General features: G+C 68.6%; 55 protein-coding genes and 1 tRNA gene (2 of these 56 only partly in view). 29 read left to right on the top strand and 27 right to left on the bottom strand.

The genetic code is table 11. From position 1 onward, the window contains the following. The 3 genes in view from D9601_RS07805 to D9601_RS07795 are tightly spaced (each overlapping or abutting the next) and all read right to left on the bottom strand, a layout consistent with a single transcriptional unit that may run on beyond the window. Positions 1-2,783: the 5' portion of an efflux RND transporter permease subunit gene (locus tag D9601_RS07805; RefSeq protein WP_198353248.1), read on the bottom strand. 283 nt of this gene lie to the left of the window's left edge; only the first 2,783 of its 3,066 coding nucleotides appear in the window; it begins with the start codon at positions 2,781-2,783; the stop codon falls past the left edge of the window. Further along, complete coding sequence (locus D9601_RS07800) at positions 2,780-3,823, bottom strand: efflux RND transporter periplasmic adaptor subunit (protein ID WP_198353247.1); 1,044 nt, start codon at positions 3,821-3,823, stop codon at positions 2,780-2,782. The genes D9601_RS07805 and D9601_RS07800 overlap by 4 nt, the downstream gene beginning before the upstream one ends. Then, entirely contained in the window at positions 3,820-5,148 is a 1,329-nt protein-coding gene (locus D9601_RS07795; RefSeq protein ID WP_198353246.1) for a TolC family protein, read from the bottom strand. Before D9601_RS07795 ends, D9601_RS07800 begins: the two co-directional genes overlap by 4 nt. 165 nt (positions 5,149-5,313) lie before the next feature. Here D9601_RS07795 and D9601_RS07790 point away from each other — a divergent pair, with 165 nt between their 5' ends. From D9601_RS07790 to D9601_RS07775, 4 genes are read left to right on the top strand one after another with little or no spacing between them, the layout of a single operon-like run. After that, on the top strand, positions 5,314-6,363 hold the full coding sequence (locus tag D9601_RS07790; protein WP_232473867.1) for a YncE family protein: 1,050 nt from the start codon (positions 5,314-5,316) through the stop codon (positions 6,361-6,363). A 17-nt stretch (positions 6,364-6,380) separates the two neighbouring features. Further along, complete coding sequence (locus D9601_RS07785; RefSeq protein ID WP_198353245.1) at positions 6,381-7,058, top strand: response regulator transcription factor; 678 nt, start codon at positions 6,381-6,383, stop codon at positions 7,056-7,058. After that, entirely contained in the window at positions 7,051-8,394 is a 1,344-nt protein-coding gene (locus tag D9601_RS07780) for a sensor histidine kinase (protein WP_198353244.1), read from the top strand. The genes D9601_RS07785 and D9601_RS07780 overlap by 8 nt, the downstream gene beginning before the upstream one ends. Further along, on the top strand, positions 8,387-8,593 hold the full coding sequence (locus D9601_RS07775; protein WP_198353243.1) for a hypothetical protein: 207 nt from the start codon (positions 8,387-8,389) through the stop codon (positions 8,591-8,593). Before D9601_RS07780 ends, D9601_RS07775 begins: the two co-directional genes overlap by 8 nt. Here the strand turns inward: D9601_RS07775 and D9601_RS07770 are convergent. Both D9601_RS07770 and D9601_RS07765 read right to left on the bottom strand, forming a co-directional pair. After that, positions 8,586-9,260, bottom strand: a complete 675-nt coding sequence (locus tag D9601_RS07770) for a phosphatase PAP2 family protein (protein WP_232473866.1) — start codon at positions 9,258-9,260, stop codon at positions 8,586-8,588. The genes D9601_RS07775 and D9601_RS07770 overlap by 8 nt on opposite strands. After that, positions 9,260-11,614, bottom strand: coding sequence for a TonB-dependent receptor (locus D9601_RS07765; RefSeq protein ID WP_198353242.1), 2,355 nt, complete (start codon positions 11,612-11,614; stop codon positions 9,260-9,262). Before D9601_RS07765 ends, D9601_RS07770 begins: the two co-directional genes overlap by 1 nt. 527 nt (positions 11,615-12,141) lie before the next feature. Between D9601_RS07765 and D9601_RS07760 the strand changes: the two genes are divergently transcribed. Next, positions 12,142-12,212, top strand: a tRNA-Gly gene (locus D9601_RS07760). Between the two features lie 317 nt (positions 12,213-12,529). On the opposite strand, the gene D9601_RS07755 is transcribed toward D9601_RS07760, so the two are convergent. From D9601_RS07755 to D9601_RS07745, 3 genes are all read right to left on the bottom strand, one after another. Further along, positions 12,530-13,444 (bottom strand): PEPxxWA-CTERM sorting domain-containing protein, encoded by a 915-nt coding sequence (locus D9601_RS07755; RefSeq protein WP_198353241.1) that lies wholly within the window; start codon positions 13,442-13,444, stop codon positions 12,530-12,532. Positions 13,445-13,859: 415 nt separating this feature from the next. Beyond that, positions 13,860-14,846, bottom strand: a complete 987-nt coding sequence (locus D9601_RS07750; RefSeq protein ID WP_198353240.1) for a DUF6607 family protein — start codon at positions 14,844-14,846, stop codon at positions 13,860-13,862. A gap of 13 nt (positions 14,847-14,859) precedes the next feature. Beyond that, entirely contained in the window at positions 14,860-17,037 is a 2,178-nt protein-coding gene (locus D9601_RS07745; protein WP_198353239.1) for a TonB-dependent hemoglobin/transferrin/lactoferrin family receptor, read from the bottom strand. A gap of 289 nt (positions 17,038-17,326) precedes the next feature. Between D9601_RS07745 and D9601_RS07740 the strand changes: the two genes are divergently transcribed. The 4 genes from D9601_RS07740 (at position 17,327) to D9601_RS07725 (ending at position 23,688) form a co-directional block, all read left to right on the top strand. Further along, entirely contained in the window at positions 17,327-18,247 is a 921-nt protein-coding gene (locus tag D9601_RS07740) for a hypothetical protein (RefSeq protein WP_198353238.1), read from the top strand. Positions 18,248-18,323: 76 nt separating this feature from the next. Then, on the top strand, positions 18,324-19,523 hold the full coding sequence (locus D9601_RS07735) for a glycosyltransferase (protein WP_198353237.1): 1,200 nt from the start codon (positions 18,324-18,326) through the stop codon (positions 19,521-19,523). Between the two features lie 18 nt (positions 19,524-19,541). Continuing rightward, positions 19,542-21,809 carry a DNA topoisomerase IV subunit A gene (gene parC / locus D9601_RS07730; RefSeq protein WP_198353236.1) on the top strand — a complete coding sequence of 756 codons (2,268 nt, stop codon included), beginning with the start codon at positions 19,542-19,544 and terminating at the stop codon, positions 21,807-21,809. Between the two features lie 199 nt (positions 21,810-22,008). Continuing rightward, the gene (locus tag D9601_RS07725; RefSeq protein WP_198353235.1) at positions 22,009-23,688 is read left to right on the top strand and encodes a putative bifunctional diguanylate cyclase/phosphodiesterase; all 1,680 of its coding nucleotides are present in this window, start codon (positions 22,009-22,011) and stop codon (positions 23,686-23,688) included. An 11-nt stretch (positions 23,689-23,699) separates the two neighbouring features. Here D9601_RS07725 and D9601_RS07720 read toward each other — a convergent pair whose 3' ends face one another. The 4 genes from D9601_RS07720 to D9601_RS07705 are packed head-to-tail and all read right to left on the bottom strand — an operon-like array spanning position 23,700 to position 26,690. Further along, the gene (locus tag D9601_RS07720; RefSeq protein ID WP_198353234.1) at positions 23,700-24,872 is read right to left on the bottom strand and encodes a CCA tRNA nucleotidyltransferase; all 1,173 of its coding nucleotides are present in this window, start codon (positions 24,870-24,872) and stop codon (positions 23,700-23,702) included. Continuing rightward, the gene (locus tag D9601_RS07715; RefSeq protein ID WP_198353233.1) at positions 24,863-25,459 is read right to left on the bottom strand and encodes a CoA pyrophosphatase; all 597 of its coding nucleotides are present in this window, start codon (positions 25,457-25,459) and stop codon (positions 24,863-24,865) included. Before D9601_RS07715 ends, D9601_RS07720 begins: the two co-directional genes overlap by 10 nt. Continuing rightward, positions 25,456-26,019, bottom strand: a complete 564-nt coding sequence (locus tag D9601_RS07710; protein ID WP_198353232.1) for a DUF1285 domain-containing protein — start codon at positions 26,017-26,019, stop codon at positions 25,456-25,458. The genes D9601_RS07715 and D9601_RS07710 overlap by 4 nt, the downstream gene beginning before the upstream one ends. 38 nt (positions 26,020-26,057) lie before the next feature. Then, positions 26,058-26,690: a GNAT family N-acetyltransferase gene (locus D9601_RS07705; protein ID WP_443024709.1), complete on the bottom strand. Its 633-nt coding sequence runs from the start codon at positions 26,688-26,690 to the stop codon at positions 26,058-26,060. Positions 26,691-26,725: 35 nt separating this feature from the next. Here D9601_RS07705 and D9601_RS07700 point away from each other — a divergent pair, with 35 nt between their 5' ends. Then, positions 26,726-27,097, top strand: a complete 372-nt coding sequence (locus D9601_RS07700) for a dihydroneopterin aldolase (RefSeq protein WP_198353231.1) — start codon at positions 26,726-26,728, stop codon at positions 27,095-27,097. Here D9601_RS07700 and D9601_RS07695 read toward each other — a convergent pair. Next, positions 27,072-27,992: a hypothetical protein gene (locus D9601_RS07695; RefSeq protein ID WP_232473865.1), complete on the bottom strand. Its 921-nt coding sequence runs from the start codon at positions 27,990-27,992 to the stop codon at positions 27,072-27,074. The two genes, D9601_RS07700 and D9601_RS07695, sit on opposite strands and share 26 nt — an antisense overlap. Positions 27,993-28,210: 218 nt before the next feature. On the opposite strand from D9601_RS07695, the gene D9601_RS07690 reads away from it, so the two are divergent. From D9601_RS07690 to D9601_RS07670, 5 genes are all read left to right on the top strand, one after another. Further along, a complete protein-coding gene (locus D9601_RS07690; protein ID WP_198353230.1) occupies positions 28,211-28,891 on the top strand; it encodes an energy transducer TonB in 681 nt (226 codons plus the stop codon). A gap of 65 nt (positions 28,892-28,956) precedes the next feature. Beyond that, the gene (locus D9601_RS07685; RefSeq protein WP_198353229.1) at positions 28,957-29,748 is read left to right on the top strand and encodes a MotA/TolQ/ExbB proton channel family protein; all 792 of its coding nucleotides are present in this window, start codon (positions 28,957-28,959) and stop codon (positions 29,746-29,748) included. A gap of 92 nt (positions 29,749-29,840) precedes the next feature. After that, positions 29,841-30,317, top strand: coding sequence for an ExbD/TolR family protein (locus D9601_RS07680; protein WP_198353228.1), 477 nt, complete (start codon positions 29,841-29,843; stop codon positions 30,315-30,317). A 28-nt stretch (positions 30,318-30,345) separates the two neighbouring features. Continuing rightward, a complete protein-coding gene (locus tag D9601_RS07675) occupies positions 30,346-30,774 on the top strand; it encodes an ExbD/TolR family protein (RefSeq protein WP_198353227.1) in 429 nt (142 codons plus the stop codon). Positions 30,775-30,965: 191 nt separating this feature from the next. Continuing rightward, positions 30,966-31,310, top strand: a complete 345-nt coding sequence (locus D9601_RS07670) for a tetratricopeptide repeat protein (protein WP_198353226.1) — start codon at positions 30,966-30,968, stop codon at positions 31,308-31,310. Positions 31,311-31,500: 190 nt separating this feature from the next. On the opposite strand, the gene dcd is transcribed toward D9601_RS07670, so the two are convergent. Continuing rightward, positions 31,501-32,055 (bottom strand): dCTP deaminase, encoded by a 555-nt coding sequence (gene dcd, locus D9601_RS07665; RefSeq protein ID WP_198353225.1) that lies wholly within the window; start codon positions 32,053-32,055, stop codon positions 31,501-31,503. Between the two features lie 117 nt (positions 32,056-32,172). Here dcd and D9601_RS07660 point away from each other — a divergent pair, with 117 nt between their 5' ends. Beyond that, on the top strand, positions 32,173-32,859 hold the full coding sequence (locus D9601_RS07660; RefSeq protein ID WP_198353224.1) for a hypothetical protein: 687 nt from the start codon (positions 32,173-32,175) through the stop codon (positions 32,857-32,859). Between the two features lie 3 nt (positions 32,860-32,862). Here the strand turns inward: D9601_RS07660 and D9601_RS07655 are convergent, their stop codons facing one another. Genes D9601_RS07655 through D9601_RS07645 form a run of 3 tightly spaced genes read right to left on the bottom strand, consistent with a single transcriptional unit; the run spans position 32,863 to position 34,474 of the window. After that, positions 32,863-33,318, bottom strand: coding sequence for a cytidine deaminase (locus D9601_RS07655; protein WP_232473864.1), 456 nt, complete (start codon positions 33,316-33,318; stop codon positions 32,863-32,865). After that, a complete protein-coding gene (locus tag D9601_RS07650) occupies positions 33,315-33,992 on the bottom strand; it encodes a GH25 family lysozyme (protein WP_198353223.1) in 678 nt (225 codons plus the stop codon). The genes D9601_RS07655 and D9601_RS07650 overlap by 4 nt, the downstream gene beginning before the upstream one ends. Next, positions 33,992-34,474, bottom strand: coding sequence for a UPF0262 family protein (locus D9601_RS07645; protein WP_198353222.1), 483 nt, complete (start codon positions 34,472-34,474; stop codon positions 33,992-33,994). The genes D9601_RS07650 and D9601_RS07645 overlap by 1 nt, the downstream gene beginning before the upstream one ends. A gap of 79 nt (positions 34,475-34,553) precedes the next feature. Between D9601_RS07645 and D9601_RS07640 the strand changes: the two genes are divergently transcribed. Both D9601_RS07640 and D9601_RS07635 read left to right on the top strand, forming a co-directional pair. After that, positions 34,554-36,044 (top strand): replicative DNA helicase, encoded by a 1,491-nt coding sequence (locus D9601_RS07640; protein ID WP_198353221.1) that lies wholly within the window; start codon positions 34,554-34,556, stop codon positions 36,042-36,044. 72 nt (positions 36,045-36,116) lie between these two features. Continuing rightward, complete coding sequence (locus D9601_RS07635; protein WP_198353220.1) at positions 36,117-36,758, top strand: hypothetical protein; 642 nt, start codon at positions 36,117-36,119, stop codon at positions 36,756-36,758. 77 nt (positions 36,759-36,835) lie between these two features. Here D9601_RS07635 and D9601_RS07630 read toward each other — a convergent pair whose 3' ends face one another. The 7 genes from D9601_RS07630 to D9601_RS07600 all read right to left on the bottom strand — a co-directional run bounded on the left by D9601_RS07630 (position 36,836) and on the right by D9601_RS07600 (position 43,947). Further along, the gene (locus D9601_RS07630) at positions 36,836-37,594 is read right to left on the bottom strand and encodes a phosphoadenylyl-sulfate reductase (protein WP_198353219.1); all 759 of its coding nucleotides are present in this window, start codon (positions 37,592-37,594) and stop codon (positions 36,836-36,838) included. Next, positions 37,587-38,015 carry a DUF934 domain-containing protein gene (locus tag D9601_RS07625; protein WP_198353218.1) on the bottom strand — a complete coding sequence of 143 codons (429 nt, stop codon included), beginning with the start codon at positions 38,013-38,015 and terminating at the stop codon, positions 37,587-37,589. Before D9601_RS07625 ends, D9601_RS07630 begins: the two co-directional genes overlap by 8 nt. Continuing rightward, on the bottom strand, positions 38,008-39,639 hold the full coding sequence (locus D9601_RS07620) for a nitrite/sulfite reductase (RefSeq protein WP_198353217.1): 1,632 nt from the start codon (positions 39,637-39,639) through the stop codon (positions 38,008-38,010). The genes D9601_RS07625 and D9601_RS07620 overlap by 8 nt, the downstream gene beginning before the upstream one ends. Before the next feature lie 137 nt (positions 39,640-39,776). After that, the gene (locus D9601_RS07615; RefSeq protein ID WP_198353216.1) at positions 39,777-40,073 is read right to left on the bottom strand and encodes a DUF2849 domain-containing protein; all 297 of its coding nucleotides are present in this window, start codon (positions 40,071-40,073) and stop codon (positions 39,777-39,779) included. Then, on the bottom strand, positions 40,070-40,861 hold the full coding sequence (gene cobA, locus D9601_RS07610) for a uroporphyrinogen-III C-methyltransferase (RefSeq protein ID WP_198353215.1): 792 nt from the start codon (positions 40,859-40,861) through the stop codon (positions 40,070-40,072). Before cobA ends, D9601_RS07615 begins: the two co-directional genes overlap by 4 nt. Positions 40,862-40,947: 86 nt before the next feature. Further along, positions 40,948-42,357, bottom strand: a complete 1,410-nt coding sequence (gene astD / locus D9601_RS07605; protein ID WP_198353214.1) for a succinylglutamate-semialdehyde dehydrogenase — start codon at positions 42,355-42,357, stop codon at positions 40,948-40,950. A gap of 231 nt (positions 42,358-42,588) precedes the next feature. Further along, on the bottom strand, positions 42,589-43,947 hold the full coding sequence (locus tag D9601_RS07600; protein ID WP_198353213.1) for a protein adenylyltransferase SelO: 1,359 nt from the start codon (positions 43,945-43,947) through the stop codon (positions 42,589-42,591). 38 nt (positions 43,948-43,985) lie between these two features. On the opposite strand from D9601_RS07600, the gene D9601_RS07595 reads away from it, so the two are divergent. The 6 genes from D9601_RS07595 (at position 43,986) to D9601_RS07575 (ending at position 50,097) form a co-directional block, all read left to right on the top strand. Next, on the top strand, positions 43,986-44,840 hold the full coding sequence (locus D9601_RS07595; RefSeq protein WP_198353212.1) for an alpha/beta fold hydrolase: 855 nt from the start codon (positions 43,986-43,988) through the stop codon (positions 44,838-44,840). 54 nt (positions 44,841-44,894) lie between these two features. Beyond that, a complete protein-coding gene (locus D9601_RS07590; protein ID WP_198353211.1) occupies positions 44,895-46,232 on the top strand; it encodes a DUF418 domain-containing protein in 1,338 nt (445 codons plus the stop codon). A 61-nt stretch (positions 46,233-46,293) separates the two neighbouring features. Continuing rightward, a complete protein-coding gene (locus D9601_RS07585) occupies positions 46,294-47,430 on the top strand; it encodes a glycosyltransferase family 4 protein (RefSeq protein WP_198353210.1) in 1,137 nt (378 codons plus the stop codon). Positions 47,431-47,762: 332 nt separating this feature from the next. Next, positions 47,763-47,897 (top strand): hypothetical protein, encoded by a 135-nt coding sequence (locus D9601_RS20020; RefSeq protein WP_269769648.1) that lies wholly within the window; start codon positions 47,763-47,765, stop codon positions 47,895-47,897. A 289-nt stretch (positions 47,898-48,186) separates the two neighbouring features. Next, positions 48,187-49,590 carry an NAD(P)H-dependent flavin oxidoreductase gene (locus D9601_RS07580; RefSeq protein ID WP_198353453.1) on the top strand — a complete coding sequence of 468 codons (1,404 nt, stop codon included), beginning with the start codon at positions 48,187-48,189 and terminating at the stop codon, positions 49,588-49,590. Positions 49,591-49,596: 6 nt separating this feature from the next. Continuing rightward, on the top strand, positions 49,597-50,097 hold the full coding sequence (locus D9601_RS07575; protein ID WP_198353209.1) for a potassium channel family protein: 501 nt from the start codon (positions 49,597-49,599) through the stop codon (positions 50,095-50,097). A 182-nt stretch (positions 50,098-50,279) separates the two neighbouring features. Here D9601_RS07575 and D9601_RS07570 read toward each other — a convergent pair whose 3' ends face one another. Together D9601_RS07570 and D9601_RS07565 are read right to left on the bottom strand one after the other, a co-directional pair. Continuing rightward, entirely contained in the window at positions 50,280-50,477 is a 198-nt protein-coding gene (locus D9601_RS07570; protein WP_198353208.1) for a hypothetical protein, read from the bottom strand. A 112-nt stretch (positions 50,478-50,589) separates the two neighbouring features. Beyond that, positions 50,590-51,588: a 2-hydroxyacid dehydrogenase gene (locus D9601_RS07565; protein ID WP_198353207.1), complete on the bottom strand. Its 999-nt coding sequence runs from the start codon at positions 51,586-51,588 to the stop codon at positions 50,590-50,592. Positions 51,589-51,690: 102 nt separating this feature from the next. On the opposite strand from D9601_RS07565, the gene D9601_RS07560 reads away from it, so the two are divergent. After that, positions 51,691-52,203, top strand: coding sequence for an SH3 domain-containing protein (locus D9601_RS07560; protein WP_198353206.1), 513 nt, complete (start codon positions 51,691-51,693; stop codon positions 52,201-52,203). Positions 52,204-52,249: 46 nt separating this feature from the next. Here the strand turns inward: D9601_RS07560 and D9601_RS07555 are convergent, their stop codons facing one another. Beyond that, positions 52,250-53,437, bottom strand: a complete 1,188-nt coding sequence (locus tag D9601_RS07555; protein WP_198353452.1) for an acetyl-CoA C-acyltransferase — start codon at positions 53,435-53,437, stop codon at positions 52,250-52,252. A gap of 57 nt (positions 53,438-53,494) precedes the next feature. Here D9601_RS07555 and D9601_RS07550 point away from each other — a divergent pair, with 57 nt between their 5' ends. The 4 genes from D9601_RS07550 to D9601_RS07535 all read left to right on the top strand — a co-directional run. After that, the gene (locus D9601_RS07550) at positions 53,495-53,827 is read left to right on the top strand and encodes a hypothetical protein (protein WP_232473863.1); all 333 of its coding nucleotides are present in this window, start codon (positions 53,495-53,497) and stop codon (positions 53,825-53,827) included. Continuing rightward, a complete protein-coding gene (locus D9601_RS07545) occupies positions 53,820-54,575 on the top strand; it encodes a prepilin peptidase (protein ID WP_198353205.1) in 756 nt (251 codons plus the stop codon). The genes D9601_RS07550 and D9601_RS07545 overlap by 8 nt, the downstream gene beginning before the upstream one ends. Further along, the gene (locus D9601_RS07540) at positions 54,572-55,006 is read left to right on the top strand and encodes a hypothetical protein (protein ID WP_198353204.1); all 435 of its coding nucleotides are present in this window, start codon (positions 54,572-54,574) and stop codon (positions 55,004-55,006) included. The genes D9601_RS07545 and D9601_RS07540 overlap by 4 nt, the downstream gene beginning before the upstream one ends. A 141-nt stretch (positions 55,007-55,147) precedes the next feature. After that, positions 55,148-55,397: the 5' portion of an autotransporter assembly complex protein TamA gene (locus D9601_RS07535; RefSeq protein ID WP_232473862.1), read on the top strand. Its footprint extends 1,928 nt past the window's final position; only the first 250 of its 2,178 coding nucleotides appear in the window; its start codon is at positions 55,148-55,150; its stop codon lies off the right edge, out of view.

Below are 55,397 nucleotides of genomic sequence, written 5' to 3'. Positions count from 1 at the left end.
TCGCTGACGTAGAAGATCGCCATTTCGGTTCCGATGCCGATGATCATGGTCATGCCCATCAAGGCGGTGATGTTGAGGTCGACCCCGGTGATCCACAGCGCGGTGAAGACCGCGGTCGTCGACAGCAGCGAACAGCCGATGATGATCAGCGGCAGCAGCAGCCGGCGGTAGAGGATCAGCAGCAGGATGAACTCGGCGATCAGTGCGGCGAGGAACACCTTGATGAGACCGGCAAAGGCGATCTGCTGTTGCTGGTAGAGGCCGCCGAGATCGTAGCGGACGCCGGGGCCGAGCACACTGGGCCGGGCAAGCGCGCGCGTGACGTCCGCTATCGTCGCACCCAGACCGCGGCCCTGGATGCGCCCCGTCACCGCGACCATCGGTTCCAGATTCTCGCGCGCGATCTGCGGCTGGCCGGTGACGGGCACTAGGTCGGCGACGCGGGACAGCGGCAGGACGTGGCCGTCGGCGGCGCGGATCGGCAGCCGCGCCAGCGCCTCGCGCGTGATCGTGGTGGCGCCGGGCAACCGGACGCGGACGTCGACCGCTTTGGTCGGCAGCGCCAGCGTGGTGGCGACGCTGCCCTGCAGCGCGACGTCGACCGCGGTCTGGACGTCGGCGGGCGTGACGCCCTGAAAGCCCGCACGGATGGGATCGATGCGCACGTCGATCGCGTCGCCGGCGAGCTGGACGCCGTCCTTCACCTCGACGACGCCAGCGACCTTGTCGATCACGTCGGCGACCTTGCGCGCCTGATCGGTGAGGACCGTGGGGTCCGCGGCGAACAGCTTGATCTCGATCGGCTGCGGCACCGCGGTCAGGTCGCCGATCAGATCCTCCATCAGCTGCGCGACCTCGACCTGCACGCCCGGCACCTGCGAAGCGACCCGATCGGCGACGGCCGCGGCGACATCTTCGGTGCCGCGGGCGTGATCCGCCCTGAGGCGCACGAAATAATCGCCGTGGTAGCTCTGGCCGAGATCGCCGCCGAGTCCGGTGCCGAGCCGGCGCGAGAAGGTGAGGACGTCCGGATCGGCGCGCAGCAGCGCGTCGACCTGCGCCATCCGCCGTTCCGTCTCGTCGAGCGACGTACCGGGCGGCGTGTAATAGTCCATCACGAAGCCGCCTTCGTCCACCTTGGGCATGAAGCCGGTGGGCACGTCGGCATAGCCGATATAGCCGAGCGCGAGCAGCGGCACGGCGATGATGGCGAGCAGCCAGGGGCGTGCCGACAGGCGGTCGAGGACAGCGGCGTGGCTCCGCGCGAGCCGGCCGTCGTCGTCGGCGGCGCCATGGGCCGTACCGAACGTCACCCATCGCTGCGCGAGCACGGGGACGACGAAGGCCGTCATCGCCCAGGAGATCGCCAGCGCCGCCGCCATCGTCACCGACAGCGCCTTGGAAAAGGCGCCGGTCACCCCGGTCAGGAACGACAGCGGCAGGAAGACGATCAGCGTCGCGAGGCTCGATCCGGTCAGCGGCACGAGGAATTCGCGTGCGGCGGGCAGCACCGCGGCGCGTCCGACCGGGGCACCGTCGGCGGCCGGCGCGGCGGCGCGGCGGACGATGTGTTCGACCATGACGATGACGTCGTCGATGAGCAGCCCGACCGCGGCGGCGATGCCGCCCAAGGTCATGATGTTGAAGCTCATGCCCAGGATCGCGAGCACCAGCACGGTGGCGGCGAGCGTCGCGGGCACGACGATCGCGGCAATCAGCGTGATCCGCCAACTGCGCAGGAAGAGCAGCAGCACAAGCGCGGCGAGCGTCAGGCCGATCAGCACGGCGTCGCGGACGCTCGCCACGGACTGCGTGACGAGTTCGCTTTGATCGTACCAGCTGACCAGCCGCGTGCCCGGCGGCAGCGAGGCAGCGGCGAGCCTGGCGGCGACGGCATGGGCGATCTGCACCGCATTGCCGTCCGGCTGTTCGTAGATGTTGAGCAACACCGCCGGCCGGCCGTCCTCGCTGACCCGCAGCCATTGCGGCACGACGCCCTGCTGCACGGTCGCCACGTCGCGGACGCGCACGACCCCGGCGGGATCGGTGCGGATCACGACATCGCCGACCGCGGCGGGACCGGCCAGCGTGCGGTCGGCGACGACCAACGACAGACGACCGCGATCCTGCACCCGCCCGACCGCGCTCAGCACATTGCCGTTGGCGATGGCGGTGGACAGGTCGCTCATCGCCAGATTGTGGCTGGCGAGGCGGGCAGGGTCGGCAAGCACCTCCACCTCCGCCGTCTCGCCGCCCTGGACGTCCACACGCGCCAGCCCCTCGATCCCGCTGAGCAGCGGCACGAGCTGGTAGCGGGCGACGTCCTGTACCTGGGTGGGCGATGCGCGCGAGGTTTCGATCGCGTAGGAGATGATCGGGAAGACGGTCGGGTCCATCCGCCGGACGTTGTAGGTGGTACCCGGCGGCAAGGCGCCGAGCGCGCGCGACATCGCGGCTTCGACCAGCAGCGTGCTCGCGACCATGTCGCGGCCCCAGCCGAAGTCGATCGAGATCTGTGCGGAACCGCGCGTCGTTTCGGAGCGCACGTTGCGGACGCCCTGCACGGCGCGCAGCGCCTGTTCGACCGGCTTGGTGACGATGAGCGCGGTCTGGTCGGCGGGGCGCGAGCCGGCGTCGATGTCGACGACGACGCGCGGAAAGGCGACCTGCGGGAACAGCCCGATCGGCAGCGACAGCGCCGCCACGGCGCCGGCGAGCGCGACCGCGAGCGCGATGATGACGATCGCCAGCGGCTGGCGTCGCAGCAGCGCGGCGTAGCTCACCGAATGCCGCCGGTACGCACCGGATCGCCGTCGGCAAGCTGATAGGCGCCATCGACGATCACCGGCGCGCCGGACGACAGACCGCCGCTGACGAGGTCGTCTTGCGCGCCATCGACCACGACGCTGACGGGCACGGCCTTCGCCTTGCCGCCGTGCAGCTGGAACAGCTGGGCGCGGCCGTCGGCGGCGACGACGACCGCGCGGTGGGGCACGCGCCAGCCGGTTGCCTGGCCGGTCTCGATCGCGACGCGCAGCGCCTCGCCGGACAGGATCGCGCCGGCAGGATAGGCGATGTCGACGTCGATCTGGCGGGTGCGCGGGTTGAGCATCGCGTCGATCCGTCGCACCCGGCCGGCGATCGGCGCGCCGCCGCCGTCGAGGCGGGTCAGGGTGACGGGCGCATCGACGCGCAGGTCGCCGCGATGTGCGGGATCGACGCCGACGGTGACGATCAGCCCGCCGGCGCGTGCGATCGTCGCCAGCGCCTGGCCGGGCTGGGTCCGATCGCCCGGGGCGACGGGCAGGGTCGCGACCACACCCGAAAAGGGCGCGCGCATCACCGTCTCGCCGACGCCGGCGCCCTCGCTGCGCAGGGTGGCGAGCGCGGTGCGTGCGTCGGCGACCGCCTTGTCCGCCTGGACGAGCTGGTCGCGCGTCGCGAGCTGCTGGGTCAGCAATTGGGCGGTGGTCGCGCGCTGTGACGTTGCCGCGGTCAGCGCGTCGACGACCTGGCGATAGGCGCTGCGCGCCGAGGGCGCGACCGTGAAGCGGAGTATCGGCTGGCCGGGGCGGACGGTGGCGCCGGCGACCGCGGCGACCGCCGTCACCTGGCCGGGCTGCTGCACACTGAGCGTGACGACGCCGTTGCTGGCAGGCGTCGCCTCGCCGAAGGCCTCGATCGTGCGCGCCTCGGTGTCCTGCCGCGCGGGTGTGGTGGTGACGAGCACCGTCGGCGTCGCCGTCGGTTCGGCCGCGGGGTCGGCGCTGCCGCATCCGGCGAGCGCCAGCAGCGGCGCGAGCGGCAACAGACGCGCGCTCACCGCGCCGCTCCCTGCGTACCCGGATCGGCGAGGCCGAGCGTCGTCACCCCGGGCAATCCGAGGCCGAGCAGGGTGCTGACCACGACTTGCCGGTCAAGCAGGCCGAGCCGCAACGTCGCCACTTCCTGTTCCTTTGCGAAGCGATTGGTGATGAGGTCGACATAGGCGCGCTCGTCCAGCGCAGCCGCACCGAAGGCGGCGGCGGCGCGCGTCGCGGCGGCGCGGGCGGCGGGCAGATCGCGTGCCACGATCATCAGTTGCCGCTGCAACTGCGTCATCTCGCCGAGCAGTGCGCCGACCTCTCCGGTCGTGGCGGCGAGACGCGCCGCATATTCGGCCTGGAGCTGCGCGCGGGTGGCGCGGGCGATGGCGACATTGCCCTGGTTGCGGTCGAACAGCGGCAGGCCGAGCTGCGCGTTCGGGCCGGCGTTGACGACGCGCGAGCTGTCGCTCGACGCACTGCCGCCGAGGATCAGGTCGGGAAACTGGGCGAGGATCGCGGCGCGCAGCGTTTCGTCCTGCGCAAGATAGCCGAAGCGCAGCGCGAGCAAATCCGGCCGCCGCGCAGGCAGCGTCGGAATCGCGGCGCGCGCGGCCGCCATGTCGAAGGCCGGCAGCTGCGGCACCGACTGCAACGGCACGATCGCATCGGGCGTCAGGCCGAGCAGCGCGTTGAGCTTGTGCCGATCCTGCACCTGCGTCTGGTCGAGCGTCTGGAGGCTGGCGCGCGCCTGCTGGAAGCCGACGGCGCTCGGTGCGGCGGTTACCAGGGTCGCATTGCCCTGCGCCAGAGCGGCCTGCGTCACGGCGTTGCGATGGCCGAGGATGCGCACCGCCTCGTCGAGCAGCGGCCGCGTCTGCTCGCGCGCGATCAGGTCGACGGCGAGCTGGCGCGCCTGGCCCGCGACCTGCCATTCCTGCCACAATAGATCGGCGCGGACCTGGGCGGTGGCGGCCCGCGCGCTGCGGACGTGTGGCTTGTAGACGAGCAGGGCCTTGATATCCTGCGCCAGGCCGATGTTCCACGCGGGGACCTCGCCCGCCCCGGAGACAAGCGGCAGCAGCGCACCGGTCAGTGCGGGATTGGGCAGCACCCCGGCCTGCGTCCGTTGCGCCTGGGCGACGCTCAATCTGGTGCGGGCCGCGATCAGATCCGGATTTCGCGCCAGCGCCAGCGCGACGACGTCCTCGACGGCGAGCGGCGCGGCGCTCGTGGTCGCAGGCAGCGCAGGGGCGAGCGTCGGCGCCGCGGCGAGAGGCGCGGGCGTGTAGTGGGCGCAGCCCGCCGCCAGCAGGGCGAGCGCCGGCGCCAGTGGGGCCTGCATGCGCACGGGATCGTCACTCCTCCGGGCCGGCAAGTGTATCCGCCCGGTCGGAGGGCGCTGTAGCGATCGCGGCGACGGACAAACATTATGTCTTCCCAATGTCGCGCAAACACGCTGGTGTCGGATCGCGTGCCACGATCAAGAGGGGCAAAGGAGACTCGTCACATGCCGTCGATCCGACCGCTCGCCTTGATCTTGCTGGCGCTCGCCGCGCCGGTCGTCGCCGGCGATACCGTCCGTTCCGTCGCCGTACCCGGCGGCTCCGTCCGTTCTGTCGCCGTACCCGGCGGCTCCGTCCGTTCGGTCGCCGTACCCGGCGACGGCGGCTGGGACTATGCCAGCGTCGATGCGACGGCGCGGCGGCTCTACATCGCGCATGGCGACGCCGTGTCGGTGGTCGACCTGACCAGCGGGCGGCCGCTGGCGCCGATCGGTCCGGCAGCGCACGCGCATGCCGTGGTGCCGCTGCCCACCGGCGAGATCGCGGTGACCAATGGTACGGACAACAGCGTGCGCTTCTTCGCCGTGGCATCTGGGCGCCAGGTGGCAAGCCTGACGGTCGGCGCGAAACCCGACGCGGCGGTGATCGACCCCGCCACCGGTCATCTGTTGGCGATGGACGCCGATGCCGGCTCGGTGGCGGAGATCGACGTCCGCGCGCACCGGCTGGTGCGAACGATTCCGGTCGCCGAGGGCCTGGAATATGCCGCGGTCGCGGGGCGGATGCTGTTCGTCAATAACGAGGACAGGAGCGAGATCGACGTCGTCGACTTGAACCGCGGCGCCGCCGTCGCGCCGATCGCGATGCCGGGGTGCGAGGCGCCGACGGGACTCGGCCTCGATGCGGCGCATCACCGGCTGATCGCCGCCTGCGCCAACGGTGTCGCGACGATCGTCGACACGGCCAAGCGCCTGCTGGTCGGGCGGGTGCCGATCGGGCGCGGCCCCGATGCGGTAATCGTCGATCAAGCCCGCGGGCGCGCCTATATTCCTGCAGGCAAGGACGGCGTCCTCGACATACTGTCGTTGGCCAACGCGCGGGCGGTGACGCATCAGGCAAGCATCCGCACCGAACCGAGCGCGCGGACCGGCGCGCTCGATCCGCAGTCGGGAACGGTGTGGCTGCCCGCGGCGCGACTGGTGCCGGCAGGCGATGGCGGCAAGCCCAGGGCGGTGCCCGGCAGCTTCCACGTCCTTGCCGTCCACCCCGGCTGACCGGAACGGCACCTGCGATGCGCATCCTGCTGGCAGAGGACGACGCCGCCACCGCCGCCCAGGTTGCGGATGGCCTCCGCGCCATCGGCCATGTGGTCGTGGTGCTGGCTGACGGCGCGGCGGTGCGCGAGGCGGGGCTGGGTGAGCCGTTCGACCTGGCGATCCTCGATCGCATGCTGCCGGCCGCCGACGGAGTCGCGATCCTCACGGCATGGCGCGCGGCCGGCATCCGCATGCCGGTCATCATGCTGACCGCGCGCGGCAGCATCGCCGATCGCGTCACCGGGTTGGATGCGGGGGCGGACGATTATCTGGTCAAACCGTTCGCCTTTCCGGAACTGTCGGCGCGGGTCAGCGCGCTGCTGCGCCGGCCGCCGATCGCGGAGACGCCGACGCAGCTCAGGGTCGGCGACGTGACGCTGGATGCGCTCCGCCGCGACGTGCGCCGGGGGCCGCGTGACGTGCGGCTGCAGCCGCGCGAATTCCGCATTCTCGAAGAATTGATGCGCCACGCCGGTCGCGTGGTGACGCGCAAGATGCTGCTGGAGGCGGTGTGGGGGTTCCACTTCGATCCGCAGACGAATATCGTCGAGAGCCATCTCAGTCGCATGCGGGCCAAGCTCAACGACGGGTTCGACCGGGACCCGATCGAGACGTTGCGCGGCGAGGGATACCGGATGCGTAAGGATGACTGACTGGCGGCGCAGCGCCGCCTATCGCATCGCGCTGACCCATTCGGCCGCGTTCGCGCTGGCGATCGCGGTGCTCGGCACATTGGTCTATTTTGCCGCCGATGCGGCCTTCCGCCGCCAACAGGACATCGCGCTGGCGGAGGCGAGCGCCGACCTGATCCGCGACTATCGCGCCAAGGGCCTTGCCGAGGTCGCCGACACGATCGCGGCGCGCAGCGGACGCAGCGGTGTCGTCACCTTCGGCTATGCGCTGTTCGACGCGCACGGGCGGCGCATCGCCGGTACGTTCGACCTGGCGATGCCGCCGCTCGGCTATGCCGATGTCGCCTTCCGCGATCCGGTGGAGGGGGCGGATGCGGCGCGGACGCTGACCAGCCGGCTTCCCGACGGCAGCCGGCTGGTCGTCGGTGTCGATTCGCAGGCGCTGGAGCAGATCGACGACGTCATCCTCAGCCTGTTCGCCGGCGCCTTCTTCCTCGTCGTGCTGATCGGCGTGGCCGCGGCACTGTGGATCGGCGGCTATTTGCGGCGACGGATAGAGCAGGTCAGCCTGACCGCGGAAGCGATCATGGCCGGCGACATCCGCCACCGCGTGCCGGTATCGGGACGCGGCGACGAGTTCGATCACCTGGGCGTCGTGCTCAACCGGATGTTGGAGCGGATCGGGCGGCTGCTCGAAAACCTGCGCCAGGTGTCGGCGGATGTCGCGCATGACCTGCGCAGCCCGCTCGCACGCCTGCGCGGCGGCATGGAGAGCGCCCTTGCCGCGCCCGATGGGCCAGCCCGCGATGCGGCGATCGCCCGCGCCATCCGCCAGAGCGACGATCTGCTCGCGCTGTTCGCCGGCATTCTGCACATCGTCGATGTCGACGCCGGCGACGTCCGCCAGCGGTTCGCGCCGCTCGACCTCGGTGCGCTGGTCGAGGACCTGTGTGACAGCTACGCGCCGGCGGTCAGCGACGGCGGGCGGACTCTGCCCTGCATCAGCGAGCCCGGACTGATCGTCGCCGGCAGCGCCGAACTCTTATCCCAGGCGGTGATCAACCTCCTCGACAATGCCCAAGCGCATACCCCGACCGGAACGCACGTCCGCGTTGATGTCGCAGCGGACGGCGATGGCGTCGTGGTGGTCGTCGCGGACGATGGCCCCGGCGTTCCCGCTGCCGACCGCGAGCGGATCGTCGAGCGGTTTGTGCGGCTCGACCGGACGCGCGCCGCTGCCGGACACGGCCTTGGCCTCAACCTCGTCGCGGCGATCGCCCGTGCGCACGACGGCACGCTGACGATCGGCGACGCCGGCCCCGGCCTGACCGCGACCCTGCGCCTGCCGCGTGCCTGATGCGCTACGCGACGGTTGCATCGGTGCTGCTCATGCGTTCGGCCTGCGCGGGGCACCGCTCTGTGCCGACCGGCGTTGCGTCGCTGCTCGCTGGCGGGCGATGTTCGTGCCGGTGAAAGGGCGCGGGCAGACGCCCGGAGCACGCGCCGCCCTGCTCGAACGGTCGATCCCGCTATGCTACGGCGCGCCGATCACCTGATTCCCGCCGCTGCCAATTCCACCTGCGCCTGGGTGAAGACGGCACGGAAGGCGGGTTTCGCCATCAGCCGCTCGGCGAGCAGCAGGCCAAACGCCTCGCCTGCGGTTAGGTCGCTGCGCCAATGCTGCTCGCAGGTGATGCGCGTTTCGGCATATTCGGCCGCCCGTGCCATGAGGGCCGGCGCCTTGGCCGGCACCAACTGCGCGAGCACCGCGGCCATGGCATAGGCGTTGGTCGCATGCCCGCTTGGATAGCTCGACAGCGGTTCCTTGCCGAGCTTGCAGGGGGTGAGGGAAGGATCGACGATCCACGGCCGCTGGCGTGCGAAATGATCCTTGCCACGGTCGATTGCTTCCTTCTCCGTCGCTCGCACGATGGCGAGCAGGCGGGCGGTCGCGGGGAGGCGAGCGAGGTCGAAACGCGGGCCGAGGACACCGGCGAAGATCGTCGCATTCTTGGTCTCGCCGGTCCGCTCCGCCGCGTCCTTCTGCTGTGCGGTCCGACTCGCCTGCCTCGTCCGCAGTTCGGCGAGTTCGGCGCGCGCCTGTGCGCTGCCCGGCGCGGGCGGCGGCGGCAGCACGCGCGCCGGGTCGAGGTCCGTGGCGCCCAGCATCGACGCCGCCTTGTCCGCCTGCGCCGCCGCCAACGCGAGGAGCAGCGCCAGCATCAGAAGGTCAGCGTCACGTCGCCGGTGACCGTCCGCGGCACCTGGTAGAAATATTGGTCGAACGGCGCGGTCTTGCCGGTGCTGATGTTGGTCACCCGCTGCGAATCGAACAGGTTGTTGACCTCGACGCCGACCCGCACCGGCCCGACGTCATAGCGTGCGGCGAGGATCGCGGTGTTGTAGCCCTTCGACTGATAGGTCGGGCTGTCGTAGGTGCCGCCGACCTTGCCGTCCGGCCCGACGAACCATTGGCGTCCGACCCATTTGTCGATCAGCGAGAAGCGGATCGGGCCGCTCTTGTAGAGCACGCCGCCGGCCGCCGTCCACTCCGGCGCCTTGGCGACCTGTTGCTGGACGGTGCCCGGATTGTCGGTCTTGGCATAGTTGCGCGAGCCATTGGCGAAGACCGCGAAACCCATCGGCAGGGCGTAGGTCACCTGCGCCTCGACCCCCTTATACTGCACCGCGCCCTGGTTGACGAAGATCACGCCCTCACCCGGCGTGGCGGAGGTGAACGAGGCGAACTTGTTGGTGAAGTCGATCTTGTAGACGTCGGCGTCGAACGACAGCGACGGGCCATGATAGACGATGCCCGCCTGATAGTTGGTCGACCGCTGCGGCGCGACCGTCGAGAGGCGCGGATTGGCGACGTACAGTACGCTGAGCGGCGGGGCCAGGAAGCCGCGGGCATATTGCGCATAGGCGGCGAAGCGCGAGCTCACCGCATAGTTGATCGTCGCGAACGGAAGGTCGGCGGTATAGGTGTTGCTGAGCGACTGCGCATAGCGGGTCGTCTGGTTGTACGACGCGCGGATCTGGCGGTTGAAGTCGACGTGCTTGTAGCCCGGCGTGATCGTCAGTCCGGGCAGCGGGCGCAACTCCAGCTCCGCGAATTCCTCGGTATGGTTGGTGTGGCTGTTCTGGTCGAACTTGATGTTCTGCGGCGTCGCGGCGCCGCTGACCGGATCGGTCACCGCCTTCTCGACGTAATTGGGCGCCATGGTGACCAGGTTGACGTCGCGCTGCTGGCGGTAGGTGTTGGACCATTCGATCCATGCGCCGGCAGTCAGCGCGCCGAAGCCGAAATCGAGCCGCGTCTTGGCGATGTCGCCGAACATCCGGTATTTGTTGGTCTTCGTATAGCCCGGGATGCCCGCCACGGCCTTGGCGCCCGGCGCGAGGGTGACGACGTTCGCCTTGGCGATGGTCGCTGCATCCGCGGTCGCGTAGAGCGTCACGTCGTTACCCGACAGCGTCTCATTGTCGTAGCTGTAGGTATAGGCCCGGTTCTCGAACGTCGAACCGGGGGCGAGATCCGCCTCGAACTTGACGATCTCGAAATCGGTCGTCTTGCGCGTGGAATTATAGCCGTAGAACGTCTGGCTGGTCGCATCGTCGGTCAGGCTGAACTGCTTGCCGAACTTGGCAACTTGCGACAGCGTCGCGCCGTCATTGTCGGGCTGGTTGAAGCGGTTGACGTTGTAGGTGCCGAGCAGCGTCAGGCGCGCATGCGCGCCGATCGGGATCAGCACCTTGCCGAACGCATTCCACGAGCGGAACGGGCTGAAGGTGCGCGCGCCGTCGGACTTGATCCACTGCGTGCTGAACACCGCCTGCGTGCCGCCCAGCTTCTCGATCGCGCCGGTCTGCGCGACGGCGCGCAGCAGATAGGTGTTGTAGCTGCCGTAGCTGCCCTTCGCCTCCAGGCTGGCGTCTTCGCGGGTCGCGCGGCTGAACAGATTCATGTTGCCGCCGAACGTCGCCTGGCCCAGCGTCGCGGCATTGCCCGGTCCGCGATCGACGATCAGCGTCTCGATCGTGTTCGACGGGAAGAAGGTGTTGCTATGGTGCGTCGGGTCGTTGGTGTCGCCGAACGGCACGCCGTCATAGGTGATATTGTATTCGCCGTCCTGAAAGCCGCGGATCTGCGCCTTGGATTCGGACAGGCCGGCGCCATTGGCGTTGCCGGTGTTCGACACCGAGGGCGAGATCAGCGCGATCTGGTTGAAGTCCGCGGTCGCAGGCAGCGAATCCTCGATGAAGGATCGCGACACGATCGATTGCGGCTGCGTCGTCTGGAGCGAGGCGGTCACCGGCGCCAGCGTGTTGGCGCGCGTGCCGGTGACGAGGATGTCGGAACCCTCGGCAATGCCGTTCGACGCCTGACCGTTGGACGTCTGCGCCTGGTCGTCGGTGACAGGCGCGGTGGCGGCACCGGGGGCGGGCGTCGATACGGCGACCGGCGCATTGGTGCGGTCGCTCGGCGTTGCCGATGCCGGCGACACCGCACCGATCGAACATGCCAGGATGGTGGCGCCGAGCAACTGCCGGCGCGTCTGCAACGCGAATGTCATGATACCCCGCCCTTCGCCGTGATCGGCTGGTCGCGGGCTATGGATGGTGTGTGACGCTTTGGTTGCGGTTGCGCGTCAATCGGAAGATTGGGGTTTTATAATGAACGAAGTCTTCAACGTCGGCCGTGCAAGATATGGCCCGTCGTTCAATCGCCCTGCGCGTGCCGCCCGCGCCCGAAAGCCGCTACGTCGTCGACCGAGACGGCGGTCGCATGGATAGTAATATGTTGCCTGTTTGCAGCAACGCGTACCTGTGTCAGGCTCGACGCAGGTGGGGGTTCTTCCGTCCTCGCCCGCGCCGGTCCAGTGTTCGGGTCGAACGGCGGCCATGGCGCCGTTCCGGCACGACGACGTTCACCGCGACACCGCTGCCGATGTCTCGGCGACCGTAGCCGACGACGTCTGACAGATCCGGACGATCTACGTTGACGACCAAGCCAGGAATGTGGCAGTCGGCCATCGGATCGCACGCGGGTCTGTGAACCGGAGCCTCGCAAGCGGTCAGATCAGCGCCAAGTCGTTGATATGCGGGTGTAGCTCAATGGTAGAGCAGAAGCTTCCCAAGCTTACGACGAGGGTTCGATTCCCTTCACCCGCTCCCTGATCACTCGTGTGACCCGACTCTGGCTCACGTGCCAGACGGCCGGACGTCCGCCTTTGGGGGGCGGACGTGGGTATAGCGCTCGCGGTCTGGTATTATTGCTTCCACGAAGCCGTCGGAGTGCATTGGTGCGGTGGAGGGTATCTCAGCATCGCATGTCACTTTTTTCTCATAGGCGGTGAGAGCGTTCGCCAGTTTGCGCAAATCCGCCTTCAGAAGAAAATGGGAGCCGTATCCCGTTTATAGGCGAGCCTCACGTCAATGGCAGGCTCTGCCAAGGGCGGAAGTAGACCTGCACGGACGTAAGCCCTCGTCTATCCTGGTAGCAGGCCTTCCGAGATTCGGACTGACGCCCGCGCGAGATGACCCGGTGCCCCACGTGTCCGCCCGTGTCCGGCGGCAGGGCGTTTCTTCGATCGCATAGCTAAGCCGACAGCAGCCATGCCCAAGATCATCATCGCCCAGGTTGCAGGCTCGGGTACGGCAGCCGTTGAGGCGGTAAGCCTGAAGTCGTCGACACCTAATCCGTCATCGGAGGTGACACCCGCCGGATCAATGTCGTTGAACACCCAGCGGATACCGAAGGTGCTTCCCGCGCCGATCGAGAGGCCGCTAAGCACGCCGTTTAACGACGTGCGGTACGCAGTCGCATTACCGTTGGTCTGCGTTATGCCGAATTGGCTACCGGCATAAGGCACGGAATTCGGAGCAGTGAAATCCAGATCGCCGAACGACAGCCAGGTGCCGCTATTGATGTCGGTCGCGTCGAGCGAATATTGAAAACGCATTGTCGCGCGGTTGTAGCCTTTTTGCCATTGCTCGCCGGTGTAACTGATATCCAGCGCGTCGATCGTGCTGCCCAGGCCGTTCTCGAAAAGCGCCCCGATATAGATCAGTGGCACCGAGGTGCTGGCATGGCCACCGAGTGCGCGATCGCTGGTCAGGCCAAAGCTCCAAACGCCAGGAGTGTTGCTGCCCGACGTGCCAAACTGGTAGGTTCCGTTAGCGGCAGAACCGCTTTCAAACGTCTGCCAGCCATCTGGCAGAGCATCGGCAGGAGTCGGACTCGACGTGATCGACTTGAGACTGTTGAAGTCCTGCGTATAGCTGTTGGAGGTCAACGCATAGGGCGCTCCATTGCCCGGATTGAGCACATCTGCGGCAATGGCCTGCGATGCTGACGCGCTCGTCGCAATCGACACGATCGCCATCACGAATTTCGATTTCATAGGCTTTCCCCGGCTTATTTTCCAAACGGGTCTCAGTCCCGCGGAAAGCCAAAATTAGGTCAGCAGTGTTACGGTAAAGCGACGGTTAACCGTATCAATTCGGGACACATTTGACGCGTCATGCATCTTTGGGGGGCGCTCGTCCGGTCCATGAGGCAGACGATCGGGTGCGCTGATGGCGCAATCCTTGGCAAGGGCGTCCGATTTGGGGAGCGAGCAGGCCGGCCGATTCCGGGCGTCAGCGGCCTTTCCGCTTCGGCGGTGCACGGACATGCCGCTGTCAGGCAGTCGCCTTCAGGGAAGCTGCGTCTATGTCTATGTCGCCTTCCCATCGGCCGCCCTTGGCGAATGCGTACACCGGACTACGACCCGGCGTTATCTCGCCACAGACGGTCCAGATGTCAGGCTACGGCGCTCAACCAACGCGGCCCGTGCTCCCTTCGATCAGCGCCGCGGCTTCGGCCGCCCCCGCCTCGACGGGCGTCTTTCCCGCCGCGATGTCGTCGCCGATGCTGAGTAGCCGGGCGCTGATCACCGTGCCGGTCTCCGCCTCCTCGGCGATTGCGATGCCGTCCTTGCTGTCCGCGGCCTTCGCCCAGGCGGCGCGGACCCGCGCCCAATAGTCCTGGGTCTTCGCCCAATAGGCGTCGGCGGCCTTGGCGTCGAATTCCTCGGATCGTTGGTAGGTGTTGAGCACCGATTCCTGCACGATCGGCACGAGCCTGCCCTGCTTCAGGCCCATCTTCAGATTGTCCTGCCAGTGGATCCAGCCGGTCGGCGTCGGCTGATGGCGGTTGATCGCATAATAACGATCGTAGACCGGATGCCGGACCGCATCGCGGCGGGCGACGGGGCGCCAGGTCCAGTTCGATCGCCAGCGCCGGATGCCGCCCTGCGTCTCGAACTGGCCCCAGCCGGCGTAACGCGGACTGTCGTCGACCTGGTACACGGTCTGCGACCAGCGGCCGGCCCGCATCCGCTCGGGCACCACCTCCCACACCCATTTGCCGGGACCGGCATAGACCAGCACGCGGCTGGGCTGATAATCCCAATCCTGGCGCCAGTGCTTGATGACATGCGTCTGGCCGCCCGCGGACAGGACCAGCAGATGCTGGAGCGCGATATGGTCCGGCCTGTCCTCGACGACGCGGACCACCTCGTTGCCGCCCGAGATCTCGCGTTCGAGCGGCACATAGTCCGCCTGCCACGGCGTCGTCTCCTGCATGTCGAAGCGGACGCGGTAATGGCCGGCCATCGCCAGGATCTCGGCGCGGTCGGCGGCCTTGGCGGCCTGCGCCTCGGCCACGCTCTGGCGAAGCGGGCCATCGGCGCGCGCCGGGGTGAGGGCGGGGGCGAAGCACAGCGCGACGATCGCGACGGCGGCAAGCGGACGAGTGGACATCGACGGCATCCTTTCAGAAGCGATAGGTCAGCGAGGCGCTGGCGTTGCGTCCCGGCTGGGTGAAGGCGGCGGGGGGGACGTCCGCGGCGCCGGCGGGCAGGGGGCGGGGCTCGGCGAGCCCGCGTACGTCGGACCAATAGGCGTAGGTCGCATTGGTCAGGTTGAAGATGCCAGCGCGCAGCGTCAGCGCCTCGCTCAACCGGGCGAATAGGGTTGCGTCGAGGATGGTGAAAGCATCGGGCCGGAAGCAGGTGCCGGTGCACAGGCCGTCGGTGTCGTGCGCGGCCTTGCGGGCGCTGTGGGTGAGCAGCAATTGACCGCCGAACCGGCCGCGCTGCGGCTCGCGCCAGCCGATCCCCGCGACCAGCTTGAGCGGATCGATCGTCGCCAGCGGTTTGGCGATGCCGTCAGGCCCGATCTGCTCGCCTTCGGCATAGGCGATCGCCAATTGCCCGCTCAGCCCGTTGGCCGCGCGCGTCGCGAAGCGCGCCTCGGCACCGCGCACGCTGGCGCGGTCGAGGTTGATGAACTGGAACAGCGCCGGATCGCTCTGCGTGAAGCGGCCGCCGACCAGCTCCTGGCTGATGAAGTCGCGGTATCGGGCGCGGAAGACGCTGGCCGACAGGTCCACCGCCGTGCTGTCGAGGCGAAGGCCGGCCTCCACCGCCGCGCTTGTCTCCGGCCGCAGGGCGGGATTGGGGATGGAGGTGTAGCCGGAGGTCAGGTTGGAGAAATATTGATTGATCTGCCCCGGTTCGGGCGCGCGGAAGCCGCGGGCGTAGCTGGCGAACAGGCGGATCGTCGGGGCGAGTGTGGCCACCGCGCCGAGGCGCGGGCTCAGCCGGTCGCTGCTCTGTCCGGCGGTGGCGAAATTCGGCAGTAGCGGATCGCGCCGCGGCGACAGGCGGTAGGCGTCATAGCGGACGGCCGGGTGCAGGGTCAGCGGGCCCAGGCCGATCTCGTCGCCGACGAAGGCGCCGGCGAGCGTGAAATCGGTGGTCGGAAAGGCGCGGGTCGGAAAGGTCTCGCCGCGAGGCGGCACGGTGCCGTCGCGCACCCCGCGCTGGCGCAGCACGCTGAGGTCGGCGCCGGTGACCAACCGGTGCGTTATGGCACCGGTCGCAAAGCCCAGCCGCAGCTCGCCGGATGTCCCATAGACGCGGTTCTCGAAGGTGTTCAGCCGGGTGCGGCTGGGCAGCGTGCGTCGCTCTTCGGCGCTGAACTGGCGGTTGTCGGCATCCTGCACATAGGCGGCGGCGCGCGCGAACTGGATCAGGCCGCCGCCGTCATAGGTCCAGTCGAGCGCGCCGCGCCAGCGTCGGGCGGCGTCGCGCGCCTGCAGACCGGCGACGCTGGCGTTGATCCCGGTCAGCACGTCGGTGGCGACATGATGGTCGAGCACTTCCCCGGTCGCGCGCAGCCGCTGGCCGGGGGCGACGTCCCAGACCAGCTTGCCGAGCACGGCATTGGCATGGCCGGTCTGCGGGTTTGGCGCGGTGCGGGCGACGCCGGTGCCCTCGACGTCGCCGCGGTTCTTCAATGCGGCGAAGTCGCGGCGCGTATAGGCCAGCAGCGTCGACACGTCGCCCGATCGTGCCGCGACGACGGCGGACTGGCTGAATTCGGCGTCGGCGGCATTGAACTGGGTACGTACCGACCCGCCGAACGAGCATTCGCCGAGGATGTCGGCGGGGTCGCTGGTGGTGAAACTGACCGCGCCGGCCAGCCCGTCGCTGCCGTACAGCGCCGACGCCGGCCCGCGCAGGAACTCGACCGACTTGACCAGGCCGAGGTCGACAGAGTCGCCGCGTCCGACGTCCTGCGCGCCGAAGCTGAAGCCATAGGGGACGCGCACGCCGTCGACCTGGATCAGCACGCGGTTGCCGCCGATGCCGCGCACCGCGAAACCTTCATTGCCGGCGCGCCCGGTCGATCCCATCGCCGCACCGAACCGCGTCGGGGCGCGGCGGACGCTGATCCCGGGCTCGAAGCGGACGAGGTCGCGGATGTCGGTGGCCAATTCCCCAGCAATGTCCTCCGCGGTCTTGGCGGAGACGGTGACCGGCGCGTCCTGCACCGCGACCGGCGTGCGCGTGGCGGTGACGACCACGTCCCGCTGATCTCGTGCATCATCTCCCCTGGATGGCACCGGGCCGCCCAATGCCGCCAAAGCGGCCAGCGTCACCAGCATATTTCCCCCTTAAGCTATCGCAACGCAGTCGCAATAAAGCGGCGGGACGGGTCGTACAACTAGTTTTTGCGAGTCGATCGCAAGAGGTGGTAGGAACAGGATTTTTGGTCTGGCCGAACCGAGCACCGGCGCACGAACGAGTCGCTTCAGGTCCGCGGCGATGGAGTTTATTCCGGCCCGGTGTCACGGAGTGGCGATCCGCCCGGTTTCGCGGGGCCGGTCAGGTTCGCCTCGACTCCTTCAGCCGGAGTGCGTGGCGGTCTAGTCTGCCGTATCGATTTGGAGACGCATGATGCGCGTGCTGGGCGGCCTGATTCCCCTTTTGCTCGGTGCGGCGATGCCGGTGACCTCCGTGCCGCCGGAGACGTTCCGGACCTGGGGCATCCACCCCGTCGTCCCGCTGGCGCTGACGGCCGGCGGGCTGACCGTGACGGTGACCGCCACGCCCTGTCGTGAGCGGCAGCAGAACGAAGGGTGCAATAACGAAGGCGTCAGCAACCAGGCCCGGATCACCGCGACCGAGCCGGGCTTGCCGCCGTTCGATATGGTCAGCGACCGCGAAGCGTCCTACGTGCGGGTCGCCATCGTCCGCCTGTCCCGATCGGGCCGCGCCGGGGTCGTGGTGGACAATCAATGGGGCGGTTCGGCCGGGATCACCGCCGTCACGGTCATCGAGCCGACCGCCGGCGGGTTCCGGGCGGTGCCACTGACCCATCAGGGCTCGGCCGAGCTGATCGGCGAGGTGAAACTGGTTCCACTCGGTCGCCGGCAACAGGGTTGGCCAGGCCTCGTGCTGGAGGCGCCGGGCTTCAATTTCTCGCAAGTATGCAACGGCTGCGTCCGAGGAATCCCCATGGTCCTGACCCAGCGTGAGGGGCGGACCATCGACATATCCGCCGATCCCGTCGTGCGGCCCCTGTTCGCCCGCGACCTGCCGGCGCGACGCCGACTCTGCCTGTCGACGGAGACCGAGCGGAACGGCCAATGCGCCGCCTTCGTCGCGGATGCTGCGCGTCTCGGGCGGGTATCCGCCGCGTGGCGCGTCATGCTGGCCCATTACAGCCGGGACACGCCCGACTTCCCGGCCCGCCTGCGCGCCTTTCTGGTCAACGACGGCTATGTCGATCCAGCGACGGCGCAGACCCTGCCCTTGGCCCAGCCGCACGGCACCGCTGCCGACCCTTCGCGCGGCCCGCCCGGCGCGCATTAACCGGACCGACAGACATACGGCCTAAGCGGCCGGACCTGGTTGGACGCGATCGCCCGTGGGGAGCCTGGCACACGACATGAAGATCCTGGTGCTGTCCAGCCTGTATCCCAATGCGGTGCAGCGTCGGCACGGCATCTTCATCGAACATCGCGTCGCCCATCTCGCCGCGGCGGCGGGGGATGCGGTACGCGTCGTCGCGCCGCTGCCGTGGTTCCCCAGCCGGCATGCCCGCTTCGGCCGCTATGCCGAACTGGCCGAAGTGCCGGCGGCGGCGGAGCGGCGCGGCATCGCGATCAGCCATCCCCGCTATCCGATGCTGCCGCGGATCGGCATGACCGCGCAGCCGTGGCTGATGGCGGCGGCGCTCTATCCGCATCTCGCTCGGTTGCGGCAGGATTTCGCCTTCGACGTCATCGATTCCTATTATCTCTATCCGGACGGCGTCGCCGCGGCGCTGCTCGCCCGGCGGCTCGGCGTGCCCTATCTGATGACCGCGCTCGGCACCGACGTCAGCGTCATCGCCGGCTTCCGTCGCCAGCGTGCGATGATGCTGCGCGCGATCCGCGGCGCCGCGGCGGTCACCACCGTCTGCGCCGCGCTGCGCGACGCGCTGGTTGAGGCCGGGGCGCCGCCGGCGCGGCTCCACGTCGTCGAGCATGGCGTCGACCTCGCCCTTTTCCACCCGCCTGCGGATCGCGTCGCCGTCCGCGCCACGCACGGCTGGGACGGGCCGGTGGTGCTGTCGGTCGGCCATCTCGTCGACGGCAAGGGCCATGATTATGCGATCCGCGCCGTCGCCGCGTTGCCCGGCGTGCGGCTGGCGATCGTCGGCCACGGACCGCGCGAGGCGGCGCTGCGGGCGCTGATCGCGCAACTCGGCGTCGCAGACCGGGTCGCGCTGCTCGGCCATGTCGACCAGCCCGATCTGCCGGCGCTCTACGGCGCCGCCGACGTCACGGTGAATTGCTCGGACCGCGAGGGGATCGCCAACGTCCTGCTCGAATCGCTCGCCTGCGGCACGCCGCTGGTCGCGACGCCGGTCTGGGGCTCGCCGGAGGTGGTGCGCGCTCCCGCCGCCGGCCGCCTCGCCGCCGGGCGCAGCGTCGCCGCGATCCGCGACGCGCTCGCCGCGCTGCTCGCCGATCCGCCGGCCCGCGCCGCGACCCGCGCCTATGCCGAGCGCTACGATTGGGCGGAGACCGGCCGCCAGCATCGCGCGCTGATCGCCGCGGCGGTGGCGGGCGATCCCGCCGACGCTTTGACGGCGTCCGTCTAGCCGCTTATCGTTCCCGTTATGGCCACCGATTTCCAGGAGCCGCCGATCGGCGTGCTCGACGCGCCCTTCGACAGCGCTTTGTCCGAACGCTATCTCGTCTACGCGCTGTCGACGATCACGGCGCGTTCGCTGCCCGACGTGCGCGACGGGCTGAAGCCGGTGCACCGCCGCCTGCTGTGGGCGATGCGACTGCTCCGCCTCGATCCTGCCTCCGGCTACAAGAAGTGCGCGCGCGTCGTCGGTGACGTGATCGGCAAATACCATCCGCACGGCGACCAGTCTGTCTATGACGCGATGGTCCGCCTCGCGCAGGATTTTGCGCTGCGCTATCCGCTCGTCGACGGGCAGGGCAATTTCGGCAACATCGACGGCGATAACGCCGCCGCCTATCGCTATACCGAGGCGCGGCTGACCCAGGTCGCGATCGACCTGATGGACGGCCTCGACGAGGATGCCGTCGCCTACCGCCCGACCTACAACGGCGAGGAGCAGGAGCCGGAGCTGTTTCCCGGCCTGTTCCCCAATCTGCTCGCCAACGGTGCGGCGGGGATCGCGGTCGGCATGGCGACCAACATCCCGCCGCACAATGCCGCCGAGCTGCTCGACGCGGCGATCATGCTGGTCGACCGGCCCGACGCCAACGACGCGATGGTGCTGGAACACGTCAAGGGCCCGGATTTCCCGACCGGCGGCCTGGTCGTCGATCCGCCCGCGGTGATCGCGGAAAGCTATGCGACCGGCCGCGGCTCGTTCCGCATCCGCGCGCGCTGGGAGATCGAGCGCGAGAAGGGCGGCGGCTGGCAGATCGTCGTCAGCGAAATCCCCTATGGCGTCCAGAAGGGCAAGTTGATCGAGCAGATCGCGGCGCTGATCAACGAACGCAAGCTGCCGATCCTCGCCGACGTCCGCGACGAATCCGATGCCGAGATCCGCGTCGTCCTCGAACCGCGCAGCCGCACCGTCGATCCGCAGGTGCTGATGGACGGCCTGTTCCGCTTCAGCGATCTGGAGACGCGCTTCGGCCTCAACCTCAACGTCCTCGACCATGAGCGCACGCCGCGCGTCATGTCGCTGCGTGAGGCGCTGAAGGCCTGGGTCGACCATCAGTTCGTCGTCCTGCGCCGCCGCACCGAGCATCGGCTGGCCAAGATTGCCGACCGGATCGAGCTGCTCGACGGCTATCTCGTCGCCTATCTCAACCTCGACCGCGTCATCGAGATCATCCGCACGGAGGACGAGCCCAAGCAGGTGATGATCGCCGAGTTCCGCCTGACCGACCGGCAGGCGGAGGCGATCCTCAACATGCGGCTGCGCTCCTTACGCCGACTGGAGGAGTTCGAGATCCGCGGCGAGCGCGACAAGCTCGACAAGGAACAGGCCGATCTGACCACGCTGCTCGGCTCGGAGGCGCGGCAGCGTACCCGGCTGAAGCGCGACCTAGGCAAGGTTCGCGACCGCTACGGGCCGGAGACGGCGCTCGGCAAGCGCCGCACGCGGATCGAGGAAGCCGGCCCGACCCGCGATATCCCGCTGGAGGCGATGATCGAGCGCGAGCCGATCACCGTGATTCTGTCGCAGCGCGGCTGGATCCGCGCGATGAAGGGTCACGGCGATCTCGCCGCCATGAACGCAGGGGGCGCCGAGACGCTGAAGTTCAAGGAGGGTGACGGCCCCGCCTTCGCCTTCCATGCCCAGACCACCGACAAACTGCTGCTCGCGGCGGAAAACGGCCGCTTCTACACGCTCGCCGCGGACAAGCTGCCGGGCGGCCGCGGCTTCGGCGAGCCGGTGCGCGCGATGATCGACCTCGACGGGTCGGTCGGCGTCGCCGCGTTCCTCAACGCCCGGGCGCAGGAGAAACTGCTGCTCGCGGCGAGCGATGGCCGCGGCTTCATCGTGCCGGTCGCGGAGACGATCGCGGAGACGCGCAAGGGCAAGACGGTGATGACGCCGCGTACCGGTGCGAAACTGGTCGTCGTCCGCCCGGTCGCGCCGGAGGCCGATTATGTCGCGGCGGTCGGCGACAATCGCAAGTTCCTGGTCTTTCCGATCGCCGAGCTGCCGGTGATGAGCCGCGGGCAGGGGGTGCAGATCCAGCGCTTCCGCGAAGGCAGCCTGTCGGATGCCACCACCTTCGTTTTCGCGCAGGGCATGAGCTGGCCGATGGGCGGCGAGAGCGGCCGGATGCGGACCGAGGCCGATCTGTCGCTGTGGCGCACCGCCCGCGGCGCCGCCGGCCGGACGCCGCCGACCGGCTTCCCCCGCGACAATCGGTTCGTTGGCTAGCCTGCCGCTTCGTCCGCCAGGGAGGAGGCGTGCGGCGCACAGGGACGGGCGTGCCCCGTTCGCCAGACTCGCCCTCAGGTCGCGCCGATCCGCCGCCCGGTCGGCAGCGGGAGACTGGCAGCGGTGAAAACGGTTACAAAAAAGGTCGGCCGCCGACCAACTTCAGAAGCCCTTAACGAACGGCCTCTAGAATGAAGCCATGGCCACCGCCTCGACCGACGTCGTGATGCCCGAACCTGCCGAGCCGGTGACGCTCGCGCAGGACCTGGAGCTGATTCCGATCCCGGCGGTGCAGGTCGTCCGCCGCGGCGATGGTTTCGACTTCCTCGCGATCAATCGCGCCTACCGGCTCGCCGGGCTCGGCGTCGTCGCCGATCGCTCGGCGATGCTGCGTGCCTTGGCGCCGCGCATCGATGCCTTCCTGCGCTCGACCGAATTGCGCAGCGATTTCGAATGGTCGATCGGCGAGGTGATCGACTCGCGCTATTACCGCGTCACGCTGGCGCGGCCGGGGCAATCGGTGCGGGACCGCTGCCAGATCGGCTTCGTCGACCTAACCGCGCAAATCCACACCGAACGCTCGCTCCGCCGCGAGATGACCACCGACAGCTTGACCGGTCTGCCCAATCGCGAAGGCTTCAGCGACATGATCGAGGCGGTGCAGGCCAAGCGCCAGCGCCATGCCGTGCTGGTCGTCGACCTCGAACGGTTCGGCCGACTCAACGCTTGCCTTGGCGGCCTTGCCGGCGACGAACTGCTGATCACCGTCGCACGCCGGATCAAGGGCGCGCTTCGCGCCCGCGATGCGCTGGCCCGGATCGGCGGCGACGAATTCGGCGTGCTGATGGGGATCGACACCGATGGCGACGAGGCGCGGCATCTCGCCGATCGCATCCATCGCGCGCTCAGCACCCCGTTCCGGCTCAGCGATTATGAAATCGGCGTCGAATGTTCGATCGGCATCGCCCAGGGCGACGATGCGCTCGACGATGTCGAGGAACTGATCCGCAACGCCCAGTTCGCGGTGAAGCGCGCCAAGGCCGGCAGCAAGGTCGAATCCTATCAGACCCAGGCGTTCACCATCGCCCGCGAGCAATTTGCGATGGAGACGGCGCTGCGCCACGCGATCGAGGACTCGCGGCTCCGCCTGACCTTCCAGCCGATCTGCGACCTGTCGAGCGGCCGCATCGTCTCGTTCGAGGCGCTGACCCGCTGGCGCGACCATGACGGCGTCGAGCAGGAGCCGAGCAACTTCATCCCGGTGGCGGAGGAGACGGGGCTGATCCTGCCGCTCGGCCGCTGGGCGATGGAAGAGGCGGCGCGGACGCTCGCCTGGCTCGACACCGAATGCGGCGGCGATTGCGGCATGCGCGTCGCGGTCAATCTGTCGGCGATCCAGATCCAGCGCGACGACATCGCCGGTGTGGTCGAGGGCAGCCTGATCCGCCACGGCCTGTCCGGCGAGCGTTTCACACTGGAACTCACCGAAAGCGCGATCGTCAGCGATCCCGATCGCACCGCCCGGGCGATGCATGCGCTGCGCGCGCTCGGCACGACGCTGGCGATGGACGATTTCGGCACCGGCTATTCGAACCTCGCCTATCTGCAGAAGCTGCCGATCGATGTCCTCAAGATGGACCGCAGCTTCGTCACGGGCATGCTCGCCGATCGCGACAAGATGGCGATCGTCCGTGCCATCCTCAGTCTCGCCCAGGCGCTCGGCATGAAGACCACCGCCGAGGGGGTGGAGACCAACGAACTGGCGCAGACACTGGCCGCGCTCGGCTGCACTTATGGCCAGGGCTATCATTACGCCCGCCCGCTCGAGGCGGCGCAGACCCTCGCCCTGATCCGCCAGCTCCGCGCCCGCGGGCGCTGAGCCCAGCCCAACTAGGCCGACGACATCGCCGCCACTTCGGCATCGGCGATCGCCTCGACCCGCGTGGAATCGGGAAATCCCTCCGCGATCCAGCGCGTCTCGATCCTCCGCAGCGCCCTGGCGACGTCCGGGCCCTTGGCCAGTCCGCGCGCGACCAAGGCGCCGCCACCGATCGGCAGCGCCGGCGGCGTCCAGCCGTCGAGCGGGGCGACATCCGCCCCGGCGAGCAGCAGCCGATCGACGGCCACTGTCCCGCCGACGCGATAGGCGAGGGCGCGCGGCCCCTCGTCGCCCGGACCGGCGGTCGCCTGCATCAGCCGCTTGCGGTCGGCGTTGGACAGTTTCAGCCGCGCGCCGATCGTCTCCGCCGCGTCGGGTGGCACCAGCGCAGCGAGGCGACGGATCGGATCGGGGCTGATCCCCGCCGCCGCTTCGCGTGTCGCCAGCGCTCGCAGCGGTTCGGCGGACGTGATCTCCGGCAGCACCGCGCGCAGGATGTGCCGCTCGATCATCAGCGCGACGACCGGGACCGCCGCCGGCGCGATCAGCAGCTTCAGGAATTCCGCCGCGATCCGCTCGCGCGACAGCGCCATCAGATCGTTGGCGCGCGCCGCGCAGGCTGCCAGCCCTTCCGCATCGATCGCGTCGCCGAAGCGCGCGTGGAAGCGGAAGAAGCGCAGGATGCGCAGATGGTCCTCCGCGATCCGCTGCAACGGATCGCCGATGAAGCGCACCCGCCGCGCCGCCAGATCGGCGAGGCCGTCGAAATAGTCGAAGACGATGCCGCTCTCCGGATCGGCGTAGAGCGCGTTCATCGTGAAGTCGCGTCGCGCCGCATCGTCGCGCCACTGATCGGTGAAGGCGACCACCGCGTGCCGCCCGTCGGTGCTGACGTCGCGGCGCAGCGTCGTCACCTCGACCGCGCCCGACGGCAGCACGGCGGTGGCCGTGCCATGGGCGATGCCGGTCGGCACCGCGCGGATGCCCGCCGCCGCCAGCCGCGCCATGACGTCATCGGGTGGTACGATGGTGGCAAGATCGATGTCCGCCGGCGTCAGGCCCAGCAAGGTGTCGCGCACCACCCCGCCGACCAGCCGCGCCACCGCCGCGCCGCCCAGGGCGGCGACCAGCGCGTCGAAACCGTCGCGGGCGCGGATCGCGGCCAGGTCCAGCGTCACCGCCATGCCAGCCGCCGCGACAGGTTGACGATCATCGCCGCCGTCGCGCCCCAGATCCGCCGGTCTTCCCACAGGATCTCGTAGAAATGCCGCATCCGCCCCTGCCATTCGACGCTCGCCTCGCGATGGTTGGCGGGGTCGAGCAGGAAGGCGAGGGGCACTTCGAACACACTCGCCACCTCCGCCTCGCTCGGCCGTAGCGGCAAATCGGCGGGCACCGCGGCCAGCACCGGCGTGACGGTGAAGCCGGTGATCGTGCGATAGGTGTCGATCGTGCCGATCACCGTCGCCCGTTCGCGCGGCAGGGCGATCTCCTCTTCCGCCTCGCGCAGCGCCGCGGCGATCGCGGTCTCGCCCGGGTCGAGCCGGCCGCCGGGAAAGGCGACTTGGCCGGCGTGGCGCCGCAACGTCTCGGTGCGCTGGGTCAGCAGCACCCCCGGTTCCGGCCGGTCGGTCACCGCGACCAGCACCGCCGCCGGCGTCAGCTCATGGTCCTCGCGCGTGTCGAGCTCGCGGGCATCGCCGGTCAGCAGCTCCGGCGTCGCGTCGCGGCGCGCGGCCAATGCGGCGTGCAGCCGCTCGACCAAAGTCATGCCGCGGCCAGTGGGAAGAAGGCGCCGCCGCTCCACACGCCGGGCGTGTCGCCGCCGTCGGCGAGCCCGCGCTCGACCAGTTCGTAATAGACCGGCCGGGCGACCAGCGCCTCCAGTCCGCCGCGCACATGCAGATAGGGGCGCGGCGACTCCGCATCGCCGGCGACGCGCAGCGGATGGTCCGGTCCGGCCGTGACGAAATCGCCGGTGTTGAGCCGGAACGCCAGCCGCGCGTCGCGTCCGATCCCTTCCGCCTTCATCTCGACCGCGACGAACGGCGCGTCGTCGACCGCGATGTCCAGCTTCTCGACCGGCGTGACCAGCACATAGCGGCCGTCCGGCTCGCGCCGCAGGATGGTCGAGAACAGCCGCACCATCGCCGGCCGACCGATCGGCGACCCCTCGTGGAACCAGGTGCCGTCGGCGGCGATCCGCATCGCGCTGTCGCCGCAATGCGCGGGGTTCCACTGCTCCACCGGGGGCAGCCGCCGCTGTTCGGCGAGGGTGGCGATCTGCGCCAGCGACAGGGACGCGAGGTCCGGCAACTCCTCCATCGGCATGGCCGGCAGGTAGGGGCGCCGGGCCGCGCCGTAAAGGTTCAGCGCGGTGCCGCGCGCAGTTCGCCCGTCGTGGCGGGCACGGCCGCGCCCTTGGCGAGCAGCCGCCGCGCCTCGAACGGGCCGGGCAGCCGCCAGCCGCCGGTCCGTTCCGCGGAAAAGCCGAAGAAGCGGCCATAATATTCCGGATCGCCGATCAGCATCAGCGCCCCGTCCAATCCGCCCTCGTGCGCGGCGCGCAACGCATGGGTCATCAGCATCCGACCTATCCCGTCGCGCTGCCGCGCCGGCTCGACCGCGACGGGGCCGATCATCACCATGGCGTGGATCGCACCGTCGTCGGCGGCAAGCACCACCGGCCAGCATTGGATCGTGCCGATCAGTTGCCCATCCTCGACCGCGGCGATGCTGAGCGCGGCGATCGGCGCGCTCTCGCCGCGTACGCGATAGGCCGTGCGCGCGTGGCGGCCGGGGCCGAAGGCGCGATCGAGCAGCGCCTCGACCATCGGCGCGGCGACGCTGTCGAGCGGCACGAAGGCGACGGCGGCGGCGGGCGGGGGCAGGGTGGCGGAGGCGGTCACGGGCAGGTCCTTTGCGCGGCGCGCATGCGTCGGCGCCGCGCCGAAGGCAAGCGGGAAAAGGTCGCGATCGGGCGCTTCGACGGCAACGGCCATTGCCGCGCCCTCGTTGCGGGCCTAGGGCGCCCGCCATGCACGACACGCTTCAACTGGAGGTCCATGACCTCGAGGTCCAGGTCCTCACCGGCATCTATTCGGAAGAGACGCATCTGCCGCAGCCGCTGCGTATCTCGCTCACCGTCGACCTCGTCTGCCCCGACCGGTTCGCCCCGGATACGCCGCTCAGCGCGTCGAAGAACTATCTCGACCTCAAGCATGCCGCGACCAGCGCGCTGCCGCCCGGAGTCCATTTCACGCTGGTCGAGGCGGTTGCGGACCATATCTGCGAAACGCTTCTGCTCGGTGACGCGCGGGTGCTCCGCGTCGCGGTGAAGATCGTCAAGCTCGCCATCGCCGAGGCGGGCGAGGCGATCGGCATCACATTGGTGCGTCACCGCCGCTGAGCGGACGTGTATCGCCGCCGCGCCGCCGCCCGCAGGGGCCCAGCGCGTCGAGCACGAAGCGGTAATCCTCCTGCGCCAGCGTCGCGTCGGACGGCGCGAGCGAGGCGGTGCTGCGTGCCGGCAGCATATGGGGCAGGCCGCAGGCGAGCCGATACCACAGCAAGGTGTCGCGCGCCGGCGGCGCTGCCGCTTCATCGACGATCTCCGACAAAGCGACGGCCCAGCGCGGCTGCTCGCCGGGGCGGCGCAACACCGACAGGGACACCGGCGCGCCGTTGGCGGTAGTCAGGAACACCTGCGTCTCGCCCTCGCCGGGCAGGGCACCAGGCACGTGGAAGGCGTTGCCGATGCCGGTGATGACCGGCGGCGCGTCCGCGGCGACCAGATCGCGGGCGATCTGGCGCACGCGTGCGTCGTTGCCGGGGGTCCAGGGAAGCTGCGCGTCGCGCGCGACGAGCTGGATCTGGCCCGGGGTTCCCGGCACCGGCCGGGCGAAGACCAGCACCCGTGCCTTCTTCAATCGCGGCAGGTCGCCGTTCGTATCGGGAGCGACATCGACCAGATAGCCGATCCGCGGCGGGATGCCGCCGGCGCCACGGACCAGGGCGGTGACGTCGGCCTCGACATAGAAACGCGCCCAGCCGGGCGGCACGGATGCCGCGTCCGCACCCTTCAGACGGCTCGCCGAGCGGATCGTCGCATCCGCGATCACCGGCGCGTCGAGGATCAGGTCGGTCATGTCCGCATAGCCGATGGTCGGCGGCGCCATCGGCGCCGAGGCGACCCCGGCATACTGATTCGCGCGATCAAGATTTTGCGCTCGAATCATGGCGGAATTGGGGAGCAGGGCGGCGAGGGCCGCGACGGGGAGGACGAGGCGAACGGCCGGATTCATAAGGCTTCCTCTAAGGATGTGCGTCTGAACGATACAGAAATAAAAGTGTCGCGTAGCGATTGTACGTTTGTTGCGTCCGACAAAGCGTTTGCGTGTGGAGTGGCGTGGCGATAGGACAGGAGCCACTGCCATAGCGCGGCGTAGGCCGCGGCAGGGACTGCACGTGTTTTCCCCCCGGGACACGTGGTTGTCTGAGAATTAGGGAGTGTCGTTGCTGAATGGCCTATGCTGACCAGAAGATGTCCGGTGGCAGGGTGGTCGCGATCGTCATCGTCGCGCTGATCCATGCTGCACTGGGCTATGCCTTCGTCACTGGTCTCGCGACCAATTTCGTGAAGAAGGCCCAAGAAAAGCTTAACACGTTCGACGTGGAAGAGCCGCCGCCCCCGCCGCCGGATGAGCCGCCGCCGCCGCCGCCGGATACGCCGATGACGCCGCCGCCGGTTGTCTCGCCGCCGCCGATCGTCCAGAATCCGAATCCGCCGCCCGTGGTGATTCAGACGGTGACGACTCCGCCGCAGTCGATCAACCTGACGCCGATCGCTGCGCCGCCGGCGCCGCCGGCGCCGCCGGCCGCTCCGCCCGCCCCGCCGCGGGTGGCGACGCCGGTCAGCCCGCGCGGCAACCAGGGCGACTGGTTCCCGCAGGACAGCTATCCGCCCGCGGCGCGTCGCGCCGGTGCGGAAGGCCGGGTCAGCGTGTCGGTGACGATTGGCACCAACGGTCGTGTCACCGCCTGTTCGGTGACCTCGTCCAGCGGCAACTCGGACCTCGACAACGCGACGTGCAACCTCGCGAAGCGCAACGGCCGGTTCAATCCGGCCAAGGATCCGAGCGGCAATCCGATCGAATCCACCTATGCGCTGCGCGGCGTGCGCTGGCAGCTCGAGAACGAATGATCTTCGCGGCGGCCCCGCCGATACGGGGCCGCCGACTAGCAAATTGAACGAGAGGGATTACTCACATGCTCACCACCATCCTCGCGGCGGGCGGTACCGCAGCCGCCGAGAACCAGTTCGGTCTGCAGCAGGCGCTGAAGGAAGGCGGCCTGATCTCGCAGTCGGTGTTCTCCATCCTGGTCCTGATGTCGGTCGTTTCCTTCTACATCCTGTTCTCGAAGCTCTTCGAGCAGCAGAAGATCCTGAACCAGGCGAAGCGCGTCCGTCAGGGCTTCTGGCAGTCGAGCAACCTGCGTGAAGGTTCGGCCAAGCTCGAGAAGAACTCGGCCTACAAGCAGCTCGTCGACGACGGCCTGCAGGCGCAGGACCAGCACGCCAAGCTGACCGATCCGGTCGAGGCGCACGACTGGCTGCACGGTTCGCTCGCCCGTTCGGAAGCGGCGATCAACTCGAAGCTGGGCGGTGGTCTGGCGTTCCTCGCGACCGTCGGCGCGACCGCACCGTTCATCGGTCTGTTCGGCACCGTGGTCGGCATCTACCGCGCGCTGATCAAGATCGGCGCGTCGGGCGATCCGTCGATCGACAAGGTCGCCGGCCCGGTCGGTGAGGCGCTGATCATGACCGCGCTTGGTCTGGTCGTCGCGGTTCCGGCCGTGCTCGCCTACAACTGGCTGCAGCGCCGCAACAAGTCGATCGCGGAAGACCTGTCGGCCTTCTCGAACGACGTGCTCGGCTACCTGGCTTCGGGCGGCAACGTCCGTCCGTCGATCGCCGGTGCGGCTCCGAAGGCGCCGGTGAAGCCGGCGGCTGCGACCACGACCGCCGGCCAGGCCGGTGGCGTGCAGACCCGCGCGTAAAACAAAAGGGGCGGGGCGGCGTCGTGCCGCCCTGCACCCCATGGTCGGCTCGATCAGGCGCCGGCCGAAAGAATGGATAGGATGAATCGCGCATGGCGATGAGTGCTGGCGGGGGCGACCCCGAGAAACCGATGTCGGACATCAACACCACGCCCCTCGTGGACGTGATGCTGGTGCTCCTGATCATCTTCCTGATCGCGGTCCCGGTCGCGATTCAGACCGTCAAGGGCATCAAGCTGCCGCAAGTCCGCTTCGACCCGACGGTGACCAAGCCCGAGAACGTATCCCTCTCGGTATCGACCAAGCCGGACGGCAGCTGCGCGGTCTATTGGGGCACGGCGCCGGTGACCAGCAAGGAACTGCTGGACCGTGCGGTCGCCAAGCTCAAGGCCGAGATTGACCGCCAGGGCGGCCCGGGCAACCCGGCGCTCGAACTGCCGGAAGCGCATATCCGCGGTGACGTGAACACCCCGTATCGCTGCATCGGCGGTACGATCTTCACGATGCAGCAGGCGGGCTTCGCGCGCGTCGGCTTCATCTCGCAGCCGCCCGCCGGCGGCGGCGCGTAAGCTGCGGCCAGGACTGGAGTAGACCCGCATGGCAATGAGTGGTGGCCGCGACGACGGCGAGCCGATGATGGAAATGAACACGACGCCGTTGATCGACGTCATGCTCGTGCTCCTCATCATGTTCATCATTACCCTTCCGATCCCGACCCACGCGGTCAAGGTCGACCTGCCGGTCAACGACCCGCGGCAGCAGAAGCCGCCCGTTGATCCGCAGAAGAACAAGATCTCGATCGATCCTGCCGGTACGGTGTCGTGGAACGGCACCCCGGTCGATCAGGTCACGCTGCGCCAGTATCTCGATCAGGCAGCTGGCATGAACCCGGAACCGGAGCTGCACTTCCAGCCCGATCCGACCGCCAAGTACGAAAAGGTCGATGAGACGCTGGCGATCATCAAGCGCTCCAACGTGACCAAGCTCGGCTTCATCGGCAACGAGCAGTATCGCAACGACTTCTGATCGATCCCGATCAGATATCGCTTCCAGGGCGGTCCCGTGAGGGGCCGCCCTTTTCGTATGGGCCAGACGCCGGCGAACCGCCGTCCGTCGCCCGACGCACCAGCTTCGGCGGTTGCGTGCTTGTCTCCAAAGTGACACGTTATTGTCACAAAAATGAAACCTGCCGCGACGGTAGGAGAGGAGATGATGCCATGACGACCAGGATGATGACGATCCTTGCCTGCGGCGCCGCGCTGGCGACCCCGGCGCTGGCGCAGGATCGTACCGGCTATCAGGCCATTGCCGCGGGTGACTATGCCGCTGCTGCCCACACGCTCGAAGCGGAGCGGCGGATATTCCCCGATCGCCCGGAACTGATGCTCAACCTTGCTGCGCTGTACGGGCGGGCGGGGCGAACCGGCGAAGCTCGCGCGCTCTATGGCGCGGTGATGGAGCGTCCGCAGGTTGCGATGGACATGCCCGACGGAACCGTGCTCTCGTCGCACGACGTCGCCGCACGCGGCCTGGCGAAGCTGACGGCGCTCGCCGCCCGCTGATCGACGCTGTCCTACAAGAGCGGGGTGTGCCACAGATGCACGCACCCGCTCTTTGTCATGGCGATCCTAGAACCAGCCGCCGTTGGCGGGGGGGGGGGGGAGATTCCCTGTTCAGGCGTCAATTCTGTCAAGACTCGCCGATATTCGACCGTCGTTCAGCGGCTTGGAACCTTCGCTGGAAGCTCGCGGCTCACAGCTTGGGCAGGGTCACCCCGCGCTGGCCCATATATTTGCCCGCCCGGTCGGCATAGCTGATCTCGCACGGCTCGTTGCCCTGCAGGAACAGGAACTGGCAGGCGCCCTCGTTGGCGTAGATTTTTGCGGGAAGGGGCGTGGTGTTGGAGAATTCGAGCGTGACATGCCCCTCCCAGCCCGGCTCGAGCGGCGTGACGTTGACGATGATCCCGCACCGGGCATAGGTCGACTTGCCCAGGCAGATGACCAGCACGTCGCGCGGGATGCGGAAATATTCCACCGTCCGGGCCAGGGCGAAGCTGTTCGGCGGGATGATGCAGACATCGGTCTTGCGGTCGACGAAGCTGTTCGAGGCAAAGTCCTTGGGGTCGACCAAGGCATTGTCGACGTTGGTGAAGATCTTGAACTCGTCGGCGACGCGCGCGTCATAGCCATAGGACGACAGGCCGTAGCTGATGCAGCCGTCGCGGCGCTGCGCCTCGACGAACGGCTCGATCATCGCCTGCTCCTGTGCGGCGCGGCGGATCCAGCGGTCGGACAGGATGGACATGGGCGCAAATCTCCGAGGCGAACCGTGCGCCTCTTCGCCGGAATGGGCATCGAGGGCAAGCATGCGCCGGTCGCCGATCGCTGCTAGCCTCGCGGGCCGAGGCAGAGGAGAGGTAAGATGCGGATCGATGCGTCGCGGGCTTGGGGCGGCTATGCCGCGGTAATGACCGGCATGGCGGCGTGGCTCGCGCTCGGCGGCGCGGCGGAGGATCGCGCCCGGCTGTCGGTGCTCGACGTCGAACGGATCAACGTGCGCGAGCCCGACGGCAAGCTGCGCATGGTGATCGCCAGCAGCAAGCGCATGCCCGGCATCATCATCGACGGCCGCGATCACCCGCACCCGACCCGGACGGAGGGCGGCATGCTGTTCTACAATGACGAGGAATCGGAAAATGGTGGTCTGATCTTCGACGGCCGGATCAGGAACGGCCAACCGACCAACGGCGGCAGCCTGACCTTTGACCGCTGGCATCAGGATCAGACGGTGCAGATGTTCACCGACGAGAAGGGGGCGGAACGGCGCGCCGGCGTCATCGTCAACGACCATCCCGACGGGCCGATGGACATCGCCGCGACGACGCGGGCAATGGCGCTGCCCGAGCCGGCACGCAGCGCCGCCTTCCGTCGCGCCAATGTCGGGTTCCAGCAACGCGCCTATCTCGGCCGCAAGGCGGACGGCTCGTCGCAACTCGAGCTCGGCGATGCGGCCGGCCGGCCGCGGCTCCGCCTGCAGGTCACCGCCGATGGTCGACCCAGTGTCGCCTTGCTGGATGCCGGTGGCCGGGTGACCCGGACGATCGAGTGAGGATCAGCCGATGCCCAGATCGGCCGGTCCGAACGCCTGCGGCAACAGCTCGGACAGACGATAGGTCGCGATCGCGTCGCCCTCCGCGGCACCGCAATGGACGACTAGATCGCGCCCGCCGAGTTGTGCCGCCTCGTTCAGTACCTGCCGGCAGCGGCCGCACGGGCTGACCGGCGTCACGCCGGTGGCGCGGCCGGCGGGGTCCATCGCGCCGCCGATCACGCCGACCGCGACGACGTCGCGCAGCCGTCCCGCAGCGCTGGCGGTCGCTATCGCGACCGTCTCGGCGCAGAGCGACAGGCCGTAACTGGCATTCTCGACATTGGCGCCGGTGACCAGCGATCCGTCGACCATCAGCAGCGCCGCGCCGACCGCGAACCGGGAATAGGGGGCATGGGCATGCGCCGCTGCCTCGCGGGCGGCGGCGATCAGCCGGGTGGCGGTTTCGGTCTCGGTCATGGTGCGACGACGTCCCAATTGACGGGGCCTTCGATGCCGTCGATCCGGCGGATGTCGCTGGCGCGCCACATCCGCCACGGCCGCGCGGCATAGGCTGGGGTAAAGAAGGTGGCGCTCGACCAGACCGGCCGGTCGATCGCCGCCGTGAGTTCATAGGCGCGCTCGACCGGTCGGGCGACCCGCAGCATCACCGGCTTGCGGGTATGCGCCTCGACCATACGGATGAAGCGACCGAGCTCGGCCACGACCGCCTCGCGCTCCGGTCGTGCCGCGCAATCGTCGTGGAAGGACACGTCGACCGCCACCGGTAAGGCGTCCTGCGTTCGCGGAACAAAGGCGTTGAAGGCATTGGCCTGATCCGTGGCCGCCTGGCAGAGCGAGAAGACGTGCACGGCGCCGCGACGCAGCCCCGCCTCCGGCAACGCGGCCCAATTCGCTTCGAAGGTCGGGTCGCGCTGATCCCCACCGATCGTCGCGACGAGATAGGCGAAGTCCGCCCCCCGCGCCCGTACGGTCCCCCACTCGACGGGACCCGGCGTCGCTTCGAGGTCGATGCCCTGCAGCGGATATTGCGACGCGGCCGGATGCCAGTTGGTCGCGTAACTCCAGCCGCCGACACCGATCGCACCCGCCGCCGCCAGGACCGCCGCCGCCTTGAGGATGCCGTACGCCATCAGCCGCGCAGGTGCAGGACGCAGATCAGCGTGAACAGCCGCCGTGCGGTGTCGAAATCGACATCGATCTTTCCGGCCAGCCGCTCGCGCAGCAATTCGGCGGCCTCATTGTGAATGGCGCGGCGGGCCATGTCGACGGTCTCGATCTGTTGCGGGGTGGCCGCCCTTATCGCCTGATAGTAACTGTCGCAAATCGCGAAATAGTCCTTGATCGGCCGGCGGAAGCGGCCGAGCGCGAGGACCAATGTTTCCAAATGGCTGCCGTCCGCACGGTGCAGGTGCAGGCCGAGCCGTCCCTCCGCCGATTCGAGCCTGACGCGATAAGGCCCGGCATAGCCGTCGGCATGCACCCGTTGCGGCGCAAAGTGATTGTCCTCCAGCAGGTCGAAGATCGCGATGCGCCGCTCCTGCTCGACATCCGCCGACCGCCAGCCGATGCTGGTTTCGTCGATGTCGATGGCGATGATCCGCGGGTCGGCCATCGTCGCCCGATAGAGGGCTTGGTCGCCCACGACAATTCCGAGTTTGTCGGCAGCCCGCCGGACAGGGTAAGGACGGCCGATGGCGACTCTGGCATTTCCGACCCCCGCAGCTGCGGCGGAACCCCTCCACCTGCCCCGCAACGTCGAGGCGGAAGCGGCGATGCTGGGCGCGATGATGATCGACAACCGGTTGGCCGACGATCTCGTCGACCGGCTGGAGCCGGTGCATTTCTACGAGCCGGTGCACGGCCGCATCTTCGCCGCGATCAAGACGCTACGCTCCAACGACATGTTGGCGACGCCGGTCACGCTGCGCCCGATGTTCGAGGCGGACGAGGGGATGAGGGAGTTGGGCGGCCCGGCCTATCTGGCGCAGCTGACCAGTTCGGGCGCCGGCCTGATCGGTGCGCGCCAATTCGCGACGCAGATCTACGATCTGGCGATGCTGCGCGCGCTGGTCAGCGTCGGCCGGACCCTGGTCGAGCGGGCGATGGACACGTCGGAAGAGGTCAATCCGCGCGCGCAGATCGAGGCGGCCGAGGAGGAGCTGTACAAGGTCGCCGGCGATGGCGGGGTTGAAAATTCGATCAAGAGCTTCGCGCAGGCGACGACCATGGCGGTCAAGATGGCGGAGCGCGCGCTCAACTCGGGCGGCAACCTGTCGGGCGTCACCACTGGTCTCGACTCGGTCAACGCCAAGATCGGCGGCATGCATCATTCCGACTTGATGATCCTCGCCGGCCGTCCCGGCATGGGCAAGACCTCGCTCGCCACCAACATCGCCTTCAACGCCGCACGGCGCTGGATGCGCGACATGGCGGACGGCATCCCGCCGAGCGAATCGGTCGGCGCCAAGGTCGCCTTCTTCAGCCTCGAGATGAGCGCCGACCAGCTGGCGACGCGTATCCTCGCTGAACAATCGGGGATCAGTTCCGAAAATTTGCGCATGGGCAAGATCAGCAAGGCGGAATTCGGTCAGCTCGCCGCTGCGGCGGCGGAACTGGAGAACCTGCCTTTCTTCATCGACGACACCGGCGGCCTGTCGATCAGCGCGCTGCATACCCGCGTCCGGCGGCTGCAGCGGCGGCACAACAACGAGATCGGGCTGGTCGTCGTCGACTATCTGCAGCTGCTGACCAGCGGCAAAGGCAGCAACGAGAACCGGGTTCAGGAAATCTCGGAGATCAGCCGCGGTCTGAAAACCTTGGCCAAGGACATGAACGTTCCGGTGCTGGCGCTGTCGCAGCTCAGCCGCGCGGTCGAAAGCCGTGAGGACAAGCGGCCGATGCTGTCGGATCTGCGCGAATCGGGGTCGATCGAGCAGGACGCCGACATGGTATGGTTCGTGTTCCGCGAAGATTATTACACCGCGCAGCGCGAGCCCAAGCGGCCGATGGAGGGCGACGAGGCCAAGATCTTCGAAGATCACGCCAAATGGGCCGCCGACATGGAGCGGGTCTATGGTCTGGCGGAGCTGATCGTCGCCAAACAACGCCATGGTGCGACGGGCAAAGTGGTGTTGAAGTTCGATCCGACGATCACGCGCTTCTCGGATTACGCGGGCTATTGACTCCGACCGGCGCGGGAACCGGGCGCTTCATCGACACGTTTGCTCGCCCAGTTCATCCTAGGAGGAGCAATCATGCGTAGGATTCTGGTGTGCGCCACGGCCCTGTCCGGTCTGGTGCTGGCGGCTAGCCCGGCTCTGGCGGAAGGCAAGACCGACCGCGCCCGCGCCGCGATCGCCGAGGCGCGCGGCAAGGTTGAAACGCTGAGCACGCTCAATGCTGCCGGCGAGGTGCCGCGGATGGTCGCACAGGCGCAAGCGGCACTGCGCGCGGCGGAAGACGACCTCAAGGGTAGCCACAAGGAACAGGCGATCGCCGACGCGCATCGTGCCTCCGAACTGGCCGACACGGCGATCGGCCTGTCGCAGAAGCAGCAGGCGCAGACGCAGGCGGCGACCGTCGCCGCAGCGGCGGAGACTACCGCAGCGGCGCAGCAGGAGGCGGACGCAGCACGCGCCCGCGCCGCAGCCGCCGAGGCCGCGGCACAGTCAGCCGCATCCGACGCCGCCGCCGCGCGCTTGGCGGCCGCGACGCCCCAGCCGCAGCCCCAGCCGCAACCGGTGACCACCGTCACCACCGAGACGACGCGGACTGCCGCGGCGAGCACCACGCGGGCGGCGACGCCGCGCCGGACGGTGAAGCGCGTGGTTCACCGCAAAGCGGTGGCGCGGCCGGCGGTAACCGAGAAGACGACCACGACCGTCACGACCAACTGACGGATTGCTGCAAGGCGGACAGGGCGGGGGCGACCATCACGGTCGTCCCCGTTTGTCGTTCAACGGTACGGACAGGATCAGAAGACCGGGTCTTCGCCTGGCGGGTGCGCGACGTGGATGCCGCATTCGACCTTGTCCCAACCACGCCAGCGGCCGGCGCGAGGGTCTTCGCCCGGCTTGACCTTGCTGGTGCACGGTGCACAGCCGATCGAGAGATATCCTTCCGCCTCCAGCGGATGCCGTGGCAGTTTGTGCTCGGCGAAATAGCCGTCGAGATCGGTCTTGGTCCAATCGGCGAGTGGATTGACCTTCAGTCGGCCCTCGTCGATCTCGAACCGCGGCAGCGCCCGACGGGTACCGGCCTGAAAGCCTTTTCGACCTGAGATCCAGGCGTCGAATGGCGCGAGGGCGCGACGCAACGGTTCGACCTTGCGAAGGTCGCAGCACCCGTCCGGATCGTAGGACCAGCGCAGGCCCGTTGCGTCTTTGGCGGCGAGCAACCGCGGATCGGGGCGGAAGACGCGCAGGTCCGTCAGCCCCAGCCGTTCGGCGAGCTCGTCGCGATAGGCGAGGGTCTCGCCGAACATCTTCTGGGTGTTGGTGAAGATGACGGGCACGTCGCGGTCGATGGCGGCGACCATGTGGAGCAGCACCGCGGATTCCGCGCCGAACGACGAGACGGAGGCGATCCGCCCGGCCAGCTCACCGGTCAGCAGCTCTGCCAGCATCGCTGCGGCGGGGACATCCGCAAAGCGGGCTTCGAGGGCTGCGGCATCCGCCTCGGTAAAGGCCGGGGCGGCGTCGATCACGTCGATGGCACGCAAGGGCTCAGCCATGACGCCGCTTCCACACCGGCACCGCATCGTCCGCCGCGGCCTGATAGCGATAGGCATAACGATCGAGGCTGCGGCGGAGCACGTCGGCGTCGATCGGCGCTTCGGGGGCGAAGCTGTCGAAGCCGCAGCGGCGCATCAGCGGCAGCTGATCGACCAAGACGTCACCCGCCGCGCGCAGCTCGCCAGCATAGCCGGCCTCGCGCAGGATCCGGGCGGCGGAATAGCCCCGGCCATCGCGGAACGTAGGGAAGCTGACCTCGACCAGGGCGAGCTGGCCGAGCTGCGGCAACAGCGTCCGCGCATCCTCCCCCGCCTCCAGCCGTACGGCGGTGGCGTTGCTCTGGCCGAGGAAGGCATCGAGGGTGACGGCAGGCTCGTCATGCGGCTCGTCGTCGCGGAAGCGGAGCAGGGCATCAGCCATAAATGGCCTCCTTGAACGGTTCGAAGCCGACGCGGCGATAGGTGTCGAGGAAGCGCTCACCCGCCTCGCGCACAGCGAGATAGCGGTCGGTGACCCGCTCGATGGCATCGACGACGCCGTCCTCGTCGAAGCCGGGGCCGGTGATCTTGGCGAGGCTGACGTCCTCCGCCCCCGATCCGCCGAGCGACAGCTGGTAGTTTTCGGTGCCCTTCTTGTCGACGCCGAGGATGCCGATGTGGCCGGCATGGTGATGGCCACAGGCGTTGATACAGCCCGAGATCTTGAGCTTCAGCTCGCCGAGCTCGCGCTGGCGGTCGCGATCGGCGAAGCGGGTCGCGATCTTCTGCGCCAGCGGGATCGAGCGGGCATTGGCCAGGCTGCAATAGTCGAGGCCGGGGCAGGCGATGATGTCGGTGATCAGATCGAGATTGGGTTCGGCGAGGCCGCCGTCGACCAGCCGCTGCCAAAGTTCCCAAAGGTCACGCATAGCGACATGCGGCAGGACGATGTTCTGGGCGTGAGTTACCCGTAACTCATTGAAGGTAAATGTTTCCGCCAGGTCGGCAAGCAAGGCGATCTGATCGGCAGAGGCGTCGCCGGGGATGCCGCCGGCGGGCTTCAAGCTGACGTTGACGATCGCATAGCCCGGCGCCTTGTGCGGGCGGACATTCTGGTCGAGCCAGACGGCGAAATCGGGATCGCTGCGGTCGACCTCGGTCGGCAGATGCGTCTCGAAAGCCGGCGGCGCGAACATCGCCTGGATGCGCTCGAGCTCGGCGACCGGCGGGTCAATGCCGAGCAGCTTCACCGCGGCGAACTCCTCCTCGACCTGGCGGCGATATTCGTCGGCGCCGATCTCGTGCAGCAGGATCTTGATCCGCGCCTTGTAGATGTTGTCGCGCCGGCCGTAGCGGTTGTAGACACGTAGACACGCCTCGAGATAGCTCATCAGCTCGTCGGCACGCACGAAGTCGCGGATCAGATGGCTGATCATCGGCGTGCGTCCCATGCCGCCACCGACATAAATTTGCGCGCCCACTTCGCCATCGCGTTCGACCAGCCGGATGCCGATGTCGTGCAGCCGCATCGCGGCGCGATCCTCCTCGGCCGCGATCACCGCGATCTTGAACTTGCGCGGCAGATAGCTGAATTCGGGGTGGAAGGTGCTCCACTGGCGGAGCAGTTCCGCCCAGGGTCGCGGATCGGTGACCTCGTCGGCGCTGGCGCCGGCATATTGGTCGGCGGAGATGTTGCGGATGCAATTGCCGCTGGTCTGGATGGCGTGCATCTCCACCGTCGCCAGTTCGGCGAGGATGTCGGGCGTATCGGCGAGCTTGATCCAGTTGAACTGGATGTTCTGACGCGTCGTGAAATGGCCGTAGCCGCGATCATAGGTGCGTGCGATATGCGCCAGCATGCGCATCTGGCGGCTGTCCAACGTGCCATAGGGGACGGCGACGCGCAGCATATAGGCATGCAGCTGCAGATAAAGGCCGTTCATCAGCCGCAGCGGCTTGAACTGGTCCTCGGACAGCTGGCCCGAGAGGCGGCGCTCCACCTGATCGCGAAATTCCTCGACGCGGGCGTCGACGATGCTCTGATCATATTCGTCGTACTTGTACATGCGATCTTCTTCCAAAGTCCTCCCGCTGGCGGGAGGGGACCGCCGCCCAAGGGCGGTGGCGAAGGGGGCTTCCTCACCCGTTGCGCTGGCGGACGTTTCCACCCCGGCGGAGCGGACGTCCGGGGCGGATGTCCGGGTCAGATCACCCAGCTGCCCGCTTGCGGATCGGCAGGCTTGAGCGTCAGATCGGGGCGGACGGTCGGGCCGAGCGCCCGGATGCGGTCCTTGATATGGGCGGGCCGGGGGCCGTCCGCCGTCGCTGTCGCGTCGATCAGATAAGGGACGTTGACGCGCCGTGCGCCCTCCTCGGCGCGCAGGATCGCCTCGCCGCCGGCGCCCACGTCGACCGCATCCTCGACATGGCGCGACCAGCCCTGGCCGTTCCACCAGACCACGTCGCCGCTCGCCAGATCGTTGCCGGTCAGCAGCCTCATGCCGCCATGCCTTCGGCGACGCGCGCCCAGCGCGCGAGCTTGTCCTCGGCGTCAGACAGCTCGACGACCTCGCCGACGACGATGATCGCCGGGCTCTTCACGGCCTCGCGGGCGACCATCGGCCCGAGATCGGCGAGCAGAGTGCGCAGCGCACGGCTGCCCGCGAGCGTGCCGCGTTCGAGCACCGCGACGGGCATGTCGGGCGCGACGCCGTCGGCCATCAATTTGTCGGCGATGTCCCCGGCAGTCGCGACGCCCATGTAGATGACGAGCGTACGGCCCTGGCCGGCGAGGCCAGACCAATCCTGTTCAGACAAGCCCTTGCATTGACCGGCAACGAAGCTGACTGCGCTGGAATGATCGCGATGGGTGAGCGGCAGCATCGCCTCCGCCGCGCAGCCTAGCGCCGCGGAGACGCCGGGGATCACCTCGACGGGCAGGCCGGCGGCACGCACCGCCTCCACCTCTTCGCCGCCGCGACCGAAGATGAACGGATCGCCGCCCTTCAGCCGGACGACGACGCTGCCGGTCTTCACATGGGCGACGATCAATGCGTTGATCGCTTCCTGCGGCAAAGTGTGGCGAGCACGGCTCTTCGCCACCGAAATGCGCTGGGCGGCGGGCGGTGCGAGGTCCAGCACCCGCGGGGCGATCAGTCCATCGTGGACGACGACGTCGGCGCGGCGCAGCGCCTCGACCGCGCGGACGGTGAGCAGGCCGGGATCACCCGGACCCGCACCGACGAGGATGACGCGCCCGCGGGCGCTCGGATCGAGAAGCGTAGCCATGATGTTGGGAAATGGGCCGCACCGCCCGACCGGGCAATGCAGGGATGCTTTCCAATGGGGTAGCCGAACTTGCGCGAAGCCTCAGGTCACGCGTCGCGCAGGCCGATGCCAATATTCGCCCGGGCCGCGTCCGCCTCGTTGCTGACCACCGGATAGGCGCAATAATCGGCAGCGTAATAGGCGCTGGGCCGGTGGTTGCCAGACCAGCCGATGCCGCCGAACGGGGCGGCGGAGCTGGCGCCGTTGGTCGGGCGGTTCCAGTTGACGATGCCGGCGCGGACATTGGCCCAGAACCGGTCGTAGAGCGCCGGCGTCTGGCTGATCAGCGAGGCGGAGAGGCCGTAACGGGTGTTGTTCGCCTCGGCGATCGCGGCGTCGAAATCGTCGGTGCGGATCACCTGCAGGATCGGGCCGAACAATTCGATGTCGGGGCGTTCCGCCATGTCGGTGGTGTCGATCATCGCCGGCATCAGGAACGGCTTGTCGTCCGACAGGCGTTCCAGATGGCGGATCGGCCGGCCGCCGCGCATCAGCAGCGCGAGGAAGCTCTCGGTGAGCATGTCGGCGGTGGCATTGTCGATCACCGGGCCCATGAACGGCTGCGGATCGTCGAACGGGCTGCCGACGATCAGCCGGCCGACCATCTGGTTGATCGTGTCGATCAGCGGATCGTAGAGCTTGCTGTCGACGATCAGGCGGCGCGCGGCGGTGCAGCGCTGACCCGCGGTGGTGAAGGCGGATTGGATGACCAGCACCGCGGCGGCGTGCAGGTCGGGCGTGTCCCAGACGATGATCGGATTGTTGCCGCCCATCTCCAGCGCCAGGATCTTCTCCGGCTTGGCGGCGAAGGCGCGGTTGAGCGCGATGCCGGTGCGCGCCGAGCCGGTGAACAGCAGGCCGTCGATGTCGGGATGATCGGCGAGCGCCTTGCCCTCCGCAGGGCCGCCGATGACGACGCGCGCGCATTCCGCCGGCACGCCGGCGGCGCGGTAGCAGTCGATCAGAAAGGCGCCGGTCGCCGGGGTCTTTTCCGACGGCTTGAACACGATCGCATTGCCGGCGAGCAGGGCGGGGACGATGTGGCCGTTGGGCAGATGCGCGGGAAAATTATAGGGGCCGAGCACCGCGAGCACGCCATGCGGCTTGTGACGCAGCGCCATGCGGCTGCCCATTGGGGAATCGAGACGGCGCTGCGCGGTGCGCTCGGCATAAGCGGTGACCGAGATGTCGACCTTGGCGATCACCGTGTCAATCTCGGTACGCGCTTCCCACAACGGCTTGCCGGTTTCGCGGGCGAGCAGTTCGCTGAACTCGTCGTGGCGCTGGCGTACGACATTGGCGAAGCGGCGCATCGTCTCGATCCGCACCGCCAGCGGCTGCGCGGCCCAGGGTGCCCAGCCGCTGCGCGCGGCGGCGACCTCCGCATCGACGTCGCCGATCGCGCCGCGCCACAGCTCCGCGCCCGTCGCCGGTTCGTGGGAGATGATCTCGCTCATAAACCTCTCTCGCTCAAGCGATGTCGGTTAGGGGATGGGCGGCATGGCGGCAAGGTGGGTGTGGGGCGGGGTGTCCCGGGTTGGGGAAGGTTGCCCGGGGGAGAGCGCTACCCACCATCGTCATCCCCGCGCAGGCGGGGATCCAGAGACGCAAACGATGCGGGCAATCGACTGACCTGCGCGTCTGGCTTCCCGCCTTCGCGGGAAGGACGTCTTGGCTGGAACGGCACCTCAAGCCAGCGCTTCGCCCATCCGGCGGATCGCGTCGACCTTGGCGTGGACGCGCGACCAGTCGTCGCTGTCCGCGATCGGTGCCCAGATCGCCTCGACCTCGTCGATCAGCATCGCACAGGGTTCGCCCTGCCAATAGGGATGGTCGCGGGATTTGCGCGGCCGATAATCGGCGAGTGCGGCGCGCAATTCGTCCCAGGCGGCATCGTAGCTCGCCGGCACGGTACCGCCGAACAGATCGAAGAAGGTGCGGTCGAGCGGAGCGGCGGTGGTACGAAGCGCGCGTTCGAGCGTCTGGACCAAGGCGCGGTCCGGCTCCGCGCCGCGCGGCACGACGCCGAGCCGCCAGAGCAAGGCGTCGGCGATCGCCGGCTGGTAATGGGACGCGAAGGTCTGCAGCGTGTCGATCAGCGGCTCGCTCTCCGCCACCAGCCTGAGCGAGGCGGCGAGCTGCATCACGTCCCAATGGATCGCCTCCGGCTGGCGGCCGAAGGCATAAAGGCCGGTCTGGTCGAAATAGGCGGCCGTGAAGCCGGGATCCCACGTGGGGGCGAACCGCCATGGGCCATAGTCGAAGCTCTCGCCGGTGACGTTGATGTTGTCCGAATTGAGCACGCCGTGGACGAAGCCGGCCGCCATGTAGCGCGCCGCGAGCGTCGCGGTGCGGCGCACGACATGGTCGAGCAGGCGGATCGGATCGTCGGACTCCTCGCCGTAGAGCCGGCGCAGGACGTAGCCGACGAGCGCCCGCATCGCGTCCTCGTCCTGATGATAGGCGAGCCGCTGGAAGGTGCCGATGCGGATATGGCCGTGGCTGAGCCGGACCAGCACCGCCGAGCGGGTCGGCGAAGGCTCGTCGCCGCGGACCAGCTCCTCGCCCGTCTCGATCAGCGACAGCGTGCGGCTGGTCGGCACGTTGAGCGCCTCGAGCATCTCGGTCGCGAGGATCTCGCGCACGCCGCCCTTCAGCGTCAGGCGTCCGTCGCCAAAGCGGCTGTAGGGAGTCTGGCCGGACCCCTTGGTGCCGAGGTCCATCAGCCGGCCGGCACGGTCGTGGACTTGTGCGAAGGTGAAGCCGCGGCCGTCGCCGATGTCGGGATTGTAGGAGCGGAACTGATGGCCGTGATAGCGTAGCGCCAGCGGTTGCGGCAGCGTGCCCGGCAACGGTGCGAAGCGCCCGAAGTGCCGCACCCATTCGGCGTCGTTGAGATCGGCCAGGCCGACCTCCGCCGCGGCGCGGTCGTTGCGATACCGCACGATCGTCCCGGGGAAGTTCGCGGCCTCGACCGGGTCCCAGAAGGTCGGCCCGAGATCGAGCAGGGCGGTGGCGGGGCGATAGGCTTGCGGGGCAGGGGGCATGCGTGGATATGGAGGCCGCGACTCCGGGGGCGCAAGGCATGAAGGCGTATCAAAACTGCTACTGGATGTCCGCCGACGGGCTGAAGCTGCATTATCGCGATTATCCGGGGGATGCGGCCAAGCCGCCGATCCTCTGCTTTCCCGGCCTGACCCGCAACGCCCGCGACTATGATGCGCTGGCGACGCGCCTGGCGGGGGCGTGGCGCGTGCTGGCGGTCGATTTCCGCGGTCGCGGGCGCAGCGAATATGCCAAGGACCCGATGAGCTACGTGCCGCAGACCTATGTCGCGGACGTGCAGGCGCTGCTCGCCGAGCAGGGCATCGACCGCTTCGTGGCAATCGGCACCTCCTTGGGCGGGATCGTCACCATGTTGCTGGCGGCGGCGGGCGCGAACATCGCCGCGGCGCTGATCAACGACGTCGGGCCGGAGATCGACCCCGCCGGCCTTGCCCGCATCCGCGGCTATGTCGGCAAGGGCGGCAGCTGTCCGACCTGGATGCACGCGGCGCGCAGCGTCTGGGACTCGAACGCCGACGTCTATCCCGACTGGCAGATCGAGGATTGGCTGGCGATGGCCAAAAGGCTGTACCGGCTGACCAGCAGCGGGCGGATCGTACCCGACTACGACCTGAAAATCGCCGAGCCGTTTCGCGCGCCGGGCAATGCCGCGCCGCCCGATCTGTGGGCGGCGCTGGCGCATCTGCGCGACGTGCCGACGCTGCTGGTGCGAGGCGAGCGGTCCGACGTGCTGGCGGCGTCGGTCGCGGAACGGATGGTCGCGGCGCTCGACCGCGCAGAGCTGGTCACCCTGCCCGGCATCGGCCACGCGCCGACGCTGGGCGAAGAGGGCTTGCGGCAGCCGATCGACCGGCTGCTGGCCCAGGTCGCATAGACAGCGTATTATCAGACTGATACACCCGTTCACGGGAAATCGGGGAACGGGCGGATGGCGACGGACGTGATTGCGGGCGGGGCGGTGGAGCCGGATGGCGCGCCGCGCATTCCGGTGCTCGACATCGCGCGCGGGGTGGCGATCCTCGGCATCCTGTTCATGAACGTCAACGACATGGGCGCGTCCATGACCGCCTCGGGGGCGGAGGTGCGGCATCTGGGCTGGACCTGGCTCGACCGGGCGGCCTGGCTGCTGCGCAACGTTCTCGCGGACGGCACGGCCCGCTGCCTGCTCGAAATGCTGTTCGGGGCCGGCATGCTGATCCTGACCGACCGGATGGCGTGCATGGCCGAGGGGCGCTGGGGCGTGCTGAAGCGCTATGGCTGGCGCAATCTGGTGCTGTGGCTGTTCGGCATGGCGCACATGTTCCTGCTGCTGTGGCCGGGCGACATCCTCCACACCTATGCGGTGGCGGCGATGGTTGCCTGTGCCTTCCGCGGGCTGGCGGCGCGCTGGCTGCTGACGATCGGACTGTTGCTGACCGCGCTCAATGCGGTCGGCGGCACGGTCGGGATCGTCTATACCCATGCCAGCGAGACGCAGCGGATCGAACTGACCGGTAAGCTGGCGGCGGGGCAGACGCTGACCAAGGCGCAGACGACGATGCTCGCCGACATCCGCAAGCGCGCGGCGCAGCGCGCCAGGAACAAGGCGGAGATGCAGGCGAAGATCGTCGCCGAGGATGCCTATGGTCGCGGCACGCCATGGCAATGGGTGCGCGGGCAATGGGCGATGAACCGCGAGCGGCTGGGCGCGATGGAGATCGGCGCGATCTGGGAGGCGGCGTCGGTGATGCTGATCGGCGCGGCGCTGTTCAAGCTCGGCATCCTGCAGGGCGGCCGCAGCCGGCGCTTCTACTGGGGGATGACGGCGACCGGCTGGCTAATCGGCGGTGGCCTGCGGCTGGCGGCGACGCTGGCGATGATGCGCTTCGACGGCCAGCCGCATATCGGCTGGGCGACCTATGAGGGCGCGCGCATCCTGATGACCTTGGGGCATCTCGGCGCGATCAACCTGCTGGCGGGCAGCGCGCTGATGCGGCCGTTCGTCGCGGCGGGGCGGACCGCGCTGACCCTCTACGTCTGCCAGACGATCATCATGTCGTGGCTGCTGTTCCCACCGTTCGGGCTGGGCCTGTACGGCCAATTCGGCTGGGCGGCGCTGATGGCGCTGTCGGTGGCGGTCGACCTGCTGCTGCTGGTCGCCGCCAACCTCTACCTGCGCCGTTTCCGTATCGCGCCGGTGGAATGGGCCTGGCGGTCGATCGTCGAGGGGCGGCGGCTGCCGTTCCGCCGGGTGTCGGCGAAGCCGATAGTGCCGGCGCTGGCGTGATCCGGGCCGCTTTGCGCAGAGGCTTGGGCAATCGGACGCGGCTCGGCTAAGGGACCGCATCATGGCCCGCCCGATCCGCATCCTGCACCTGCATTCCAGCTTCAACCTCGGTGGCAAGGAAGCGCGGGCGGTGCGGCTGATGAACGCCTTCGGCGACACCGCGCGCCACGTCATCGTGTCGAGCGTGCCCGACCAGCTCGGCGCGCGCGCGGCAATCGCCAAGGGCATCCGCTACGAAATCGCGCAGGACGCGCCGGCGCTGACCGGGCGGCCATCGGTCGCACGCTACGAGGCGCTGGCGCGGTTCATGCGCGGCTTCGATCTGGTGCTGACCTACAATTGGGGGGCGATCGACGGCGTGATGGCGCGCCGGGTGTTCGCCAAGGGCGCGCCGCCGCTGATCCATCACGAGGACGGCTTCAACGCCGACGAGGCCGGCGGGCTGAAGGTGGAGCGCAACATGTACCGCCGGGTGGCGCTGGCCGCCGCCAATGCTTTGGTCGTGCCGTCCTTCGTGCTGGAGGACATCGCGCTGCGGACCTGGAAGCAGCCGCGCGCGCGCGTCTACCGGATCGCCAACGGCATCGCGACCGACGCCTATGCCGCCAAGCCCGATCCGCGCGCCATTCCCGGCTTCGTCCGCAACGCGCAGGAGGTGGTGATCGGCGCGCTCGCCGGGCTGCGCGAGGTCAAGGACCTGCCGATGCTGCTCCGCGCATGCGGTGGCCTGCCGCAGCGGGTGCGGCTGGTCATCGTCGGTGAGGGGCCGGAGCGCGAGGCGATCGCGCAGGCGGCGGCGCGGATGGCGCTGACCGACCGGTTGGTGATGCCGGGCTTCCTCGACCGGCCCTACCGCTTTCTGCGCTCCTTCGACATCGTCGCGCTGTCGTCGCGCAGCGAGCAACAGCCGATCAGCGTCATCGAAGCGATGGCGGCGGGCCTGCCCGTGGCCAGCACACCGGTCGGTGATCTGAAGCAGATGGTGGCGGCGGAAAACCTGCCGTTCATCGCCGAGGGGATGGACGAGGTGCGGCTGCGCGACGCCTTGCGGCCGCTGGTCGCCGACGCGGACCTGCGCGCGCGGGTCGGCGCGGCCAATCAGGCGAAGGCACGGGCCGAATTCGACGAAGACGTGATGATCGTGCGGTACAAGGCGCTCTACGCCAATGCGCTCGGCCAACCCGGGGTGTTCGGCTGAACGCGCGCTTGCTCGCGATGCGCGTTCTGGCCGCGGAAAGTTGTCATGGCTAGATCAGCGTCGGACGCGGAACCCCTTAGGCGGCTGCACCTGTCGAAGCGGCATCGGTCATCTTTGCTGTCTTTACTGCGATCATAAGTTCTCGGCGTCTTTCCGATGCAAGCCAGTACCGGCGCTATGCTTGGCGTCAAAGGGCGACAAGTGGTTGCCCCGGCAACCTTGCTGCAGCGCAATGACGGATTGTCTTGCATTCGGCCGAAAAAGGTTCATCATTCTCGCGCCGGGACACCCCGGATACACGTGGGCCCGGCTCCTTTTGGAGAGGATGGGCCATGACTACGATCAAACATGTCGGAGAATATGGCGTGGTGGCGGTGGTCGCGACCGCGCTGATGGTCGCCGCGACCGGCCTTGCCAAGGTGATGGCGGACGGCGTCATCCTGATCGGCGAGGCGATCATACGCTGAACTGACGATCTGAACGACCGATACCGGTCATCCCGGCGAGCGCCGGGGTGGCCGATGGGCCCGGCCGGTTCCGCGCCGGCCGTCGTCGGCCAAGGAGAGTGGCGCGGCCCGGCGCCGCGAGGTCGCGCTGCTGCGGACCGGCGAATCATGCCACGGCATTTGCAGAGCGTCATCGCGATCCGCCGCCGTCTGGCACTGCGTCTTATCTGCCACGGTAGCGCAATTTCTTCGCATCGCCGGAACTTTCGGATATAGGCTCGCGGATTATCCCTGAGAGGTGCCGTTTCCTGTGTTCAAGGGCCTGAAGCCGATCGTCTATAATGGCCGCGAAGTCTGGCCGCTCGTCGAGGGCGGCAAGGGCGTGGCGGCGACCAATCACGCCTCGGCCGGTGCCTGGGCAGCGGCGGGCGGGATCGGCACGGTATCGGCGGTCAACGCCGACAGCTACGACCCGGACGGCAAGATCATTCCGCAGATCTATCGCGCGCTGACCCGCCGCGAGCGGCACGAGGAACTGATCGAATATGCGATCGAGGGCGCGGTGCAGCAGGTCAAGCGCGCGTTCGACATCGCCGGCGGCAAGGGTGCGATCAACATCAACGTGCTGTGGGAGATGGGCGGCGCGCAGCGCGTGCTGCACGGCGTGCTGGAGCGCACCCGCGGGCTGGTGGCGGGTGTCACCTGCGGCGCCGGCATGCCCTACAAATTGTCGGAGATCGCGGCCTCCTATCAGGTCAGCTACCTGCCGATCGTCTCGTCCGGCCGGGCCTTCCGCGCCCTGTGGAAGCGCGCCTATTCCAAGGCCGCGGACTGGCTGGCGGCGGTGGTCTATGAGGACCCCTGGCTGGCTGGCGGCCACAACGGCCTGTCCAATGCCGAAGACCCCCTGAAGCCGCAGGATCCCTATCCGCGCGTCAAGGAATTGCGCGAGACGATGCGCGAGGGCGGCATTCCCGACACGACGCCGATCGTGATGGCCGGCGGCGTCTGGTATCTGCGCGACTGGAACGACTGGATCGACAATCCGGAGCTCGGCACGATCGCCTTCCAATATGGCACGCGCCCGCTGCTGACGCAGGAAAGCCCGATCCCCGATGCGTGGAAGGCGCAGCTGACCCAGATCGAGGAAGGCGGCGTGCTGCTGCACCGCTTCTCGCCGACCGGCTTCTATTCGTCGGCGGTGCGCAATCCGTTCCTGCGCGCGCTCGAGGCGCGGTCGGAGCGGCAGATCGCCTTCTCCACGCAGGAAGCGGGCGATCACGTCTTCCAGCTCGACGTCGGCGTGAAGGGCAAGAATTTCTGGGTGACGCGCGGCGACCTGCTGCGCGCACGGGAATGGTTCGGCCACGGCTTTACCATGGCGCTGAAGACGCCGGACAATACCTTGGTGTTCGTGACGCCGGAGGAGGCCAAGGAAATCCGCAAGGATCAGGCCGACTGTATGGGCTGTCTGTCGCAATGCCTGTTCTCGAGCTGGGCGGACACCGAGACCAACTCGACCGGGCGGCTCGCCGACCCGCGCAGCTTCTGCATCCAGAAGACGCTGCAGGACATCGCGCATGGCGGCGACGTCGACAACAATCTGATGTTCGCCGGCCACGCCGCCTATAATTTCAAGAAGGACCCGTTCTATTCGAACGGCTTCGTGCCGACGGTCAAACAGCTGGTCGACCGCATCCTGACGGGGGACTAAGGGATTTTGACCGAGGTCGAGCGCCGCTATGCGTATTGGTCGCCGAAGGCGTCGACGCTTCTGACGGCCGTTCTGATTCTCGCCAACTCTCAGACGGTAGCCGCTTCGGTCTGGCTGGCGTATCTGGTCATTCTTGCGGCGCTGGTCGCCGCGAGCGTGACGTTGGTGATGCTGGCCAAGGGTTACGCGCGAGCGGCGACGCTGAGCGGCCTGACTATTCAGGCGGGGTTGCTGATCATCAACTTTGCCGCAATTCACTACGTCTTCGGGCTTTGTCCGTGCACGAGGAGCGCCTCCCCGACGGCGACCTTCTCGGATGCACTGTATTTCTCGGTCGTGACTTGGACGACCCTGGGGTACGGGGATCTGCTACCCCGGCCCGAACTCCATCTAATGGCGGCGCTTGAGGCGGCGGTCGGCTACATGTACTTCGGGCTTATTGTCGGTGTCGCTGGCGGGATATTGGAGGCGGGGCGAATCCATTCGCCGTCGGAGTCAACGCACTAGAATTCCGAGCAGCAATACGACGACGGGTGACAGCGACATCGCCATCATCACGCGAAAAGCGGTGCGATCGCTAAGGCTGCGGATCAGCTGTGTCACGGCAATACTATAGTTCCATATTCGGTAAACGACAATGCCGTTGGCGAGGCGGGAGCCGGGTTGAGGCTGTCGGCTCCCGCCCCATGTTATTTGGCGACGGTGCCGACCACCGCACCGGCGGTGCCGCCGACGGCCGCGCCTTTCTCGACACTGCCGCCGGTCGCGGCGGCGACGCCGGCCCCGCCCGCAGCGCCGATCCCCGCACCCTTCAGGGTCGAGCAACCGGACACAAGAGTGGCGGCGACGAGCAGGGCGGCGGAAGCCGCGCCGAACTTGATGGTCATCACAAACATCCTTTGCTGATGGGGAGTCGCCCGAATGCTGCGGCGCAGCGATCGGTTCCGCCCGGCAAGCTTTTGTCGCAAAAGGATTTGGTGGGTGGCGCCGATCCGCGCGTCAGGCCCAGCCGTCGAGTACCTGGTCGGGTGGCCGGTGGCCGTCGGCCCACATGCGGATGTTCTGGATGACGCGCTCGCCCGACGCCACCCGACCCTCGACCGTGGCGGAGCCCATGTGCGGGGTCATCGCCACATTGGGCAGGGCGAGCAGCCGTGGATCGATGCGCGGCTCATGTTCCCAGACGTCGAGCCCGGCGCCGGCGAGGCGGCCGGCCTCGAGCGCCTCGACCATCGCGACCTCGTCGACGATGCCGCCGCGCGAGGTGTTGATTAGATAGACGTGCGGCCGCATCAGCGAGAGGCGGCGGCGGTCGATCAGCATGCGGCTGTCGGCGTTGAGCGGCGTGTGGATCGAGACGATGTCCGCGGCGGCGAGCAGCGTATCGATGTCCGGGTGGAAGACCGCGCCCAGTTCCGCCTCCACGACCGCGGGCAGGCGGCGGCGGTTGTGATAGTGGATCGCCAGGCCGAAGGCGCGGGCGCGCCGCGCCACCGCCTGGCCGATGCGGCCCATGCCGACGATGCCGAGCGTCTTGCCGCCGATGCGATGGCCAAGCATGCCACCCGGGCTCCAGCCATGCCACTGGCCGGAGCGGACCAGCTTCTCGCCCTCCGCCAGCCGCCGCGGCACCGAAAGGATCAGCGCCATTGCCATGTCGGCGGTATCCTCGGTCAGCACGCCAGGGGTATTGGTGACGATGATGCCGCGCGCCCGCGCCGCCCTGAGCGCGATATGGTTCACGCCGGCGCCGTAATTGGCGATCAGCTTCAGCCGCGCGCCGGCTTCGGCGATCAATCGCTCGTCGATCTCGTCCGTGACGGTCGGCACGAGCACATCGCAGTCGGCCATCGCCGCGGCGAGCTGGTCGCGGGTCAATTTGGCGTCGCCGCGATTGTTGGTGGTGTCGAACAGCGCCTCCAGCCGCGTCATCACGCCTTGCGCCAACTCGCGGGTGACGACGACTTTCGGGTTGGGGCAGCGGCGGGTGTCCGGCATCGTGCGGCATGGCTTGGCGATTGGGAGCCGGCGCGTCAACGGATGGTTGATGCCGCCGGGACCGGCGCTATGCAGGCGACTTGCAGGGAAAGGACAGGGACGATGCGGCATTTGGCGTTCACGATCGCCGCGGTCGCGATGCTAGCGCCGGCGGCGATGCTGCCGGTCGGGCAGGGTGGGGCGGCGATCGCCGCCGAGACCAAGAAGGCCATGCCTTATTATGGCTCGATCGCCGCCGGGCGCGCGCGGATGCGGACCGGTCCGGCGCGCAGCTATCCGGCAAGCTGGCTGTACCAGCGACCCGATCTGCCGGTGCGGGTGCTCGCCGCGTTCAAGGAATGGCGCAAGGTCGAGGACCCGGACGGTACGCAGGGCTGGATGCTCGCGGCGCTGCTCAGCGAGCGGCGGACCGCGATCGTCAAGGGCGGTCGGCCGATCGAAATGCGCGAGCGGCCGTTTCCCGGCGCCCGGCTGATGTGGCGGGCGGAGCCCGGCGTGGTCGGGCGGCTGAGCCAGTGCGCCGGCGGTTGGTGCCGCTTCGACGTCAAGGGCCAGGCGGCGTTCGTCGAGACGCGCGACCTGTGGGGGGTCGAGCCGGGCGAGGCGCTGCCCTGAGCCAGCCCCTCCCGCAAGCAGGAGGGGCAAGGGGAACGCGAACGGCTTAGCGCATCAGCTCCACCGCCATGGCGGTGGCCTCGCCGCCGCCGATGCACAGGCTGGCGAGACCGCGCGTCTGGCCCGTCGTCTCCAGCGCCGACAGCAGGGTGGCGAGGATGCGCGCGCCGCTGGCGCCGATCGGATGGCCGAGCGCGCAGGCGCCGCCATGGATGTTGAGCCGCGCATGGTCGAGGCCAAGGTCGTGCATCGCGATCATCGACACGGCGGCGAACGCCTCGTTGACCTCGAACAGGTCGACCTGGTCCGTGGACCAGCCCGCCTTGTCGAGCGCCTTCTGCATCGCGAACACCGGCGCGGTGGTGAACAATGCCGGGGCGTGGGCATGGGCGGCGTGGCTGACGATGCGGGCGACCGGGGTCAGGCCGAGCCGCTCGGCGACGCTGGCGCGGGTCATTACCAGCGCGGCGGCACCGTCGGAGATCGACGAGGCGTTGGCGGCGGTGATCGTGCCTTCGCGCGAGAAGGCGGGCTTGAGCGTCGGGATCTTGGCGACGTCGCCCTTTGCGGGCTGCTCGTCGAGTGCGACGGTGGTGCTGCCCTTGCGACCGGCGACCTCGACCGCGACGATCTCGCGGTCGAAGGCGCCGCTGGTCTGCGCCTTTTGCGCTCGCGTCAGCGACTCAATCGCATAATCGTCCATCGCCTGGCGGGTGAATTGGTATTCCGCCGCCGTGTCCTCGGCAAAATTGCCCATCAGCTTGCTGGGTTCGTAGGCGTCCTCCAGCCCGTCGAGGTACATGTGATCGTACATCGTGTCGTGACCGATCCGCGCACCGCCGCGATGCTTCTTCGACAGATAGGGGGCGTTGGTCATGCTCTCCATGCCGCCGGCGACGAGCAGCTCGACCGACCCCGCGGCCAGCGCGTCGGCGGCCATGATCGCCGCCTGCATGCCCGATCCGCACATCTTGTTGACCGTCGTCGCCTCGACATGCGTGCCGAGGCCGGCGCCGATCGCCGCCTGCCGCGCCGGTGCCTGGCCGAGGCCGGCGGGCAGCACGCAACCCATGTAGATCCGCTCGACCGCCTCCGCCGATACGCCGACCCGTTCGACCGCGGCGCGCACCGCGGCCGCGCCGAGGTCGGTCGCGCTGGCGCCGGCGAGGGCGCCCTGAAACGAACCCATGGGCGTGCGGGCGTAGGACAGGATCACGATCGGATCGGTCGACATCATTCTCTCCGGATACATATTCTCGCCGCGATCTAGGATGGCGCGCGTGGCACGGCAATGCGCTTGATCTGGCTCAATCCTTCCGTGGTCGACAGCGGCGGGCCCGGCCGTCAGTCCTGCCACATGGATGCCTATGCCGAACCCATTCGCTGGTTTGCCTCGATCAGCGGCATGATCGCCGCGACCATCGTCTCGCTCGACTGGGGGCGGCGCGACACCGGTTGGGGGATGGTCTTGTTCTGCCTGTCGGCGATCGCCTGGATCACCGGTGCGGTCTTGACCCGCGACTGGGCGCTCGGCACGCAGAACAGCGTGCTGCTGCTGATCGATATGCTGGGCGTCTACCGCTACCTGCTGAGAGACAAGCCGCCCGCCGCGGCGGATGGCTGAACCGCTCGCCTGGGCGCTGGCGCTCGGCCTGGCGGGGGCGATCGTCGGCAGCTTCGTCGCCGCCCTCGCGATCCGCTGGCCGGAGGGGCGGTCGGTGACGCGCGGGCGCTCGGCCTGCGACAGCTGCCACGCGACCCTGTCGCCACGCGAGCTCGTCCCGCTGCTCAGCTTCCTGGTCCAGCGAGGGCGCTGCCGGTCGTGCCGGGCGCGGATAGATCGCTTTCACGTCGGCGTCGAGGCGACGGCGCTGCTGGTCGGTACCACCGCCGGTTGGATCGCGCCGGGCGCGGCCGGCATTGCCGGCGCAGCTTTCGGCTGGCTGCTGCTGGCGCTTGGCGCGCTCGACCTGCGTGCCTTCTGGCTGCCGGATCGGCTGACCGCGCTGCTGGCGCTGGCAGGACTTGGCAGCGGGGCGGCGGGCGTCATGCCGCCGATCGTCGACCGGCTGTGGGGCGGGGCGATCGGCTATGCCGGTCTGGCCATCATCGCCTGGGGGTATAGGCGCTGGCGCGGCCGCGAGGGGCTGGGCGGTGGCGATCCGAAGCTGTTCGGCGCGATCGGGCTGTGGCTGGGCTGGCGGTTGCTGCCGGCGGTGCTGCTGATCGCGGCGCTGGTCGGCTTGGGGGCGGCGCTGGTGGCGCAGCGGCGCGGAGGAGAGGTGCGGCGCGATACCGCGATGCCGTTCGGCACGCTGCTCGCCGTGGCGGCTTATCCGGCTTGGCTGGCGATGATAGGGTGGGCGTCATGATCACGCTGTTCCTTCCGCTCGCCTTGCAGGCCGCCGCAGCGACGTCCGCTTCCGCAGAGGCCGGCGCGTTGCAACCGATCGGTCGCCAGGCCCTGCCCGCCAAGGGCTGCGCGGCCTATCTGTGGAACGTCGCCGACCGCGAATTGGTGGCGATGGCGACGGCGGAGGCCGGCACGCTGCGTCTTGCGCCCGGCGGCAAGCCGATCGACCTGTCGCGCGGGGAGGGCAGCGGCGACGCTGCGCTCGGCTTCACCGCGACGACCGTCTATCGCGGTGGGGACATCAGCGCGACGCTCGACATGCAGATCGTCCGCGACCAGGCGCTGACGGCCGGTGCCAAGGTGCCGACGGGGACGTTGCGCATCGATCGGCCCGGTCGCGATTCGCTGGTCGTGCCGGTCGCCGGGATGATCGGCTGCTCGGCCCGCTAGGTCGGGCCGAATTGCGCACGATGCAACCATAACAGCTCCGTTACGTTTGCCTGCCGAGCAGGGGGTAAGTCGAATACGAACGCCCTCGGAGCGGGAAGGGGCGTATCGCGAGTGCCGGCGACATCAGGACGACTTCATTGGTTGGCGATCGCGCTGCTCACCGCGGCGCCCGCATCCGCACAGCTCGCGCAGCAACAGGGGCGTGCCCCGGCGCAGGGCCCCGACGCACCCAAGTCTCCGCAGGGTCAAAGCACGCCTGCCGATTCGGGGCAGGCGGTCGATCCCAAGGGCAACGCGCCGATCGTGCCGGACAGCGAATTCAATGCCGCGCTGCCCCCGTTGAGCGGCGACATCAACGCGCCGCTGGAGCCGATGCCGAGCGCGACCGCCG

Origin of the sequence: Sphingomonas sp. MA1305 (assembly GCF_016107325.1) — a bacterium.
Lineage (GTDB): Bacteria > Pseudomonadota > Alphaproteobacteria > Sphingomonadales > Sphingomonadaceae > Sphingomonas.
This window is presented reverse-complemented; position numbering and strand designations above follow the sequence as displayed.

Bases quoted from the DNA above. Each gene is read 5' to 3' on its own strand.
- D9601_RS07640 (WP_198353221.1), top strand. From the start codon at position 34,554: ATGGCGACTCTGGCATTTCCGACCCCCGCAGCTGCGGCGGAACCCCTC.
- D9601_RS07795 (WP_198353246.1), bottom strand. From the start codon at position 5,148: ATGCAGGCCCCACTGGCGCCGGCGCTCGCCCTGCTGGCGGCGGGCTGC.
- D9601_RS07560 (WP_198353206.1), top strand. From the start codon at position 51,691: ATGCGGCATTTGGCGTTCACGATCGCCGCGGTCGCGATGCTAGCGCCG.
- dcd (WP_198353225.1), bottom strand. From the start codon at position 32,055: ATGTCCATCCTGTCCGACCGCTGGATCCGCCGCGCCGCACAGGAGCAG.
- D9601_RS07745 (WP_198353239.1), bottom strand. From the start codon at position 17,037: ATGCTGGTGACGCTGGCCGCTTTGGCGGCATTGGGCGGCCCGGTGCCA.
- D9601_RS07570 (WP_198353208.1), bottom strand. From the start codon at position 50,477: ATGACCATCAAGTTCGGCGCGGCTTCCGCCGCCCTGCTCGTCGCCGCC.
- D9601_RS07645 (WP_198353222.1), bottom strand. From the start codon at position 34,474: ATGGCCGACCCGCGGATCATCGCCATCGACATCGACGAAACCAGCATC.
- D9601_RS07650 (WP_198353223.1), bottom strand. From the start codon at position 33,992: ATGGCGTACGGCATCCTCAAGGCGGCGGCGGTCCTGGCGGCGGCGGGT.
- D9601_RS07655 (WP_232473864.1), bottom strand. From the start codon at position 33,318: ATGACCGAGACCGAAACCGCCACCCGGCTGATCGCCGCCGCCCGCGAG.
- D9601_RS07690 (WP_198353230.1), top strand. From the start codon at position 28,211: ATGGCCTATGCTGACCAGAAGATGTCCGGTGGCAGGGTGGTCGCGATC.
- D9601_RS07670 (WP_198353226.1), top strand. From the start codon at position 30,966: ATGACGACCAGGATGATGACGATCCTTGCCTGCGGCGCCGCGCTGGCG.
- D9601_RS20020 (WP_269769648.1), top strand. From the start codon at position 47,763: ATGACTACGATCAAACATGTCGGAGAATATGGCGTGGTGGCGGTGGTC.
- D9601_RS07750 (WP_198353240.1), bottom strand. From the start codon at position 14,846: ATGTCCACTCGTCCGCTTGCCGCCGTCGCGATCGTCGCGCTGTGCTTC.
- D9601_RS07680 (WP_198353228.1), top strand. From the start codon at position 29,841: ATGGCGATGAGTGCTGGCGGGGGCGACCCCGAGAAACCGATGTCGGAC.
- D9601_RS07630 (WP_198353219.1), bottom strand. From the start codon at position 37,594: ATGGCTGAGCCCTTGCGTGCCATCGACGTGATCGACGCCGCCCCGGCC.
- parC (WP_198353236.1), top strand. From the start codon at position 19,542: ATGGCCACCGATTTCCAGGAGCCGCCGATCGGCGTGCTCGACGCGCCC.
- D9601_RS07555 (WP_198353452.1), bottom strand. From the start codon at position 53,437: ATGTCGACCGATCCGATCGTGATCCTGTCCTACGCCCGCACGCCCATG.
- D9601_RS07755 (WP_198353241.1), bottom strand. From the start codon at position 13,444: ATGAAATCGAAATTCGTGATGGCGATCGTGTCGATTGCGACGAGCGCG.
- D9601_RS07765 (WP_198353242.1), bottom strand. From the start codon at position 11,614: ATGACATTCGCGTTGCAGACGCGCCGGCAGTTGCTCGGCGCCACCATC.
- D9601_RS07565 (WP_198353207.1), bottom strand. From the start codon at position 51,588: ATGCCGGACACCCGCCGCTGCCCCAACCCGAAAGTCGTCGTCACCCGC.
- D9601_RS07540 (WP_198353204.1), top strand. From the start codon at position 54,572: ATGATCACGCTGTTCCTTCCGCTCGCCTTGCAGGCCGCCGCAGCGACG.
- D9601_RS07710 (WP_198353232.1), bottom strand. From the start codon at position 26,019: ATGCCGATGGAGGAGTTGCCGGACCTCGCGTCCCTGTCGCTGGCGCAG.
- D9601_RS07735 (WP_198353237.1), top strand. From the start codon at position 18,324: ATGAAGATCCTGGTGCTGTCCAGCCTGTATCCCAATGCGGTGCAGCGT.
- D9601_RS07595 (WP_198353212.1), top strand. From the start codon at position 43,986: ATGAAGGCGTATCAAAACTGCTACTGGATGTCCGCCGACGGGCTGAAG.
- D9601_RS07780 (WP_198353244.1), top strand. From the start codon at position 7,051: ATGACTGACTGGCGGCGCAGCGCCGCCTATCGCATCGCGCTGACCCAT.
- D9601_RS07700 (WP_198353231.1), top strand. From the start codon at position 26,726: ATGCACGACACGCTTCAACTGGAGGTCCATGACCTCGAGGTCCAGGTC.
- cobA (WP_198353215.1), bottom strand. From the start codon at position 40,861: ATGGCTACGCTTCTCGATCCGAGCGCCCGCGGGCGCGTCATCCTCGTC.
- D9601_RS07790 (WP_232473867.1), top strand. From the start codon at position 5,314: ATGCCGTCGATCCGACCGCTCGCCTTGATCTTGCTGGCGCTCGCCGCG.
- D9601_RS07740 (WP_198353238.1), top strand. From the start codon at position 17,327: ATGATGCGCGTGCTGGGCGGCCTGATTCCCCTTTTGCTCGGTGCGGCG.
- D9601_RS07635 (WP_198353220.1), top strand. From the start codon at position 36,117: ATGCGTAGGATTCTGGTGTGCGCCACGGCCCTGTCCGGTCTGGTGCTG.
- D9601_RS07785 (WP_198353245.1), top strand. From the start codon at position 6,381: ATGCGCATCCTGCTGGCAGAGGACGACGCCGCCACCGCCGCCCAGGTT.
- D9601_RS07685 (WP_198353229.1), top strand. From the start codon at position 28,957: ATGCTCACCACCATCCTCGCGGCGGGCGGTACCGCAGCCGCCGAGAAC.
- D9601_RS07715 (WP_198353233.1), bottom strand. From the start codon at position 25,459: ATGACTTTGGTCGAGCGGCTGCACGCCGCATTGGCCGCGCGCCGCGAC.
- D9601_RS07615 (WP_198353216.1), bottom strand. From the start codon at position 40,073: ATGAGGCTGCTGACCGGCAACGATCTGGCGAGCGGCGACGTGGTCTGG.
- D9601_RS07550 (WP_232473863.1), top strand. From the start codon at position 53,495: ATGCGCTTGATCTGGCTCAATCCTTCCGTGGTCGACAGCGGCGGGCCC.
- D9601_RS07675 (WP_198353227.1), top strand. From the start codon at position 30,346: ATGGCAATGAGTGGTGGCCGCGACGACGGCGAGCCGATGATGGAAATG.
- D9601_RS07600 (WP_198353213.1), bottom strand. From the start codon at position 43,947: ATGCCCCCTGCCCCGCAAGCCTATCGCCCCGCCACCGCCCTGCTCGAT.
- D9601_RS07625 (WP_198353218.1), bottom strand. From the start codon at position 38,015: ATGGCTGATGCCCTGCTCCGCTTCCGCGACGACGAGCCGCATGACGAG.
- D9601_RS07620 (WP_198353217.1), bottom strand. From the start codon at position 39,639: ATGTACAAGTACGACGAATATGATCAGAGCATCGTCGACGCCCGCGTC.
- D9601_RS07770 (WP_232473866.1), bottom strand. From the start codon at position 9,260: ATGCTGGCGCTGCTCCTCGCGTTGGCGGCGGCGCAGGCGGACAAGGCG.
- D9601_RS07585 (WP_198353210.1), top strand. From the start codon at position 46,294: ATGGCCCGCCCGATCCGCATCCTGCACCTGCATTCCAGCTTCAACCTC.
- D9601_RS07695 (WP_232473865.1), bottom strand. From the start codon at position 27,992: ATGAATCCGGCCGTTCGCCTCGTCCTCCCCGTCGCGGCCCTCGCCGCC.
- D9601_RS07720 (WP_198353234.1), bottom strand. From the start codon at position 24,872: ATGGCGGTGACGCTGGACCTGGCCGCGATCCGCGCCCGCGACGGTTTC.
- D9601_RS07590 (WP_198353211.1), top strand. From the start codon at position 44,895: ATGGCGACGGACGTGATTGCGGGCGGGGCGGTGGAGCCGGATGGCGCG.
- D9601_RS07705 (WP_443024709.1), bottom strand. From the start codon at position 26,690: ATGGCCGTTGCCGTCGAAGCGCCCGATCGCGACCTTTTCCCGCTTGCC.
- D9601_RS07725 (WP_198353235.1), top strand. From the start codon at position 22,009: ATGGCCACCGCCTCGACCGACGTCGTGATGCCCGAACCTGCCGAGCCG.
- astD (WP_198353214.1), bottom strand. From the start codon at position 42,357: ATGAGCGAGATCATCTCCCACGAACCGGCGACGGGCGCGGAGCTGTGG.
- D9601_RS07545 (WP_198353205.1), top strand. From the start codon at position 53,820: ATGGCTGAACCGCTCGCCTGGGCGCTGGCGCTCGGCCTGGCGGGGGCG.
- D9601_RS07660 (WP_198353224.1), top strand. From the start codon at position 32,173: ATGCGGATCGATGCGTCGCGGGCTTGGGGCGGCTATGCCGCGGTAATG.